52 protein-coding genes (2 of these 52 running past the window's edge) are annotated in these 56,990 nt (G+C 60.0%); 33 read left to right on the top strand and 19 right to left on the bottom strand.

Translation table 11 applies throughout. The annotated features are described in order from the left end of the window. From ABEH28_RS06600 to gpmI, 3 genes are all read right to left on the bottom strand, one after another. Positions 1–212 carry the beginning of a S41 family peptidase gene (locus ABEH28_RS06600; RefSeq protein WP_192171289.1) on the bottom strand. 1,120 nt of this gene lie to the left of the window's left edge, so the window shows 212 of its 1,332 coding nt (coding positions 1–212); the start codon lies at positions 210–212; its stop codon lies off the left edge, out of view. A 30-nt stretch (positions 213–242) separates the two neighbouring features. Further along, entirely contained in the window at positions 243–1,565 is a 1,323-nt protein-coding gene (locus ABEH28_RS06595; protein WP_346629447.1) for a murein hydrolase activator EnvC, read from the bottom strand. A gap of 138 nt (positions 1,566–1,703) precedes the next feature. Beyond that, positions 1,704–3,239 carry a 2,3-bisphosphoglycerate-independent phosphoglycerate mutase gene (gene gpmI / locus ABEH28_RS06590; RefSeq protein WP_346629446.1) on the bottom strand — a complete coding sequence of 512 codons (1,536 nt, stop codon included), beginning with the start codon at positions 3,237–3,239 and terminating at the stop codon, positions 1,704–1,706. A gap of 161 nt (positions 3,240–3,400) precedes the next feature. Between gpmI and ABEH28_RS06585 the strand changes: the two genes are divergently transcribed. The 3 genes from ABEH28_RS06585 to secB all read left to right on the top strand — a co-directional run bounded on the left by ABEH28_RS06585 (position 3,401) and on the right by secB (position 4,641). Continuing rightward, the gene (locus ABEH28_RS06585) at positions 3,401–3,814 is read left to right on the top strand and encodes a rhodanese-like domain-containing protein (RefSeq protein ID WP_346629546.1); all 414 of its coding nucleotides are present in this window, start codon (positions 3,401–3,403) and stop codon (positions 3,812–3,814) included. Between the two features lies 1 nt (position 3,815). Continuing rightward, positions 3,816–4,070: a glutaredoxin 3 gene (grxC, locus tag ABEH28_RS06580; protein WP_192171286.1), complete on the top strand. Its 255-nt coding sequence runs from the start codon at positions 3,816–3,818 to the stop codon at positions 4,068–4,070. A gap of 76 nt (positions 4,071–4,146) precedes the next feature. Next, complete coding sequence (secB, locus tag ABEH28_RS06575) at positions 4,147–4,641, top strand: protein-export chaperone SecB (protein WP_192171285.1); 495 nt, start codon at positions 4,147–4,149, stop codon at positions 4,639–4,641. A gap of 75 nt (positions 4,642–4,716) precedes the next feature. Here the strand turns inward: secB and trmL are convergent, their stop codons facing one another. Beyond that, entirely contained in the window at positions 4,717–5,172 is a 456-nt protein-coding gene (gene trmL, locus ABEH28_RS06570; RefSeq protein WP_192171284.1) for a tRNA (uridine(34)/cytosine(34)/5-carboxymethylaminomethyluridine(34)-2'-O)-methyltransferase TrmL, read from the bottom strand. Between trmL and ABEH28_RS06565 the strand changes: the two genes are divergently transcribed. After that, positions 5,171–5,611, top strand: coding sequence for a hypothetical protein (locus tag ABEH28_RS06565; RefSeq protein ID WP_192171283.1), 441 nt, complete (start codon positions 5,171–5,173; stop codon positions 5,609–5,611). The genes trmL and ABEH28_RS06565 overlap by 2 nt on opposite strands. 618 nt (positions 5,612–6,229) lie before the next feature. Here ABEH28_RS06565 and tauD read toward each other — a convergent pair. The 4 genes from tauD to tauA form a co-directional block, all read right to left on the bottom strand. After that, a complete protein-coding gene (gene tauD, locus ABEH28_RS06560; RefSeq protein ID WP_346629445.1) occupies positions 6,230–7,063 on the bottom strand; it encodes a taurine dioxygenase in 834 nt (277 codons plus the stop codon). A gap of 58 nt (positions 7,064–7,121) precedes the next feature. Then, entirely contained in the window at positions 7,122–7,922 is an 801-nt protein-coding gene (tauC, locus tag ABEH28_RS06555; protein ID WP_342345353.1) for a taurine ABC transporter permease TauC, read from the bottom strand. 41 nt (positions 7,923–7,963) lie between these two features. Beyond that, positions 7,964–8,755 (bottom strand): taurine ABC transporter ATP-binding subunit, encoded by a 792-nt coding sequence (gene tauB / locus ABEH28_RS06550; protein ID WP_346629444.1) that lies wholly within the window; start codon positions 8,753–8,755, stop codon positions 7,964–7,966. Between the two features lie 80 nt (positions 8,756–8,835). After that, on the bottom strand, positions 8,836–9,813 hold the full coding sequence (gene tauA, locus ABEH28_RS06545; RefSeq protein ID WP_346629443.1) for a taurine ABC transporter substrate-binding protein: 978 nt from the start codon (positions 9,811–9,813) through the stop codon (positions 8,836–8,838). A gap of 792 nt (positions 9,814–10,605) precedes the next feature. On the opposite strand from tauA, the gene ABEH28_RS06540 reads away from it, so the two are divergent. From ABEH28_RS06540 to ABEH28_RS06510, 7 genes are all read left to right on the top strand, one after another. Beyond that, positions 10,606–11,991, top strand: coding sequence for an OprD family porin (locus ABEH28_RS06540; protein WP_192171278.1), 1,386 nt, complete (start codon positions 10,606–10,608; stop codon positions 11,989–11,991). A 142-nt stretch (positions 11,992–12,133) separates the two neighbouring features. Further along, positions 12,134–12,772: a peroxiredoxin gene (locus ABEH28_RS06535; RefSeq protein ID WP_346629442.1), complete on the top strand. Its 639-nt coding sequence runs from the start codon at positions 12,134–12,136 to the stop codon at positions 12,770–12,772. Positions 12,773–13,197: 425 nt separating this feature from the next. After that, the gene (locus ABEH28_RS06530; RefSeq protein WP_346629440.1) at positions 13,198–14,163 is read left to right on the top strand and encodes a sulfonate ABC transporter substrate-binding protein; all 966 of its coding nucleotides are present in this window, start codon (positions 13,198–13,200) and stop codon (positions 14,161–14,163) included. A gap of 26 nt (positions 14,164–14,189) precedes the next feature. After that, a complete protein-coding gene (gene ssuC / locus ABEH28_RS06525; protein ID WP_192171275.1) occupies positions 14,190–14,978 on the top strand; it encodes an aliphatic sulfonate ABC transporter permease SsuC in 789 nt (262 codons plus the stop codon). Then, positions 14,975–15,784 carry an aliphatic sulfonates ABC transporter ATP-binding protein gene (gene ssuB, locus ABEH28_RS06520; protein ID WP_172610395.1) on the top strand — a complete coding sequence of 270 codons (810 nt, stop codon included), beginning with the start codon at positions 14,975–14,977 and terminating at the stop codon, positions 15,782–15,784. Before ssuC ends, ssuB begins: the two co-directional genes overlap by 4 nt. A gap of 51 nt (positions 15,785–15,835) precedes the next feature. Continuing rightward, complete coding sequence (locus ABEH28_RS06515; protein ID WP_037016233.1) at positions 15,836–16,051, top strand: TOBE domain-containing protein; 216 nt, start codon at positions 15,836–15,838, stop codon at positions 16,049–16,051. A 578-nt stretch (positions 16,052–16,629) separates the two neighbouring features. Beyond that, positions 16,630–17,777, top strand: a protein-coding gene (locus tag ABEH28_RS06510; RefSeq protein ID WP_192175175.1) for an IS3 family transposase whose coding sequence is annotated in 2 segments (ribosomal slippage) — positions 16,630–16,885 and positions 16,885–17,777 — 1,149 coding nt in all. Because the reading frame shifts where the segments join, the coding sequence is not laid out codon by codon here. Between the two features lie 293 nt (positions 17,778–18,070). On the opposite strand, the gene ABEH28_RS06505 is transcribed toward ABEH28_RS06510, so the two are convergent. Both ABEH28_RS06505 and ABEH28_RS06500 read right to left on the bottom strand, forming a co-directional pair. After that, complete coding sequence (locus tag ABEH28_RS06505; RefSeq protein WP_346629439.1) at positions 18,071–18,709, bottom strand: TetR/AcrR family transcriptional regulator; 639 nt, start codon at positions 18,707–18,709, stop codon at positions 18,071–18,073. 108 nt (positions 18,710–18,817) lie between these two features. Next, complete coding sequence (locus ABEH28_RS06500) at positions 18,818–20,194, bottom strand: glutamine synthetase family protein (RefSeq protein WP_065987362.1); 1,377 nt, start codon at positions 20,192–20,194, stop codon at positions 18,818–18,820. A 652-nt stretch (positions 20,195–20,846) separates the two neighbouring features. Between ABEH28_RS06500 and ABEH28_RS06495 the strand changes: the two genes are divergently transcribed. The 7 genes from ABEH28_RS06495 to ABEH28_RS06465 all read left to right on the top strand — a co-directional run bounded on the left by ABEH28_RS06495 (position 20,847) and on the right by ABEH28_RS06465 (position 29,183). Further along, a complete protein-coding gene (locus ABEH28_RS06495) occupies positions 20,847–22,205 on the top strand; it encodes a glutamine synthetase family protein (RefSeq protein ID WP_037016227.1) in 1,359 nt (452 codons plus the stop codon). A 69-nt stretch (positions 22,206–22,274) separates the two neighbouring features. Beyond that, on the top strand, positions 22,275–23,639 hold the full coding sequence (locus ABEH28_RS06490; RefSeq protein ID WP_346627999.1) for an aspartate aminotransferase family protein: 1,365 nt from the start codon (positions 22,275–22,277) through the stop codon (positions 23,637–23,639). A 72-nt stretch (positions 23,640–23,711) separates the two neighbouring features. After that, positions 23,712–24,809, top strand: coding sequence for a polyamine ABC transporter substrate-binding protein (locus tag ABEH28_RS06485; protein ID WP_282365509.1), 1,098 nt, complete (start codon positions 23,712–23,714; stop codon positions 24,807–24,809). 276 nt (positions 24,810–25,085) lie between these two features. Next, a complete protein-coding gene (locus ABEH28_RS06480) occupies positions 25,086–26,180 on the top strand; it encodes a polyamine ABC transporter substrate-binding protein (RefSeq protein ID WP_192171270.1) in 1,095 nt (364 codons plus the stop codon). 56 nt (positions 26,181–26,236) lie between these two features. Beyond that, on the top strand, positions 26,237–27,379 hold the full coding sequence (gene potA / locus ABEH28_RS06475) for a polyamine ABC transporter ATP-binding protein (RefSeq protein WP_282369842.1): 1,143 nt from the start codon (positions 26,237–26,239) through the stop codon (positions 27,377–27,379). Then, complete coding sequence (locus ABEH28_RS06470) at positions 27,376–28,296, top strand: ABC transporter permease subunit (RefSeq protein ID WP_037016213.1); 921 nt, start codon at positions 27,376–27,378, stop codon at positions 28,294–28,296. Before potA ends, ABEH28_RS06470 begins: the two co-directional genes overlap by 4 nt. After that, positions 28,293–29,183 (top strand): ABC transporter permease subunit, encoded by an 891-nt coding sequence (locus ABEH28_RS06465; protein ID WP_192171268.1) that lies wholly within the window; start codon positions 28,293–28,295, stop codon positions 29,181–29,183. The genes ABEH28_RS06470 and ABEH28_RS06465 overlap by 4 nt, the downstream gene beginning before the upstream one ends. A 268-nt stretch (positions 29,184–29,451) precedes the next feature. Here ABEH28_RS06465 and ABEH28_RS06460 read toward each other — a convergent pair whose 3' ends face one another. Next, entirely contained in the window at positions 29,452–31,851 is a 2,400-nt protein-coding gene (locus ABEH28_RS06460) for a penicillin acylase family protein (RefSeq protein ID WP_346629438.1), read from the bottom strand. Between the two features lie 165 nt (positions 31,852–32,016). On the opposite strand from ABEH28_RS06460, the gene ABEH28_RS06455 reads away from it, so the two are divergent. Beyond that, positions 32,017–32,958, top strand: a complete 942-nt coding sequence (locus tag ABEH28_RS06455) for an alpha/beta hydrolase (RefSeq protein ID WP_346629437.1) — start codon at positions 32,017–32,019, stop codon at positions 32,956–32,958. A 44-nt stretch (positions 32,959–33,002) separates the two neighbouring features. On the opposite strand, the gene ABEH28_RS06450 is transcribed toward ABEH28_RS06455, so the two are convergent. Continuing rightward, positions 33,003–33,743 (bottom strand): DUF2059 domain-containing protein, encoded by a 741-nt coding sequence (locus ABEH28_RS06450; RefSeq protein ID WP_346629436.1) that lies wholly within the window; start codon positions 33,741–33,743, stop codon positions 33,003–33,005. Positions 33,744–33,938: 195 nt separating this feature from the next. Here ABEH28_RS06450 and ABEH28_RS06445 point away from each other — a divergent pair, with 195 nt between their 5' ends. Next, a complete protein-coding gene (locus ABEH28_RS06445; RefSeq protein WP_346629545.1) occupies positions 33,939–34,577 on the top strand; it encodes a 2OG-Fe(II) oxygenase in 639 nt (212 codons plus the stop codon). A 647-nt stretch (positions 34,578–35,224) separates the two neighbouring features. Beyond that, entirely contained in the window at positions 35,225–35,662 is a 438-nt protein-coding gene (locus ABEH28_RS06440; protein ID WP_346629435.1) for a DUF4399 domain-containing protein, read from the top strand. Between the two features lie 105 nt (positions 35,663–35,767). On the opposite strand, the gene serA is transcribed toward ABEH28_RS06440, so the two are convergent. Further along, complete coding sequence (gene serA, locus ABEH28_RS06435) at positions 35,768–36,997, bottom strand: phosphoglycerate dehydrogenase (protein ID WP_192171263.1); 1,230 nt, start codon at positions 36,995–36,997, stop codon at positions 35,768–35,770. Between the two features lie 170 nt (positions 36,998–37,167). Between serA and ABEH28_RS06430 the strand changes: the two genes are divergently transcribed. From ABEH28_RS06430 to ABEH28_RS06415, 4 genes are all read left to right on the top strand, one after another. Further along, entirely contained in the window at positions 37,168–38,562 is a 1,395-nt protein-coding gene (locus ABEH28_RS06430; RefSeq protein WP_346629544.1) for an FAD-binding oxidoreductase, read from the top strand. A 36-nt stretch (positions 38,563–38,598) separates the two neighbouring features. Then, positions 38,599–39,267 carry a fumarylacetoacetate hydrolase family protein gene (locus tag ABEH28_RS06425; RefSeq protein WP_346629434.1) on the top strand — a complete coding sequence of 223 codons (669 nt, stop codon included), beginning with the start codon at positions 38,599–38,601 and terminating at the stop codon, positions 39,265–39,267. Further along, on the top strand, positions 39,264–40,163 hold the full coding sequence (locus ABEH28_RS06420) for an SdiA-regulated domain-containing protein (protein ID WP_346629433.1): 900 nt from the start codon (positions 39,264–39,266) through the stop codon (positions 40,161–40,163). Before ABEH28_RS06425 ends, ABEH28_RS06420 begins: the two co-directional genes overlap by 4 nt. Before the next feature lie 139 nt (positions 40,164–40,302). Next, positions 40,303–41,214 (top strand): SdiA-regulated domain-containing protein, encoded by a 912-nt coding sequence (locus ABEH28_RS06415; RefSeq protein ID WP_192171261.1) that lies wholly within the window; start codon positions 40,303–40,305, stop codon positions 41,212–41,214. 206 nt (positions 41,215–41,420) lie between these two features. Here the strand turns inward: ABEH28_RS06415 and rpiA are convergent, their stop codons facing one another. Next, positions 41,421–42,092 carry a ribose-5-phosphate isomerase RpiA gene (gene rpiA, locus ABEH28_RS06410; protein WP_346629432.1) on the bottom strand — a complete coding sequence of 224 codons (672 nt, stop codon included), beginning with the start codon at positions 42,090–42,092 and terminating at the stop codon, positions 41,421–41,423. Positions 42,093–42,246: 154 nt separating this feature from the next. Between rpiA and ilvA the strand changes: the two genes are divergently transcribed. Continuing rightward, positions 42,247–43,761: a threonine ammonia-lyase, biosynthetic gene (gene ilvA, locus ABEH28_RS06405; RefSeq protein WP_346629431.1), complete on the top strand. Its 1,515-nt coding sequence runs from the start codon at positions 42,247–42,249 to the stop codon at positions 43,759–43,761. A gap of 64 nt (positions 43,762–43,825) precedes the next feature. Continuing rightward, entirely contained in the window at positions 43,826–44,254 is a 429-nt protein-coding gene (locus ABEH28_RS06400) for a DUF2269 domain-containing protein (RefSeq protein WP_346629430.1), read from the top strand. An 81-nt stretch (positions 44,255–44,335) separates the two neighbouring features. On the opposite strand, the gene ABEH28_RS06395 is transcribed toward ABEH28_RS06400, so the two are convergent. Further along, complete coding sequence (locus ABEH28_RS06395; RefSeq protein ID WP_346629429.1) at positions 44,336–44,992, bottom strand: HAD family hydrolase; 657 nt, start codon at positions 44,990–44,992, stop codon at positions 44,336–44,338. Positions 44,993–45,158: 166 nt separating this feature from the next. Between ABEH28_RS06395 and ABEH28_RS06390 the strand changes: the two genes are divergently transcribed. Beyond that, positions 45,159–45,638: an RNA pyrophosphohydrolase gene (locus tag ABEH28_RS06390; protein ID WP_062379340.1), complete on the top strand. Its 480-nt coding sequence runs from the start codon at positions 45,159–45,161 to the stop codon at positions 45,636–45,638. A 21-nt stretch (positions 45,639–45,659) separates the two neighbouring features. Then, a complete protein-coding gene (ptsP, locus tag ABEH28_RS06385) occupies positions 45,660–47,939 on the top strand; it encodes a phosphoenolpyruvate--protein phosphotransferase (protein ID WP_122533979.1) in 2,280 nt (759 codons plus the stop codon). Positions 47,940–47,994: 55 nt separating this feature from the next. Here the strand turns inward: ptsP and ABEH28_RS06380 are convergent, their stop codons facing one another. Continuing rightward, positions 47,995–48,741, bottom strand: coding sequence for an NRDE family protein (locus ABEH28_RS06380; RefSeq protein WP_346629428.1), 747 nt, complete (start codon positions 48,739–48,741; stop codon positions 47,995–47,997). 265 nt (positions 48,742–49,006) lie between these two features. Here ABEH28_RS06380 and lgt point away from each other — a divergent pair, with 265 nt between their 5' ends. The 3 genes from lgt (at position 49,007) to ABEH28_RS06365 (ending at position 52,352) form a co-directional block, all read left to right on the top strand. After that, entirely contained in the window at positions 49,007–49,813 is an 807-nt protein-coding gene (gene lgt, locus ABEH28_RS06375) for a prolipoprotein diacylglyceryl transferase (RefSeq protein ID WP_346629427.1), read from the top strand. Between the two features lie 73 nt (positions 49,814–49,886). Next, on the top strand, positions 49,887–50,720 hold the full coding sequence (locus tag ABEH28_RS06370) for a thymidylate synthase (RefSeq protein ID WP_346629426.1): 834 nt from the start codon (positions 49,887–49,889) through the stop codon (positions 50,718–50,720). Between the two features lie 183 nt (positions 50,721–50,903). After that, positions 50,904–52,352, top strand: coding sequence for a catalase (locus ABEH28_RS06365; RefSeq protein WP_346629425.1), 1,449 nt, complete (start codon positions 50,904–50,906; stop codon positions 52,350–52,352). A gap of 244 nt (positions 52,353–52,596) precedes the next feature. Here the strand turns inward: ABEH28_RS06365 and cadR are convergent, their stop codons facing one another. Then, the gene (gene cadR / locus ABEH28_RS06360) at positions 52,597–53,055 is read right to left on the bottom strand and encodes a Cd(II)/Pb(II)-responsive transcriptional regulator (protein WP_122533975.1); all 459 of its coding nucleotides are present in this window, start codon (positions 53,053–53,055) and stop codon (positions 52,597–52,599) included. Positions 53,056–53,139: 84 nt separating this feature from the next. On the opposite strand from cadR, the gene ABEH28_RS06355 reads away from it, so the two are divergent. Next, positions 53,140–55,473 (top strand): heavy metal translocating P-type ATPase, encoded by a 2,334-nt coding sequence (locus ABEH28_RS06355; protein WP_282369797.1) that lies wholly within the window; start codon positions 53,140–53,142, stop codon positions 55,471–55,473. A 198-nt stretch (positions 55,474–55,671) separates the two neighbouring features. Here ABEH28_RS06355 and hutG read toward each other — a convergent pair whose 3' ends face one another. Then, on the bottom strand, positions 55,672–56,475 hold the full coding sequence (hutG, locus tag ABEH28_RS06350; protein ID WP_346629424.1) for an N-formylglutamate deformylase: 804 nt from the start codon (positions 56,473–56,475) through the stop codon (positions 55,672–55,674). Between the two features lie 13 nt (positions 56,476–56,488). Continuing rightward, positions 56,489–56,990: the end of an imidazolonepropionase gene (gene hutI, locus ABEH28_RS06345; RefSeq protein ID WP_346629423.1), read on the bottom strand. It continues 704 nt past the right edge of the window; the window shows 502 of its 1,206 coding nt (coding positions 705–1,206); its start codon lies beyond the right edge, outside the window — the gene reads right to left on this strand; its stop codon occupies positions 56,489–56,491.

The raw sequence follows: 56,990 nt of genomic DNA, 5'->3' as shown, positions 1-56,990 counted from the left end.
GGTTCGACGTACGCGGCTTTGATCCGGTCCATGACCTCGGCGAAGGTGCGCAGCTCGTCGAGCGGCAGCGGCGCCTTGATGTTCGCGGCATTGGCGGGCGCAGTGGCGGCTGGCGCAGCGGCAGGTGCGGCACCGGCAGCCTGGGCCAGAGGAGCACCGATAACGACGGCGATAGTCAGGGCCAGCGAGGTGAGGCGGGACGAAAACAGCATGTCTTACGAACTCCTGAGTGAGGTGTCGACTTATCCTTGAGTGCGACACCATTGGGCCGGATCACTAGGGCGACCCTGCTGACGAATAGCGAAATACAACGCCGGAGTGTCCTGACCGCCACCACTGTTACCGACAGTGGAGATCGCTTCTCCGGCTTTTACGACGTCACCGGCCTCTTTCAACAGGCTCTGGTTGTGACCGTACAGACTCAAATAACCATTGCCGTGGTCGAGAATGACCAGAAGCCCGGCGCCGCGCAACCAGTCGGCGAAGACCACCCGACCGCCGTGCACCGCGCGGACCTGGCTGCCTGCAGCCGCACTGATCAACACGCCGTCCCACTTGGTGCGCTCGTCATCGCCACGGCTTTCACCGAATCGCGCCAACAATCGACCATCGACGGGCCAAGGAAGTTTTCCCTTTGCTTGCTCAAAAGCGCCGCCGTACGACTGACCGGCACTGGAAACCATCGCGCCGGGCGCTTTGGTCGGGCGACGCGGGGCTTCATCGATGTCGTCCTTGCTGTTGTCTTTTTCACGGCTTTTCGCCAACGCTTCCTGCTCGCGCTGCCGTTTCTCGGCCTCTTGCTGCGCGAGCAACGCCTTCTGGCGCGCCTCTTCGGCTTCACGGGCCTGGCGGGCGAGGGTCTCCTCGATGGTCTTGAGGACTTTGGTCAGGTCGGCTTGATCCTGCTGCCGCGACTGCAGCTTCTGGTCGCGAACCTTGTAGTCCTGATTCAACTTGGCCAGCGCTACCTGCCGTTCCTGGCGCACGGTATCGAGCTGGGCTTTCTGGTCATCCAGCGAGCTCTTCTGCACCAGGAGCTGCGCTTGCTGCAGGTCGATGTCTTTCTCGACGCCGGCCAGCTGGCGCAGGGTTTCATTGAAGCTGCGCAACTGCTCCAGGCGCGCCTGGCTCAGGTAATCGTAATAGGTGAGGGTGCGGGCGAATTTCTCTGGGTTCTGCTGATTGAGCAGCAGTTTGAGGTATTCCTGGCGGCCGCTCTGGTACGCAGCGCGGGCCTGAATGGCGATCAGTCGTTGTTGTTCAACGCGTGCGCTTTGGAGTTTTTTTTTCTCCTGGTCGAGCCGTTGCAGCTCGCTTTCAGTCTTTTTTAGTTCTTTTTGCAGGGCCTCCACCTGCTTTTCCAGCTTGCCCATCTCCGTTTCAGTGGAGCGCAGGTCTTTCTGAACGCCTGACTTTTCTTCCTGCAGCTGGCTCAGCGCTTTCTTCAGTTCGGTGATGTCCTGACGCGTGGCATCCAGCTGTTTCTGCGTTTGTGCGCGATCATCGTCGGCGAAGGCCGGATTGAGCATACAAATCAAAGCGAGGGTGATCAGGGCGCGAAGCATGAGGTTGGGCGATACCAGGAGTGAAGACGGGACTAGTATGCCCGGCGGTGGCTGCAAAAAAAACGCTCGGACGACTTGGCCGTCAGACATTTCATACAAAACCGGCCCGCCAGCGACTGGCGGACCGGTTCGAGAGGCTTACTTGGCGACCAGAATCGACGTGCCGGTCATTTCTTGCGGGATTTCCATGCCGAGCAGCGTCAGCATGGTGGGCGCGACGTCCGCCAATACGCCGCCATCGCGCACCTTCAGGTCACGCTTGCCGACATAAATGAACGGCACCGGCTCGGTGGTGTGAGCGGTGTGAGGCTGGTGGGTCTCCTCGTTGGTCATCTGTTCGACGTTGCCGTGGTCGGCCGTAATCAGCGCTTCTCCGCCGACTTTTTCCAGCGCCTGGGTGATGCGCCCGACGCAGACGTCCAGGCACTCAACGGCCTTGACGGCGGCTTCCATGATCCCGCTGTGGCCCACCATGTCGCCGTTGGCGTAGTTGACGACGATCACGTCATAACGCTGATGCTCGATGGCGTCGACAATTCGGTCGGTGACTTCCGGCGCGCTCATTTCTGGCTGCAGGTCGTAAGTCGCCACTTTGGGTGAAGGGATCAGGATGCGCTCTTCGCCAGGGAAGGGTTCTTCACGGCCACCGGAGAAGAAGAACGTCACGTGGGCGTACTTCTCGGTCTCGGCGATGCGCAGCTGAGTCTTGCCGTTGTTCGACAGGTATTCGCCGAGCACGTTGTGCAGGCCGGCCTTTTCGAACGCCGCGGGTGCGTCGATGTTGGCGGCGTACTTGGTCAGCGTGACGAAGCCGGCCAGCTTGGCCTGACGGCGACGGGCGAAGTCCGCGAAATCGTCTTCGACGAATACGCGGGTCAGTTCGCGGGCGCGGTCGGAACGGAAGTTCATGAACACCACCGCGTCGCCGTCTTCGACTGTCACCGGCGCGCCGATGCTGGTGGCTTTAACGAATTCGTCGTTCTCGCCTCGCTCATAAGCGGCGTCCAGCGCGGCCTTGGCGTTGTCGGCGTGGAACTCCGAAGTGCCGTCGACGATCAGGTTGTAGGCAGCTTCGACACGGTCCCAGCGATTGTCGCGGTCCATGGCGAAGTAACGGCCGATGATCGTGGCGGTGCGACCTTTGCCCAGGCGCGCGTAGGCTGCTTCCATGGTCTCAAGGTATTGATGGGCACTGCGCGGTGGCGTGTCGCGACCATCGAGGAAGGCGTGCAAGTAGATCTTGTCGGCGCCGCGCTTGGCGGCCAGCTCGACCATCGCCACCAGGTGATCTTCATGGCTGTGAACGCCGCCATCGGACAACAGGCCGAGGATGTGCACGGCCTTGCCGGCGCCGACCGCTTGATCGACTGCTTTGCAGATGGCGGGATTTTCGAAGAACTCGCCGTCGCGGATCGCTTTGGTCACGCGGGTGAAGTCCTGATACACCACGCGGCCGGCGCCCAGGTTCATGTGGCCGACTTCGGAGTTGCCCATCTGCCCGTCAGGCAGACCGACATCCATGCCGGACCCGGAGATCAAGCCGTTTGGCATGGTCTGGTACAAGCGATCGAAGACCGGCATCTTCGCTGCGTAGACCGCATTGCCGTGGTGGCTGTCGCTGTGACCGAAGCCGTCCAGGATGATCAGAACCAAAGGTTTAGGCGTGGTAGTCATGAGTCCCACTCTTGGCTAATAGGTGAAGTAGAAAAAAGATCGACAGTTTAGGGACAAGTTCAAATCGGCAACAAGCTAAACGACGTCACTGCCGTACGGGCTTTGGCCGACCTTGGGTGCTGTGTATACTGGCCGACATTTTAACGCCCTGGAACCTGATGATGGTTGCTCACCTGATTGAATTTGCCACGAATCACTATTTGCTGACGGGTGCTTTCGTCATCCTGCTGGGCCTGCTGATCGCAACCGAGCTTAGCAAAGGCGGCCGCAGCCTGAGCACCGGCGAATTGACCGCTCTGGTCAACCGCGACGAAGCCGTTGTCATCGACGTCCGCGCCAAGAAAGACTTCACTGCCGGCCACATCGTCGGCGCGGTGAATTTCCCCCAGGACAAAATCCTGACTCGCACTTCGGAGCTGGAGAAATTCAAGCCTAAAACCCTGATCATCGTCGACGCCGCTGGCCAGCACGCAGGCCATACCGCACGCGAACTGCTGAAAGCGGGCTTCAACGCCGCCAAGCTGTCCGGTGGTATTTCGTCATGGCGCGGTGACAACCTGCCGCTGGTGAAGTGAAATGACCGACGTCGTCGTCTACTCCAGCGATTACTGCCCTTATTGCTCCCGCGCCAAGTCGTTGCTGGCGGGCAAGGGTGTCGGCTTCCAAGAGATCAAGGTCGACGGCAAGCCACAGATTCGCGCTGAAATGACTAAAAAATCCGGGCGTACCTCGGTTCCGCAGATCTGGATCGGCCCGGTCCATGTTGGCGGTTGCGATGACCTGTTCGCGCTGGAGCGCGCCGGCAAGCTGGATAAGCTGCTGAGCGCCTGAATTCGAACCGGGATGTGGAAACGATGGTTTTTTGCACAGCCCGGAAGCCTACAAGACCCCAATGTAAGGATCTGAGATGACTGATCAACCGAATAACGGCGCCACTTCCAACGAAGAAGAAGCACCGCAGTTTTCCCTGCAACGCATCTACGTCCGCGACCTGTCGTTCGAAGCGCCAAAAAGCCCGGCGATCTTCCGTCAAGAATGGACCCCGAGCGTTAGCCTGGACCTGAACACCCGCCAGAAGCAGCTGGAAAATGACTTCTACGAAGTCGTGCTGACCCTGTCCGTCGAAGTGAAGAACGGCGACGAAATCGCCTTCATCGCTGAAGTCCAGCAAGCCGGTATCTTCCTGATCAAGGGCCTGGATGCCAGCTCGATGAGCCACACCCTGGGCGCGTTCTGCCCGAACATCCTCTTCCCGTACGCTCGCGAAACCATCGACAGCCTGGTTGTCCGTGGCTCGTTCCCTGCGCTGATGCTGGCCCCGGTGAACTTCGACGCCCTGTACGCGCAAGAACTGCAACGCATGCAGGAAAGCGGCGAAACGCCAACGCCTACCGTTCAGTAAGCGTTGTCGCTGCAATAAAAAAGCGCCTGTGAGGGCGCTTTTTTGTGGGCGGCATTCGGCGGTGCTGCGGGTGGGTTACTTGAACCCCAACTGCCGCCAGCCTTCATACACCGCCACTGCGACAGTATTCGACAGATTCAAACTGCGGCAACCTTCGCGCATCGGCAGGCGCAGGCGTTGGTCGCTCGACAGCGGATCCAGCACCTCCGGCGGCAGCCCTCGGCTTTCCGGGCCGAATAGGAAAGCATCGCCTTCCTGGAATTGCGCATCGTGGAAAACCCGCGAGCCCTTTGTGGTAAAAGCAAACAGCCGCGGGTGGCCGATGCTTTCAAGGCAGCTCGGCAGGTCGGCGTGACGATGCAGCGTGGCGTATTCGTGGTAATCAAGGCCGGCTCGACGCAGGCGTTTGTCATCCAGCTCGAAGCCCAGCGGCTCGATCAAATGCAGGCTGCAGCCGCTGTTGGCGCAGAGCCTGATGATGTTGCCGGTATTCGGCGGAATTTCTGGTTGAAAAAGGATCACGTGAAACATGCACGGCTCCGAACGAAAGGACGGGATGCATTCTACCCCTGAAGAAGACCCCAGGCCGAAGCTATGGCCCAAGTTTCTGGGCTCGGTGGCGATCGTTGGTGTGATGGTCGGGCTGATGATCGGCCGCGTGACGACCCCGGACCCCATCCAGCTGCAAACCGTCGAAGTGCTGCCGAACGGCGTTGCCGTGTGGTTTAACCGCGAGCCGCAGCTTCATGGTGAACACATCGACGGTGCTGTGGCGCTGCTGTTCAACGCCCAGGGTCAGGCGCAGAAAGGCGAACTGAAGCTCAACGGCAAAGACGTGCGCTGGAGAGTGCAACGAAGTGATAAAGGGCTGTTGCTGAACCTGCTGGCGGCCCGTCCTCTGCACGGCGACTGGCGCGGTGCAACCCAGGACGGGCGCTGGAGACTGGAGGTCAGTCTCCGGGAGGAATAAAAGAGGGGAATCCCCGGCCTGCCTGTACCAAGGTCCCCAAAACTGGTGATGTATAACCTATTGCAGCGTGCGTGCCAGTTTTAGGAAATTTCCGTAGGAATATTCGTAATGTCCTGCAGGAGACGGATTTAGGGCCTTTCAGCCCGCGCCTTTTATAGACGGGTATAGGGATGAGGTTCGAATCGACTTTCGGGGTTGGATAATTGGTGAGCGTTTTTGCACGCTATTCGCGCATTCTCCGAGTACGAGAGACCAAAGTGATGCACGCCAAAGCGGAGCGGCAAGGTTGCTCTTAATCTCGCCGCCTTCAGTACATATGGGTACATGAATGGTCTGTAACCTCGCTGAGCCCTAAAATTGTGGGACCGGCTTTAGCCGGGAAAGCGTCAGGCGTTACGCCGCAAATCTATAGCGCACCTGGCGGCCTCTTCCCGGCTGAAGCCGGTCCCACTAAAAGCATCGCGTGCATGCAGTGGGCTCGCTGAACCCTAAATTATGGGACCGGCTTTAGCCGGGAAGGCGTCAGGCGTTATGCCGCAAATCTATAGCGCACCTGGCGGCCTCTTCCCGGCTAAAGCCGGTCCCACTAAACGCATCAGCGCGCCTGCCGGCGTCTTATCAAAACGGCGCATCACCCAGAATCGTTGCGCGGTGCATCACGCGGCGCTGCGGACGGTAATCGTCGACTGCGTAATGCTGGGTTACGCGGTTGTCCCACATCGCCACGTCGTTTGCCTGCCAGCGCCAGCGCAGGGTGAATTCCGGACGCGTACCGTGGGCGAGCAGCAATTTCAGGATCGCCTCACTCTCGGCAGCTTCCAATTCATTGATCCGGGTGGTGAAGCCGTCGTTCACGAACAATGCTTTACGACCGCTCACCGGGTGCGTGCGAATGACCGGGTGCGACAGCGGCGGGTTCTTGCGGCGGGTCTCCTCCCAACGCGCGAGGTCTTCAGCCGTATTGCCAAAGCGCTCCAGCGGGAATGACCGGGTGAAGTCATGGGTCGCGGTGAGACCATCGAGCAACATCTGCATCGGCCGGGACAGCGCCTCGAACGCAGCGATGCCGCTCGCCCACAACGTATCCCCACCGTAAGCCGGCACCTGCTTGGCGCTGAGCACCGCGCCCAGCGCAGGGGTCGGCAGAAAGGTGACGTCGGTGTGCCAGATGGCGTTGTCGCGCACGTCGGTGACCGCGGTATCGAGGATCAGCACTTCAGGCTGTTCCGGCACGTTGGGGTAGATCGGATGGATGTGCAGGTCACCAAAGTTGGCGGCGAATCGCGCTTGTTGTTGCGGCGTGATCGGCTGATCCCGGAAGAACAGCACCTGATGATCAAGCAGCGCTTGCTCGATGGCGTTGCGTTGTTCATCGGTCAGGTCGCGGCTGAGGTCAACGCCGCTGATCTGTGCGCCCAACGCCGGGCTGAGCGGGTGTATGTCAATGCTCATGGTGTTCTCGTGTGTTCGGCGCCGAAGTGTCGGCGTAGTCAGTAATAAGGTCTTGGATTCAGTGATTCTGGCCGTGCCAGGGCACGAGCTTGCGTTGCAGTGCGCGCAGGCCCATTTCCAGCGCGAAGGCGATCAGCGCGATGACCAGAATTCCCAGCACTACTACATCGGTCACCAGAAACTGCGCGGCGGACTGGACCATGAAGCCGAGGCCACTGGTGGCGGCGATCAACTCGGCCGCCACCAGCGTCGACCAACCCACGCCGAGGCCGATGCGCACGCCGGTCAGGATGTCGGGCAGGGCGCTGGGCAGGATGACATGACGGATGAGCTGCCAGCGGCTGGCGCCCAGAGACTGAGCCGCGCGCAGTTTTGCGCTGTCGACCGTGCGCACACCGGTCGCGGTGGCGATGGCGATCGGCGCGAAGATCGCCAGATAAATCAGCAGGACCTTGGAGAATTCGCCAATGCCGCACCAGATCACGATCAACGGCAGGTAGGCCAGGGGCGGCACTGGGCGGTAGAACTCGATCAGCGGGTCGAAAATCCCGCGCGCGATTCGGTTATGACCAATGGCGATGCCGACGGGAATGGCCGTCAGCACGGCGAAGAACAGCGCCAGTCCGATGCGTTGCAGGCTCGCCCCCAAGTGCTGCCAGAGCGTGGAGTCCATGTAGCCTTTGGTCATCAACAGCCAGGCTTTTTCAAGCACAGCGGCAGGCGGCGGAAGAAACAGCGGTTCGACCCACTCAAGGGCTGTGACCAACCACCAGCCGCCCAGCAGGAAAGCGAGGGTCAGCACGCTGATGGCGCGCGTGCTCACATAGAAAGAAGAGGGCTGGCGCGGTGCTGTTTGCACCGGCGCGCGAGTGAGGGCGGGCTCCGGCGATTGATAAAGACTCATGCCCGTTGCTCCCGAATGCTTTGCCGCTGGGAAAATACCCGCGCGAGCACGTGCTCGCGGGTTTCGATGAAGCGAGGGTCGGACTTGATGGCGCGAGCCGATTCACCTGCGCTGTAGCGCTGACCGAAGTCGAGCTTCAGGTGCTCGACAATGTGACCGGGGTTGGGCGCAAGCAGAATCAGATCGGTCGACAGGAACACCGCTTCTTCAATGTCGTGGGTGATAAGGAAGACCGGTTTGGCGCTGCGTTGCCAGACTTGCAGCAGCAGTTCTTGCATCTGTTCGCGGGTGAAGGCGTCGAGGGCGCCGAAAGGTTCGTCCATCAGCAGCACGCGCGGATCGGCCGCCAATGCGCGGGCAAGGCCCACACGTTGTTTCTGCCCGCCGGACAATTCCCAGATACGGCGCTTCTCGAAGCCGGCGAGATCAACCAGCGCCAGCATGTCCCGCGCTTTGCTCTCGCGTTTTTCACGGGGGACGCCCGCCAGCTCCAGCCCGAATGCGACGTTGGCCAGTACATCCTGCCAGGGCAGCAGAGCGTCATCCTGAAACACGACGCCGCGCTCGGCGCCGGGGCCGTTCACCGGGACGCCATCAAGGGTGATGCGGCCTGCGCTTGGCGCGACGAACCCGGCAATCAGGTTCAACAACGAAGTCTTGCCGCTGCCGGATGGGCCCAGGGCAACCAGCAGTTGCTGCGGACCAAGGGTCAGGGAAATATCCGACAGCACCGGCTCGGCCGCACCGGGATACTGTGCGCTGATGCGCTCCAGCTGTAACAGGGCCATGGCATGGACTCCGCTTCTAATAGATGTGCGTCAACGGCATGGCTGTCGAAGCCGGCTCGGTATCGGGTGGACGCCTTCGCTTACTGGGTGACGAACTTCGCGCTCACGTAAGGGGTGTAATCGGCCAGGACGGCGTCGACCTTGCCTTGTTCCTTGAGGAACGCTGCGGTCTTGGTGATGGCGTCGGTGGTTGGCGCGCCCAGTTCAGTTACCTGATCAGCCGCCAGCGGGTAGACGTTGCCCTGCAACAGGCCCGGGATGTCGCCAGGTTTGGCGCCGGAGAGTTTCACCAGCTTGTCGACGTTGCTGGCATCGGCCAGCCAGGCGGCAGGGTCCTTGCGGTAGGCGGCGTAGGCTTCCAGAGTGGTTTTGGCGAAGGCTTTGACGACCTCAGGATGCTTGTCGGCGAAGTCCTTGCGCACGATCCACGCATCAAAGGTCGGCGCGCCGACTTTCGCCAGCTCGCCCGAGGTGATCAGCACTTTGCCTGTCTCCTTGGCCACGCCGAGCGCCGGGTCCCAGACGTATGTGGCGTCGATGTCACCGCGCTTCCATGCCGCCGCAATGGCCGGTGGGGCGAGATTGAGGATGGTCACTTTCGCCGGGTCGATTTTCCAGTACTTCAGGGCAGCGAGCAGGCTGTAGTGGCCCGTCGATACGAACGGCACGGCGATCTTCTTCCCGATCAAATCCTGTGGGCCGTTGATGCCGGAGCCATTACGCGCAACCAGCGCCTCGGCAGCGCCGATCTGGGTGGCAATAAGGAACGTTTCCACCGGTACTTTGCGCGTTGCCGCCGCGGTGAGAGGGCTGGAGCCGAGGTAGCCGATCTGGACGTCACCCGACGCGATCGCCGTGATCACGTCCGCGCCATTATCGAATTTGCGCCATGAAATCTTCGAGCCCGTCGCCTTTTCATAGGCGCCATCAGCCTGAGCGACTTTCGCCGGATCCACGGTGGTCTGGTAGGCGACGGTGAATTCAGCGGCCTGGGCGAAGAGTGCCGAGCCGGCAAGCGACAAGGCGGCCAGGACGCGTAGGGGTTTGAGCAGTTTCATGGTGACGCTCCGTAGAAAGGCACACCGCCTTCGAATGCCGCAGAGCCTAAATGATCTAAGAAAGTCGAAATAAATAACCTTTTGGAATTTGCTTAGTGTTAATTCCTATACGCGCGGGCTTGATGGGTGAGCATCGTGAGAGGAAAAACACCGAGCTCATGGACGATTCATCGAATCGTCACAATTTGTAAATACGATCGCGACGCCTGTTCAGCGATGTACCTGCAGGGATGGGGCGTTTCTCAAGGACTGATCTGGATGGATGCACGATACGGCGCCGAGTTTTGCCGTGGTTTTCTCCCCGATGAGGTTTTTTCTGGCTTCGTCAGAAAACAGACGGGGAGCAGGGTGACAACTGCAACGTTTGCGACTACCGGAAAAGAAATTCCATGTATTTCAGTCGGTTGGAGAGGCAATTCTCACCCGATTTCGCAGGACGACCGTGACTTACCGGTCAAGTTCCGGTCGTACGTCACCGCTAAACATATCGATCTGACGAACGGCATCGAAATATGTTTTGGGAATTAGGGATTAGGGCCGATACACTCCGCAACGGACGGCTGAAACGGCTTGTGACATATAACTGCTTGGCATAAAAGCAGGTCTAACAAGTCTTTTTAGGTTTAAAGGATTTCCCTTACCTTGCAGCCAGCTGTACCGCGGTCTAGTCAATTAGTCTTGGGGCCATTGACTCGCCGAGTCAGGTCCGGCGCTAATCGCGCATCCTCGGTTTTGAGCCTTAGGCTCTAGCCCGGGAACTACAAAAATTAGATTCATGAGGAGCGATACACAATGAAGAAGTCCACCCTGGCCTTGGCCGTATACGCAGGTGTCTTGGCTACTCAGGCCGGTGCAGCTGGTTTCCTGGATGACAGCAAAGCGACACTCAGTTCCCGTACTTTGTATTTCGAAGGTGATCCGCGCGAGCCGTCGTCGACTGGCGCCAAAGGGCAAGACCAGCGTCAGACCACTCAGGGTTTCCTGTTCAACTTTATCTCGGGTTACACCCCGGGTACTGTTGGGTTCGGCCTCGACGTTCAGGGCATGTACGGCATCAACCTGAGCGGCGGTATCGACAACCGTGCCGCTAACGGCAGTACTGCGAACACCGTTTCCCCTACAACTTCCGACGGTACGCCGGTGGCTGACTGGGCTCGCGCTGGGGCCAACGCCAAGGTCAAAGTCTCGAAGACCGAGTTGAAAGTCGGTAACGCTCTGCAGCCTAACCTGCCGATCCTCGTATCGAACGACGGTCGTCTGCTGCCGCAGACCTTCCAAGGTGGCATCGTCACTTCCAAGGAACTCGACGGTCTGACACTGACCGCCGGTAAGCTGACCCAAGCTGCCGGTCGTGCTTCCAGTAACTACGCTGACATGTCCTTGGCCGGTGGTTACAAAGGTTCGAACAACTTCCAGTTCGCAGGCGGCGACTACAAAGTCACCAAAGACCTGACCGTTCAGTACTACTACGCGAACCTTGAAGACTACTACAAGCAGCACTTCCTGGGCCTGGTCCACATCCTGCCGATCGCAGAGGACCAGTCGTTCAAGACCGACCTGCGTTACTTCCACAGCACCTCCGATGGCAAGAACGCCCATCAGGAAGTCAACACCGGCTATCGCTTCTCCAACGGCTACAGCAAAGACGGCCAGGGCGAAGTTGACAACGACACCTGGACTGCCATGTTCACCTACACCCTGGGTGGCAACGCATTCCTCTTGGGTTACCAGTCGGTGAGCGATGACGGCGGCATGCCGGTCATGAGCAACGGCAACGTTACCCGCAACAACCTCTCCAATGGTCGTAACGAAGGTGAAGGCGGTAACAGCGTTTACCTGTTCACCGACAGCATGATCACCAACTTCACCCGCGCCGGTGAGCAGACCAAGTTCGGTCAGTACTCGTATGACTTCGCACGCCTGGGCGTCCCTGGTCTGAAAGCTGCCATCGCTTACCTGTATGGCGATCAGATACGTCTGCAGAACGCATCGCTGGGTCGTGGTTCGGAGTGGGAACGTGACATGCGCATCGACTACGTGTTCCAGGACGGCTTCATGAAAGGCTTCGGCGTTACAGTTCGTCGCGCGAACCTGCGCTCCGATACCGATCTGTACGCTTCGCAGCAGAATACCGACCAGACTCGTGTGGTCCTCAACTACACCTACGCGTTCAAATAAGCGTGATGTGTTGAAAAGAGCCCCGCTTCGGCGGGGCTTTTTTATGCCTGAAACAATGTCATCCAGCACCAATCGTTCCTTTTGTTTTCAGATGCTGGGATGCACAGTGATTCATACCTCACCATCCAAGGAGCACGACTGAATGGGCCTCAAACTCGGCGACATCGCACCCGACTTCGAACAGAACTCCAGCGAAGGGCCAATCAAGTTTCATGAATGGCTGGATGGCAAATGGGCGGTATTGTTCTCGCATCCTGCCGACTTCACCCCGGTATGCACCACCGAGCTGGGCTTCACCGCAAAACTCAAAGACGAATTCGACAAGCGCAACGTCAAGGCGATTGCCCTGTCAGTGGACTCGGCCGAATCCCACACCCAGTGGATCGGCGACATCAACACCACGCAGAACACCCTTGTGAACTTCCCGATCCTGGCGGACGAAGATCGCAAGGTTTCCGAGCTCTATGACCTGATTCACCCCAATGCCAGCGAAACCCTGACGGTGCGTTCGCTGTTCGTGATCGATCCGAACAAGAAGGTGCGCCTGACCATCACCTACCCGGCCAGCACCGGTCGCAACTTCCACGAGATCCTGCGGGTAATCGATTCGCTGCAGCTGACCGACAACTACAAAGTCGCCACGCCGGCTAACTGGAAGGATGGTGAAGACGTTGTCATCGTGCCGTCGATCAAAGACGAAGCAGAGATCAAGGAACGCTTCCCTAAAGGCTATACCGCCGTTACCCCTTACCTGCGCCTGACGCCACAACCGAATCGCTGATACACCGGTTTCAACCATGACATTCGGGCCGATTTATCGGCCCTTTTTTTGTGCTGTGAACGCTGAACATGTTGGATATTTACGAGGGTTCTGACACAGCGCTATCGCACAGCCAACACAGCCCATGTGGGAGTGAGCTTGCTCACGAATGCTGTATTCCAGCCGCCGCGAATTTCAGTGCATGTATCGGCCGATTCGCGAGCAAGCTCGCTCCCACGGGATCGCGTATTACCGAAGAGCTAAACAATCTGTATATTCCTTTTGGTGCTAACCAAATGAATAAATATGATTTTAGAGAATAACTGTCCCCTGTTATGGTCTCTCCGTCCTGGCGAGATCGCCGGCAATGAATCCCTTTCCGCCTTACTGGTCCGCCATCGGACGAGCAGGTGCCACCTGTTAGCTACACACCAAAGGAGCGTGCCATGGGCACCGTTATTTTGCGTCGAAGCCTGGTCGCTCTGTTTGTTGCGGCGGTTTCCTTCGGCGTCCTTACTCAGGCCCAGGCCGATACCTTGCGCATCGGTTACCAGAAATACGGCACGCTGGTATTGCTCAAGGCAAAAGGGTCGCTCGAGAAAAAACTCGCCGACCAAGGCGTGCAGGTTCAGTGGACCGAGTTTCCCGGTGGTCCGCAGTTGCTTGAAGGCCTGAACGTGGGTTCGATCGACTTCGGCGTGACGGGCGAAACACCGCCTGTCTTTGCCCAGGCCGCTGGCGCTGATCTGCTGTACGTCGCCTCCGAGCCGCCGGCGCCCACCAGCGAAGCGATTCTGGTGCCCAAGGATTCGCCGATTACCTCGGTCAAAGACCTCAAAGGCAAGAAAGTCGTCCTCAACAAAGGCTCCAACGTGCACTACCTGTTGGTGCGCGCGCTGGAAGACGCCGGCCTGAAGTACACCGATATCCAGACCGTTTTCCTGCCGCCTGCCGATGCGCGTGCGGCCTTCGAGCGCGGCAGCGTCGATGCCTGGGTGATCTGGGATCCGTACCAGGCTGCCGCCGAGCAGCAGCTTCAAGCCAAGACACTGCGCGACGGCAAAGGCATCGTCGACAACAACCAGTTCTACCTGGCGACCAAACCCTATGCGCAGCAGCATCCCAAGGTGATTCAGACCCTGGTTGAAGAAGTGCGCGCGGTCGGCGATTGGTCCAAGGCCAACCCGGAAGAGGTGACCAAACAGGTCGCGCCACTGCTCGGCCTGCCGGAAGACATCACCCGCACGTCGGTGAAGCGTCAGGGCTACGGCGCCTCGTTCATCACGCCTGAAACCGTCGCCGCGCAACAAAAAATCGCCGACACCTTCTATCAGCTCAAGCTGATCCCTAAACCGTTGCGTATCGCTGATGTGATCTGGACGCCACCCGCTGCTGTCGCGAAAGCCCAGTAAGCCCGGCATTGGAAGGAGACAACTCCATGAGCGTGGAAAAAATCACCCACAGACTGGCGCCCTGGTTGCTACCGGTCCTGTTGTTGGCGATATGGCAACTGGCGGTCACCGCGGGCTGGCTGTCGACCCGCATTCTGCCGGCGCCGAGCGCTGTGATTGAGGCCGGCGTCACGCTGGTGCGCAGCGGGGAAATCTGGACTCATCTGGCGATCAGTGGCTGGCGTGCCGGGATCGGCTTTGCCATTGGCGGCGGGATCGGCCTGGCTCTGGGCTTCATCACCGGGCTGTCGAAATGGGGCGAACGCCTGCTGGACAGCTCCGTACAGATGATCCGCAACGTGCCCCACCTGGCGCTGATTCCGCTGGTCATCCTGTGGTTCGGCATCGACGAGACCGCGAAGATATTTCTGGTCGCGCTCGGCACGCTGTTCCCGATTTACCTGAACACGTACCACGGCATTCGCAACATCGATCCGGCGTTGGTGGAGATGTCCCGCAGCTACGGTTTGAGCGGCTTCGGACTGTTCCGCCATGTGATTCTGCCGGGCGCGATGCCTTCGATTCTGGTCGGCGTGCGGTTCGCGCTGGGCTTCATGTGGCTGACCCTGATCGTCGCGGAAACCATCTCGGCCAGCTCCGGCATCGGCTATCTGGCGATGAACGCCCGAGAGTTTTTGCAGACCGACGTTGTGGTGCTGGCGATCGTGCTTTACGCCGTACTCGGCAAATTGGCAGACCTCGCGGCGCGTGGTCTGGAACGGGTCTGCCTGCGTTGGCACCCGGCGTATCAAGTGGCTAAAGGTGGCGCGCAATGAGCAATCTCCAACAACCGGCAAACCTGTTGCGCGGGATTCCCTTGCAGGTCCGCAAGCTGAAAAAAACCTTCGGCTCGCGGGAAGTACTGAAAGACATCGATCTGCACATCCCGGCCGGCCAGTTCGTCGCCGTCGTGGGCCGAAGCGGCTGCGGCAAGAGCACATTGCTGCGCCTGCTGGCGGGCCTCGATCAGCCGTCGAGCGGCCAACTGCTGGCCGGTAACGGCTCGTTGGCGGATGCGCGGGAAGACACGCGACTGATGTTCCAGGAAGCGCGCTTGCTGCCCTGGAAAAAGATCATCGACAACGTCGGCCTTGGCCTCAGCGGCGACTGGCGTGGCAAAGCGTTGGAAGCGCTGGAGGCCGTGGGTTTGGCCGAGCGTGCCAACGAATGGCCGGCGGCGTTATCGGGTGGGCAAAAACAACGGGTGGCGCTGGCCCGTGCGCTGATTCACCAGCCGCGCTTGTTGTTGCTCGATGAACCCCTTGGCGCGCTGGATGCCCTGACCCGAATCGAGATGCAGCAACTGATCGAAAACCTGTGGAAGAAGCATGGTTTCACGGTGTTGCTGGTGACCCACGACGTCAGCGAAGCGGTCGCCATTGCCGACCGGGTCTTGCTGATTGAAGAGGGCCGCATCGGTCTTGACCTGCAGGTTGATCTGGCCCGTCCGAGGGCACGCGGCTCTTACCGACTGGCCGCGCTGGAAACCGAAGTGCTCAACCGCGTGTTGTCGCTACCAGGCAATCCGCCCGACCCCGAACCGACTTCACCGCTGCCCACGCAACTGCGTTGGGCCAACTAACTCCAGAGGCAATCCTGCCCCCGGAACTGATCTCACAAAGGAAGCCTTACCATGACTATCAAAGCCATCAACGTGCGTAACCAGTTCAAAGGCACCATCAAGGAAATCGTCACCGGTGACGTGCTGTCCGAGATCGACGTGCAGACCGCGTCGGGCGTCGTCACTTCCGTCATCACCACTCGCTCCGTCAAAGAGCTGGAACTGGTGGTCGGCAGCGAAGTGATCGCGTTCGTGAAGTCCACCGAGGTGTCGATCGCCAAGTTGTGATCGATGCTGGATCCCAAGCGATCTCCCACAACTCCAGCGTCTGACTCGGGCTTCGGGCTGGTCGAGGACTTGTGGGAGTGAGCTTGCTCACGAATGCGGTGGGTCAGTAATAGTTAGGCTGTCTGACAGAATGCTTTCGCGAGCAAGCTCGCTCCCACAAATTCTGTGCTGGTTCCGCAACTCTGGTTGGACCGGGGACTTGTGGGAGTGAGCTTGCTCACGAATGCGGTGGGTCAGCAACAGTTAGGCTGGCTGACAGAATGCTTTCGCGAGCAAGCTCCCACAGGTCCTCCGAACTAGCCGAAATATCGAGTCAGCCCACCATCCTGTGGGAGTCGAGCTTGCTCGCGAAGGTTTAGCTTCAGCCACCGAGAAAGTGGCTGAATGCCCCGGCCTCTTCGCGAGCAAGCTCGCTCCCACAAATTCTGTGCTGGTTCCGCAAACTCTGGTTGGACCGGGGACTTGTGGGAGTGAGCTTGCTCACGAATGCGGTGGGTCAGCAACAGTTATGCTGGCTGAGCTGGCCTAATGACCCCGGACACCTCAATGGGGGAAACTGTACCCATTGAGGAACGATCATGACCAAGAAATACAGAAAATTCGATGCAGCCTTCAAGCTTGATGTCTGCAAGCTCATCGTCGACCAGGGGCAGAGCGTGAACTCGGTCTGTCTTGACATGAATCTGAGTGATACGGCAGTGCGTCGTTGGGTTGAGCAATATAAGGCCGAGCTGTTAGGCGGGCCGGGTATTGGTAATCCATTGACCAGTGAGCAGCAGCGAATTCGTCAGTTGGAGCAGCAGATTCGGCAGCTAAAAATGGACAACGACATCCTAAAAAAAGCCACGGCCTTCTTTGCCCGCGAATTGAAGTGATCCATCAACTGGTTCACCAATTACATCGCAAGGCCTACCCGGTGGCTCATATCTGCCGGGTTTTGCGGATCAGTCGTTCCGGGTTCTATGAAGCTCGCCAACGTTGCCAGAAACCCAAGCCCATCTGCACTGCAGCGGCCATGGTCAAGGCGACATTCGAGTCCAAAGAACACTGCTACGGTAGCCGCCGCGTGCTGGGCGCGCTGCGTGATGAAGGTGTTTCCATCGGTCGTTTCAAGGTTCGTCGCCTCATGAAACAACAGGGTCTGCGCCCGATCTGGAAGCGCAAGTTTATCCACACAACCGACAGTAAACACAACTTGCCGGTTGCTGAAAACCTGCTCAACCGCCAGTTCAACCCCAAGGCAATCAATCAGTCATGGGTCGCGGACATCACCTACATACGCACACGAAGCGGTTGGGTCTATCTGGCTGCGGTTATGGACCTGTTTTCACGCAAAATCGTCGGCTGGGCCATGGCACCCCATATGCGCGCCGAGCTGGTGACCAGCGCGATGCAACTGGCCATTGCTCAAAGGCAGCCTGAACCGGGCCTGATTGCCCACTCGGACAGAGGCAGCCAGTACGCGGGAGCTGCTTATCAATCGCTGCTGACTCGCAATGGGATGCGTTGCAGCATGAGCCGAAAAGGTAATTGCTGGGACAATGCAGTGATGGAGCGCTTCTTCCTGAACCTAAAGATGGAGCGCACCTGGAGAAAGGATTACGCCAACCACGGCGAAGCAATAAAGGACATCACTGATTACATCGTGCGGTTCTATAACGAGGGGCGATTGCACTCGACGTTGGGCAACATGACGCCCAATCAGTACGAGCGGCAAGCGGTCTGACAATCACCGATTGAGGTGTCCGGAAAAAGTTGACCACTTCAGGCTGACAGAATGCTTTCGCGAGCAAGCTCCCACTGGTCCTCCGAACTAGCCGAAATATCGAGTCAGCCCACCATCCTGTGGGAGTCGAGCTTGCTCGCGAAAATTTAGCTTCAGCCACCGAGAAAGTGGCTGAATGCCCCGGCCTCTTCGCGAGCAAGCTCGCTCCCACAGGTTTAGCGTCTGACTCAGGCTTCGGGTTGGTCGAGGACGTGTGGGCGTGATCGGGGTGGCACCCCCACAACTGACCTGCGTTATTGCTCGATTAACCGCTTCGGCAAATACGGCGGCAAGTACAACCCCAGATACGCATCAAACACCCGCAATCCTTCCTCGGCCATGCGCGGGGTAATCGCGTTGTGCAGTTGCACCGAGCGCGCGTACACCCGGTCGGCCAGTTCCAGCGCCAGGGCAAACACCTCAACATCATCGGGCAGCGTCGGCAGTTGGAAATGCCGGGCGAACAGCGCGTGCATGAGGTTGCCCAGTTCAATGTCGTGCTGACGATCCGCCTGAGTGACTTCGGTCAAACCGTGCTGGGCGAGGATCAGCTGTCGCGCGGCAGCGTCGTCGCTGTAAATCGCGAGCATGCGCGACTCCACCACATGGGACAGGTCTCGCCACTGGTTCAATTGATCATGATCGATGGGCTGCTGCAGGCTTTCGCGAAACGCCTCGTGGACATCGGCCGTCAGCGCTTCCAGCAACGCCGGAACGCTGGCGAAGAAGTGATACACGGAGGAGGGCGGAATCTCGGCCCGCTCGGCGACGCTGTAGATGGAAAGGCTCGCCACGCCGTCCGAGGCCAGCAGCCCACGTGCGGCATCGAGGATCGAGTCGATCCGCGCCTGACTGCGTGCACGCGGTTTGCGGGGTGGGGCAAGGCGGGTCATCGGCGCTCTCTCGGTCGGTGGCGCGGGCATTCTACAGTGGCAGCCGGGAGAATGAAAAACGCCACCGATTCTCTCGAAAAGGTGGCGTTTTCGTAACTCGTGCAGCCATCAAACCGTGTGCAGATACCAGTTGTATTCAAGGTCGGAGATGGAGTGCTCGAACTCCTCCAGCTCACTTTCCTTGCACGCAACGAAGATATCGATGTACTTCGGATCGATGTACTTGGCCATGACTTCGCTGTCGTCCAGCTCGCGCAGTGCATCACGCAGGTTGTTCGGCAAGCTTTGCTCGTTCTGCTCGTAGGAGTTGCCTTCCACGGGCGGACCGGGCTCGATCTGGTTGGTCAGGCCATGGTGAATGCCTGCCAGCACCGATGCCATCAGCAGATACGGGTTGGCATCCGCACCGGCAACCCGGTGCTCGATACGTACCGAGTCGGCCGTCCCGGTAGGCACGCGCACGGCCACGGTGCGGTTATCCAGACCCCAGCACGGCGAGTTTGGAACGTAGAACTGAGCACCAAACCTGCGGTACGAATTGACGTTCGGACAAAGGAACGCCATCTGCGCGGGCAGGGTCTCGAGCACACCGCCGATCGCATGACGCAATGCGGCGTTCTGCTCGGGATCCTCGCTGGTGAAGATGTTTTTGCCATCGCGATCAAGGATCGAAATGTGCACGTGCAGACCGTTACCCGCCTGGCCTGGATACGGCTTGGCCATGAAGGTGGTGTCCATCTCATGGTCGTAGGCGATGTTCTTGATCAGGCGTTTGAGCAGTACCGCGTAATCACAGGCTTTCAGGGCGTCGGCAGTGTGGTGCAGGTTCACTTCGAACTGCGCCGGAGCACTTTCCTTGACGATCGCGTCGGCCGGAATGCCTTGCTCTTTTGCACCTTCCAGAATGTCCTGGAGGCAGTCGACGTACTCGTCCAGGTCGTCGATCAGGTAAACCTGTGTCGAGTGCGGACGTTTGCCTGAGATCGGTGAGCGCGGCGGTTGCGGACGGCCGTTCACGTTTTCCTGATCGATCAGGTAGAACTCAAGCTCGAATGCAGCGCAGATGGTCAGGCCCATCTCGTCGAACTTGCTGACAACCTGGCGCAGCACTTCGCGCGGATCGGCGAAGAAGGGCGTGCCTTCCAGCTCGTGCATGGTCATCAGGAGTTGTGCGGTAGGACGCTTCTGCCAAGGCTCATTGCAGAGAGTGTCGGGGATTGGATAGCAGATTCGGTCAGCGTCACCGATGTCCAGACCCAGACCGGTGCTTTCCACCGTCGAGCCGTTGATATCCAGTGCGAATAGGGAAGCTGGGAGGTTGATGCCTTTTTCGTAAACCTTATGAAGGCTGGTGCGTTCGATGCGCTTGCCGCGCACCACTCCATTCATATCTGCAATCAGAAGGTCAACGTATAGAACCTCAGGATGTTCCTTAAGGAACGCGTTCGCTTCGTTGAGCTGAACGGCACGCGGGGGTACCGACATGATGCAACACCTTTGTTGTTGAAAATATCAATCATCGAGCATTACGGGTTTCAGTCAATCCGAAAGGCCAGACGAAGTCAAGGGAGCCCTGATTTGCCCTAAAAGGGCGCCAAACAGCTATTTTCGCCGCACTTTAGGGCAAATGTTGTGCGCCAAAGGTCATGCAAACTGCGGGTTTGAGCAGGGCGTGTTTTATTTTTTACGGGTGTGTTGTGGAAAAAAATGAACAACGCTAAGCTCGATTGCAACCCATAACAGCAATAATACCGGGGGTCTCATGCTTCGCCTTCCGCTGATCGGCCTCACCGCCTGCACTCAGCCATTCGGGCACCTGCTTTTTCACATCACATGCTTTCAGTGTAGCGGCCCATTCAGCGCGCCGGGCACTGCGCATGCCTCTGTGCGGCACCTCGACACCTTACTCTTTATCCGCGCAGCGGTTCCAGCGGGCGCGTCTTTTGCTTCCGCTGACGTATCCGGCCCTGACTTTCCGCGGCATCCGCCGCCGCGCTTTTTGCACAAGCACGACTATCTTTGAGTCTTCCAGGCAATTGGCGATGCCTGTGGAAAACGAGCAGCACCATAACGCCAGCGCTTCAAAGAACGCCTGACCGCCATGACGGCGACCAGGAATTAAAACCCTGAGGTATTTATGAGTACCAACCTCGACCAGCTCACCGATTGGTTGAAAGAACACAGGATTACCGAAGTCGAATGCATGATCGCCGACCTCACCGGTATCACACGGGGCAAGATTTCACCGACCAACAAGTTCATTGCTGAAAAGGGCATGCGCTTGCCGGAAAGCGTACTGCTCCAGACCGTGACGGGCGATTACGTCGAAGACGACATCTACTACGAATTGCTGGACCCCGCAGACATCGACATGTTCTGCCGTCCTGACCAGAGCGCGGTGTTTCTGGTGCCCTGGGCCATCGAGCCAACTGCGCAGGTGATTCACGACACCTACGACAAGCAAGGCAACCCCATCGAGCTGTCCCCGCGCAACGTCCTCAAGAAAGTCCTCAAGCTCTACGCTGATCAAGGCTGGCAGCCGATTGTGGCGCCGGAGATGGAGTTCTACCTGACCAAGCGCAGCGACGACCCCGACTACCCGCTGCAGCCACCGGTGGGTCGCTCGGGTCGTCCGGAAACCGGTCGTCAGTCGTTCTCCATCGAAGCCGCCAACGAATTCGACCCGCTCTTCGAAGACGTCTACGACTGGTGCGAACTGCAGAACCTAGACCTGGACACGCTGATTCACGAAGACGGCACCGCGCAGATGGAAATCAACTTCCGTCACGGCGACGCGCTGTCTCTGGCGGACCAGATTCTGGTGTTCAAGCGCACCATGCGCGAAGCCGCCCTCAAGCACGATGTGGCCGCGACCTTCATGGCCAAGCCCATGACCGGCGAGCCCGGCAGTGCGATGCACCTGCACCAGAGCATCATCGACATCGAGACCGGCAAGAACATCTTCTCCAATGAGGACGGCACGATGAGTCAGCTGTTCCTGCAGCACATCGGCGGTCTGCAAAAGCTGATCCCCGAGCTGTTGCCGCTGTTCGCGCCCAACGTCAACTCGTTTCGCCGCTTCCTGCCGGACACCTCCGCACCGGTGAACGTGGAGTGGGGCGAAGAAAACCGCACCGTTGGCCTGCGCGTTCCGGATGCCGGGCCGCAGAACCGCCGTGTGGAAAACCGTCTGCCCGGCGCCGATGCCAATCCGTATCTGGCCATCGCCGCCAGCCTGTTGTGCGGTTTCATCGGCATGGTCGAGGGCCTCAACCCCAGCGCCCCCGTCGTCGGTCGCGGTTACGAACGCCGCAACCTGCGCCTGCCGTTGACCATCGAAGACGCGCTGGAGCGCATGGAAAACAGCAAGACGGTCGAAAAGTACCTCGGCAAGAAATTCATCACCGGCTACGTCGCGGTCAAGCGCGCCGAGCACGAGAACTTCAAGCGTGTGATCAGTTCGTGGGAGCGGGAATTCCTGCTCTTTGCCGTCTGACGTTCCGGGGCGTCGTGGATTCCAGTGGATCCACGGCGCCCCACACGCGATACCTGACTGGAGTGATTCATGAGTTCCAACAACCCGCAAACCCGCGAATGGCAAGCCCTCAGCAGTGATCATCACCTGGCGCCGTTCAGCGATTTCAAGCAGTTGAAAGAGAAAGGCCCGCGCATCATCACCAACGCCAAGGGCGTTTACCTCTGGGACAGCGAAGGCAACAAGATCCTCGACGGCATGGCCGGGCTCTGGTGTGTCGCCATTGGTTATGGTCGTGAAGAACTGGCGGACGCGGCCAGCAAGCAGATGCGCGAGCTGCCTTACTACAACCTGTTCTTCCAGACCGCTCACCCGCCGGCACTGCAGTTGGCGAAGGCCATTTCCGACATCGCCCCCGAGGGCATGAACCACGTGTTCTTCACCGGTTCCGGCTCAGAAGGCAACGACACGGTGCTGCGCCTGGTTCGCCATTACTGGGCGATCAAAGGCCAGCCGAGCAAGAAAGTCATCATCAGCCGCGTCAACGGCTACCACGGTTCGACCGTCGCTGGCGCGAGCCTGGGCGGCATGACCTACATGCACGAACAGGGCGATTTGCCGATTCCGGGCATCGTGCACATTCCGCAGCCTTACTGGTTCGGTGAAGGCGGTGACATGACGCCCGACGAGTTCGGCGTCTGGGCGGCTGAACAACTGGAGAAGAAGATTCTCGAACTGGGTGTAGACAACGTCGGCGCGTTCATCGCCGAGCCGATTCAGGGCGCCGGCGGCGTTATCGTTCCGCCCGACACCTACTGGCCGAAGATCAAAGAGATCCTCGCCAAATACGACATCCTATTTGTGGCCGACGAAGTGATCTGTGGCTTTGGCCGCACCGGGGAATGGTTCGGCAGCGACTTCTACGACCTCAAGCCGGATTTGATGACCATCGCAAAGGGCCTGACTTCGGGTTACATCCCCATGGGTGGCGTCATCGTGCGCGACGACGTGGTCAAGGTGTTGAACGAGGGCGGCGACTTCAACCACGGTTTCACCTACTCCGGTCACCCGGTGGCGGCGGCAGTGGGCCTGGAGAACATTCGCATTCTGAGTGAAGAAAAGATCGTCGAACGGGTGAAGTCCGAAACGGCACCCTATTTGCAAAAGCGTCTGCGCGAGCTGAGCGATCACCCGTTGGTGGGTGAAGTGCGGGGCGTCGGCATGCTGGGCGCAATCGAACTGGTGAAAGACAAGGCCACTCGCGAGCGTTATGTCGGCAAAGGCGCAGGCATGATTTGCCGCACTTTTTGCTTCAATAACGGCCTGATCATGCGGGCCGTGGGCGACACCATGATTATCTCGCCGCCGCTGGTGATTACCTTCGCCGAGATCGACGAGTTGATCGAAAAGGCGCGCAAGTGCCTGGACCTGACGCTTGAGTCATTGCAAGGCTGAATTTTTTTCCGGAAATTGCCAGACTGTCCGCCGTCTAGACGCCGCTTACATAAAAACACTGGAGCCGTACGCATGAAGAAATTTGGCAAAACCCTCCTGGCCTTGTCCCTCATGGGCGCAGTGGCCGCCGCTGCACACGCCGATGACAAAGTTCTCCACGTCTATAACTGGTCCGATTACATCGCACCGAACACCATCGCCGACTTCGAAAAAGAGTCGGGCATCAAAGTGGTGTACGACGTGTTCGACAGCAACGAGACCCTGGAAGCCAAGCTGCTGGCCGGTAAATCGGGCTACGACGTCGTCGTTCCGTCGAACAACTTCCTGGCCAAGCAGATCAAGGCCGGCGTCTACCAGGAGCTGGACAAGTCCAAGCTGCCAAATTATAAAAACCTCGACCCTGCCTTGTTGAAAGCCGTGTCCATCAGCGACCCGGACAACAAGCACGCGTTCCCGTACATGTGGGGCTCGATCGGCATCGGCTACAACGCTGAAAAAGTCAAAGCCGCTTTGGGCGCTGATGCTCCGGTCAACTCGTGGGACCTGCTGTTCAAGCCGGAAAACGCTGCCAAGCTGAAAGGCTGCGGGATCAGCTTCCTCGACTCGCCGACCGAAATGCTGCCAGTGGCGCTGCATTATCTGGGCCTGCCGACCGACAGCCAGAAGAAGGAAGACATCCAGAAGGCCGAGGATCTGTTCAAGAAGATTCGTCCTTCGATCACCTACTTCCACTCGTCCAAGTACATCTCGGACCTGGCCAACGGCAACATCTGCGTAGCCGTGGGTTACTCGGGTGACGTCTACCAGGCCAAGGCGCGCGCTGAAGAAGCGGGCGGCAAGGTCAAAGTCAGCTACAACATTCCGAAAGAAGGTGCAGGCAGCTTCTACGACATGGTCGCCATCCCTAAAGATGCCGAAAACGTCGAAGGCGCTTACAAGTTCATGAACTTCATCCTGCAACCGAAGGTGATGGCCGAAATCACCAACTCCGTTCACTTCCCGAACGGCAACAAGGCAGCAACCGAGTTCGTCGACAAGGACATCACCTCTGATCCAGGCGTCTATCCGCCGGCAGACGTGCTGGCCAAGTTGTATGCGATCGCCGACTTGCCAGCGGCGACTCAGCGTTTGATGACCCGCAGCTGGACCAACATCAAATCGGGTAAATAAGCCTGACCGGGTGGGGCAAGTGCCCCACCCAAACTGTGGGAGTGAGCTTGCTCGCGAATGCGGTCTGCCTGAGCCGGATGCATGACTGACACACCGCAATCGCGAGCAAGCTCACTCCTACAGGTTTTGCGTCACCCGTCATGACACCCGCGTCACAAAAAGTTTTTTTGCGAGAAGGGTTTATCGAAGGTAAGTTGCGCGCCGGATGGGTCACAGGCAGTCGTTACTGTCATCGGTACGGGCAACAGGCCCACCTACTAAAAAAGGACTGCACACGTGTCTATTTCTTTATTTTCAAAAGGCTTGCTGCTCGGCGCCGGACTCACGCTCGCGGCCGGTGCCTACGCGGATTCCACCGTTCGCATTTATAACTGGTCCGATTACATCGGCACCACAACGCTGGAGGACTTCACGTCCACCACCGGCATCAAGACCAAGTACGACGTCTTCGACTCCAACGAAACCCTGGAAGGCAAGCTGCTGGCCGGCCACACCGGTTATGACGTAGTCGTGCCGTCCAACCACTTCCTGGGCAAGCAGATCAAGGCGGGGGCGTTTCAGAAGCTCGACAAATCACAGCTGCCGAATTACTCCAACCTCGACCCCGAACTGCTCAAGCGCCTGGAAAAGAACGACCCGGGCAACCAGTACGCCGTGCCGTATCTTTGGGGCACCAACGGCATCGGCTACAACGTCGACAAGATCAAGGAAGTGCTGGGCGTCGACACCATCGACTCCTGGGCCACGCTGTTCGAGCCCGAGAACATCAAGAAGCTGCAGAAGTGCGGCGTCGCGTTCCTCGACTCGGCTGACGAGATGCTGCCTGCAGTCCTTAACTACATGGGCAAAAACCCGAATAGCACCGACGAGAAAGACTACAAAGCCGCTGAAGCCAAGCTGCTCAAAGTCCGCCCGTACGTGACCTATTTCAACTCGTCCAAATACATCACTGACCTGGCCAACGGCGACATCTGCATCGCAGCCGGTTTCTCCGGTGACGTCTTCCAGGCCAAGGCCCGTGCCGCAGAAGCCGGTAAGGGCGTCAACATCGCCTACTCGATCCCGAAAGAGGGTGGCAACCTGTGGTTCGACATGCTCGCCATCCCTTCGGATGCGCCGGACGTGAAGGCCGCGCACGCGTTCATCAACTACATCCTCAAGCCTGACGTAATCGCCAAGGTCAGTGACCAGGTGGGTTATGCCAACCCGAACCCGGCTTCGGGCGAGCTGATGGATCAGGAAATTCGCAACGACGAGGCGGTTTACCCTTCGAAGGAGATACAGGAGCGCCTGTACGTCAACTCCGAGCTGCCGCCGAAGATCCAGCGCGTCATGACGCGCAGCTGGACGAAGATCAAAACCGGTAAATAAAGACCTTGGCGCCCGACCCCATTGGCCGGGCGCAAAAACAGTTGGGAGTTTCACCCATGGCAGTTGCCTCCGGCGCCTACAAGAAATCCCTTGAGGGTGGTCAGCAACCGAAACAGGTGCTGGTCAAAATCGATCGGGTCACGAAAAAGTTCGATGAGACGATTGCTGTGGACGACGTGTCTCTGCAGATCAACAAGGGTGAAATCTTTGCCCTGCTCGGCGGCTCCGGCTCGGGTAAATCCACCCTGCTGCGCATGCTTGCCGGCTTCGAGCGCCCGACCGAAGGGCGCATTTACCTCGACGGCGTCGACATCACCGACATGCCGCCGTACGAACGTCCGATCAACATGATGTTCCAGTCCTATGCGCTGTTTCCGCACATGACCGTGGCGGACAACATCGCTTTTGGCCTCAAGCAGGACAAGCTGCCCAAGGCCGAAGTCGAGGCCCGCGTGGCCGAGATGCTCAAGCTGGTGCAGATGACCCAGTACGCCAAGCGCAAACCGCACCAATTGTCCGGCGGTCAGCGGCAGCGTGTGGCGCTGGCACGTTCGCTGGCGAAGAAGCCGAAGCTGCTGCTGCTCGACGAACCCATGGGCGCACTGGATAAAAAGCTGCGTTCGCAGATGCAACTGGAGCTGGTGGAAATCATCGAGCGCGTCGGCGTGACCTGCGTGATGGTGACCCACGACCAGGAAGAGGCCATGACCATGGCCGAGCGCATCGCGATCATGCACTTAGGCTGGATCGCGCAGATCGGCAGCCCGATCGATATCTACGAAACCCCGACTAGCCGCCTGGTGTGCGAGTTCATCGGCAACGTCAACCTGTTCGACGGCGAAGTCATCGAAGACATGGAAGGCCACGCGCTGATCAGCAGCCCTGAGCTGGAACGCAAAATCTATGTCGGCCACGGCGTTACCACGTCGGTGGAAGACAAGCGGATTACCTACGCGCTGCGTCCTGAAAAGCTGCTGGTGACCACCGAACAGCCGACGTTCGAGCACAACTGGTCGCGGGGCAAGGTTCACGACATCGCCTACCTGGGCGGTCACTCGGTGTTCTACGTGAAACTGCCGTCGGGCAAGTTGGTGCAGTCGTTTGTCGCCAACGCCGAACGTCAGGGCACACGACCGACCTGGGACGATGAAGTCTTCGTCTGGTGGGAAGACGACAGCGGCGTGGTATTGCGCTCATGAAAATCCGAAAAATAAAACGGGCTTTCAATCGAATAAAACCCACCGGGCGCCAGGCCGTTATTGGCGTGCCGTTCCTGTGGCTGTTCCTGTTTTTCGCGCTGCCGTTTCTGATCGTCATCAAGATCAGCTTCGCTGAAGCAGACGTGGCGATTCCGCCGTATACCGAGATCTTCACCTACGTCGAGCAGAAGCTCGACATCGTGCTCAACTTCGCCAACTACGCCCTGCTGACCAGTGACGATCTGTACATCTCGGCGTATCTGGGCTCGTTGAAGATGGCGTTCATCAGCACCGTGCTGTGCTTGTTGATCGGCTATCCGATGGCCTATGGCATCTCCATCGCCCGCAAAGAAATGCAGACGGTGCTGTTGCTGCTGATCATGATGCCGACCTGGACTGCGATCCTGATCCGCGTGTACGCGTGGATGGGCATCCTCAGCAACAACGGTCTGCTCAACGCGTTTCTGATGTGGTTGGGCGTGATCAGCGAGCCATTGCAGATCCTCAACACCAACCTCGCGGTGTACATCGGCGTGGTCTATTCGTATCTGCCGTTCATGATCCTGCCGCTGTACGCGAATCTGGTGAAGCACGATCAGAGCCTGCTGGAAGCCGCATCGGACCTGGGTTCGAGCACTTTCAACAGCTTCTGGAAAATCACCGTACCGCTGTCCAAGAACGGCATCATCGCCGGCTGCATGCTGGTGTTCATTCCGGTGGTGGGCGAGTTCGTCATCCCGGAACTGCTGGGCGGCCCCGAGACGCTGATGATCGGTAAAGTGCTCTGGCAGGAATTCTTCAACAACCGTGACTGGCCGGTAGCGTCGTCGCTGGCAGTGGTCATGCTGTTGATCCTCATCGTGCCGATCATTCTGTTCAACCGCAGTCAGGCCAAAGAGCTGGAGGGCAAGGCATGAGAGGCTTCCGATTCTCGAACCTGATGTTGGTACTGGGCCTGATCTTCATCTATGCGCCCATGGTCATTCTGGTGATCTACTCGTTCAACGCCTCCAAGCTGGTAACGGTCTGGGGCGGCTGGTCGGTGAAGTGGTACGTCGGGCTGCTCGACAACACCCAACTGATGAGCGCGGTCATGCGCTCGCTGGAAATCGCGCTGTACACGTCGATTGCGGCGGTGGCGCTGGGCACCATGGCGGCATTCGTGCTGACGCGCATCACCCGGTTCAAGGGCAAGACCTTCTTCGGCGGTCTGGTCACCGCGCCTCTGGTGATGCCTGAAGTGATCACCGGCCTGTCGCTGTTGCTGCTGTTCGTGGCGATGGCGCAGTTGCTCGGCTGGCCCGAGGAGCGTGGGATCGTCACCATCTGGATCGCTCACACGACGTTCTGTGCGGCGTATGTGGCGGTGGTGGTGTCGGCGCGTCTGCGTGAGCTGGACATGTCCATCGAAGAAGCAGCAATGGACCTGGGTGCGCGGCCGTGGAAGGTGTTCTTCCTGATCACCATCCCGATGATCGCGCCATCGCTGGCGGCGGGGGCGATGATGTCCTTCGCGCTGTCGCTGGACGACCTGGTGCTGGCGAGCTTCGTCTCCGGCCCGGGGTCGACGACCCTGCCGATGGAAGTGTTCTCGGCGGTGCGCCTGGGCGTGAAGCCTGAGATCAACGCGATTGCCAGCCTGATTCTGCTGGCGGTGTCGATTGCGACCTTCCTGGTCTGGTTCTTCAGCCGCCGCGCGGAAAACAACCGCAAACGCGCCATCCAGCTAGCTATCGAAGAAGCTGCGGCAGACGGTTGGAAACAGCCGGACCTGCGTCGTGCAAAGGTGGTCGAGTCGGTTTGATAGTAGGACCGGCTTCAGCCGGGAAGAGGCCGGCGTGTGCGCTACAGATTTGCGGCGTAACGCACCACGCCTTCCCGGCTAAAGCCGGTCCCAAAGGTCGGGGCTCTAGCCGGTCTCACCGGATGCACGCGATGCTGTTAGTGGGACCGGCTTCAGCCGGGAAGAGACCGGTATGTACGCTATAGATTTGCGTTGTAACGTCCGACGCCTTCCCGGCTAAAGCCGGTCCCACAAGTTGGGGCTCCAGCTAGACCCACCGTTCATACGGTTATCGCCCCGGCACCAACCTCAACACCTCTTTGCTGTTCCCCGCCACATCTCCTTCGCTGAACCGCTCCGGCGCGTACTCGCCGTTGACGTAGCGCTGCGCCTGATCGGCGTAGTGCTTGTCGAACAGCACGCCGCTCTGGCCCACCGGGTTGATCCCCAGGGCGTGGGCCGGGTCGGCGAAATCGATGAGGCGGCGCGTCGATGGTCCGTAAGTCACCGGCCACGGCGCGGGGCCCATGCTCGCTGACAGGTTGTTCGGCACCTCATGTGTACCGGGCGCCGCGAACGGCCCGACGTTGAACAGCATGTCCAGCGGCGGTTGTTTGCCCAACGGATGTTCATGGGTCAGCGTGTGCGCCTTGCCCCAGGTCCATTCATCCGGGTTCTGCCCGTACAGCGATTTCAAATGTGAGACCGCTGCGTGCCAGGCGACCTTCACCGTGTTGTCGCGGCTCTCGGGCTCTCGAGAATGGCGATTGTTCCACCACGGCGAATCAGGGTCTGCCGCCAGTCGCGGCAGCGCCAGGTCAATGAGTCGTGTCGACAGCAGCGTCGTGAACATCCCGTCGCTGAGCTCGTCATGGAACACCTGATCGGTCAGATTGAACAGGAACTGATTGAACAGCGTCGCCCCCACCGAATCGACGGAGTACTCGCCGTTCCACGCCGCCAACCGCTCCAGCAAATCGTGCTCTTCCGGCTCACTCACCACACGGCGCAGCACCGGAATCAGCGGCGTCAGAATCTGCGCGGCGTAGTCCGTCCGCGTGCCGAGCTGCAGCGCCTTGCTGTTCTCCAGATTCCATTTCACCTTGTCGTCGCTCAACTGGTTATTCAACTGGCGACCGCGCTCGGGAAGATTGTAGTAGCCCGGAATCTCCATCCCCGTCGGCGACACCGGCTGGAAGTTCGCCGAGACGATATAACCCCGCGCCGGGTTTTCTTCCTGCGGGTTAGCAGTGAAGGGGTAGAAGCCATTCTTGTCAGCCTGCTCGGAGCTGCCGTCGAGAATGAAGTTCGGATTCACCCCCGCAGGTCGCTTTGGCAACTGCGCCGCCGCCCACCAGCCGATATCGCCGCGAGCGTTGGCGTAGACGATGTTCAGGCCCGGCGACTGAATCTTCTCGGCGGCGCTGTGCATCTTCTCCAGCGTGTCGGCGCGGTTGGCTTCGTAGAAGCCCTGCAGGATCGGGTTGTCCCACTCGAGAAACGACCACCACATCGCAATTGGCGTGTCGCTCGGCTGTTGCGCCCCATTGGCGCCCAGCGCGTCATTGACGATCGGGCCGTGGGGTGACTGCCGCAAGGTGATCGTGACGGGGGCTTGACCCTTGACGTCGATCTGCTCGGTGCGTGAGGTCATGTCCACCCAGGCGCCGTGGTACCAGACTTGGTTGGGATTATCGGGGTTGGTCTTTTCACCGATCAGGTCCAGATCGTCGTTCTGGAACATGGTCAGGCTCCAGCCGAAATCCAGATTATGGCCGAGCAGCGCGAAGGGATTGAGCGCCTGAAAATGCCCGTACAGCTCGAAACCCGGCGCGGTCAGCTGGGCTTCGTACCAGACCGCCGGCACCGAGAAACGAATGTGCGGATCACCCGCCAGCAACGGTTTGCCACTCTCGGTGCGGCTGCCGGACACCGCCCAGGCATTGCTGCCCTCGAACTGCGGCAGGCCGGCTTTCTCAAGCGCCTGCTGGCTGAGCAGCGCCAGGTCATTGAGGCCTTTCCAGTCGTTGCTCGTCAATGCAGGGGACTGGCCAAGGCCCCCTTGCGGCCGCCAGCCCATGTCGAAGACTTTCAGATACTCCGGGCCCAGTTGATCCCGCACATAGGTCATCAGCGGCTCAGTGCGAAACGCCGCCGCGAAGCTGTACGCCAGATATCCGCCGACACTGAGGGTGTCTTGCGCCGTGAACGGCCGCTCGCGAATGCCCAGCACGTCGAACTCGATCGGTTTGGGATGCGTCGCCTGATATTGATTAATGCCGTCCAGATACGCTTGAAGCGCCTTCCACGCCGGCGTGTTCTTGTCCTGGCGCGCGACATAGGAATCGGCGTGCTCGCGGATGCGCAGGCTGCGGAACAGCTTGTCGGTGTTGACCAGCTTGGGGCCGAGGACTTCAGCCAGCTCGCCGCGCGCCAGCCTGCGCAGGATTTCCATCTGGAACAGGCGGTCCTGGGCGTGGACATAGCCCAGCGCGCGGTACAAATCGTCTTGGTTGTCGGCACGAATATGCGGCACGCCGCGCTCGTCGTAACGCACGGTGACCGGGGCCTGCAGCCCTGCGAGTTTGATCTCGCCATCGCGGACCGGCTGCTTGCCGTGGATGTACCAGGCGCCCGCGCCCCCGATGAGCACCAACACTGCGACGACGACATAAAGGCTGCGTTTCATCCGGGGGCTCAAATGAGAATCGTGAAGGTTTTGCAGGCTACAGATTTGTCTCGCGACTGGGTAGACAGCCCGCTCACGGATTTAGGCCGCGTAACTTGCCACGCCGCAGCGGACAGATGACACTTCCGTGCGGCCGCTTCCCACCCACCCTCATCTGGAATTCCGATGTCTGACACGTTCGATCCCGATCACCTGCGTGCTGAGCTGTTGCCGCTAAGCGTGTCGCAAGCGCCATCTGAAGAGGCGCAGGCTTATCAGCGTTTCTACGGCCTGAACGCGCTTGGCCCGAATGGCTTGATCAGCAGCCGAATCGGACGCGTTGAAGTGGGCGGTTACGACATCGTCACGCAGCTGTGGATGCCCGAACAGCCGGTCGGCACGCTGGTGCTGATGCATGGGTTTTACGATCACATCGGCTTGTATCGTCACGTCATCGACTGGGCATTGGGGCTTGGGCTGGCGGTGATTGCCTGCGACCTGCCGGGCCATGGATTGTCCAGTGGGGCGCGGGCAAGCATTACCGACTTCGCGGAGTATCAGGCGGTGCTGGATCGGCTTTTTGTCGAAGCCGAAAGCCTCAACCTGCCGCAGCCGTGGCACCTGTGTGGGCAAAGCACCGGCGGCGCGATTGTCATCGACCACTTGCTGCATCACGGCGACGCCAGCCCGGTGCAAGGTCAGACCATCTTGCTGGCGCCGCTGGTGCGGCCGCGTGGCTGGGCCTTGTCGAAACTCAGCTATTACCTGCTGCGCGGCTTCGTCAAAGCCATCGACCGGCGCTTCAGCGAAAACTCCAACGCCCCGACCTTTCTGCCGTTCCTGCTGGCGGACCCGTTGCAGCCGCGGCGCTTGCCGACCGTCTGGGTGGGCGCGCTGGCCAAATGGATCGAGCGCATCGAACGCGCGCCCCGCAGCAGCCGCAGCCCGCTCATCGTGCAGGGCGAGTCGGACATGACCGTGGACTGGAGACATAATCTGCCAGTGCTCAAGGACAAGTTCGCCGAGCCGGAGATTTTCATGCTGCACGAAGCGCGGCATCACCTGGTGAACGAGTCACCCGAGCTGCGGGCGCGGTTTTTTGAGTTTCTGACGCAGCGGATGGGGTAGGGCTCGGAGGGCGGGTTTCCCGACTGGAGTCGATCCCACTGATGTTATTTGACAGTCTGCCCGACCGCCAATCCCGCGCGAACGGCGGCCAGTGCGGCCTTGTAATAGGCCTTGCCCTCATTGGACTCCGCGAAGGTCGCGAACTCGTCCAGCTCCCCGTCCGACAGGTCGCGGTACACGTAAAGCAGCGTGTTGTTCACGTCCTTGCCGATCTGCCCCATGAGCCGCTGACGCTGACTGTCGAGCATCACCTGGGTCGTTCCGCCGCCCATCAAGCCTGGAATCATCGAACTCAGGCTGTCGGCGGCGACGCCCGCAATCGCCATGCTGACCTCGGCGCCGGCTTCCTTGGCGGGGAGCGCGTTGGCCAGGTGGCCGATGATCAGCAGGCGGTTGTCGTCGGCCTGGATGTGCGGCAGGCCTTGGGCGTTTTTGGCCAGTTGGTCCGGGCGCGTCGCAGTGAGCTCGGCGTTGACGATCTTACGGCCCAGGGGCGACTGGAAAAACTGCAGTGCAGGGTTCGGGTCTTGCAGCGTCTGGCGCAGCATTTGCTCCCCGCGCTGATCCATCGCCTGGGGCGCGAAACGCTGATTGCTGTTGCTCACCAGGGCGTCGAACACGGCCGGTGGAAGGCTGTTGCGGTAACGCTGCTGAGCGGCTTTCAAGGCATCGACAAAATGAGCGCGTTGTTCCGGCCAGCCGGCGAGCTTGTACAGCTGATCGTGGCCGTCTGCCCAGGCGGGCAAAGTGCAGAACATCAACAGCAGGAAAAACAGACGGCGCATTAGAGACTCCTGTCGGCAGGCCGCCATTCTCGGTGGGGCAGCGGGGATTTGTCGAGTTAACACTTGCCAGACCCCGCTAAAAACCGTGGGTTCGATCAGCAGTCGGGCAAAACCGCCGGGCGTATTCAACCCCGCAAAAATATTCCTCATTCGCCGGACTGCAGGCCCTGTCGGATTAATCGGCGTATGGATACTATGCGCGCCATGCGCATATCCCCTGATCACCCGCTGCTGTTGCGAATCGTCGACGACCTGGCCGAGCGTGGCTGGTCGCAGCAGAACATCTTCCTGCCCGACACTCTGACCCGAGAGCTGGCGCTTGAATGCCGCACGCGTGCCGTTCAGGGCGAGCTCGCACCTGCTGCGGTGGGGCGCGGGCCGGCGCAGGAGGTTCGAGAGGGGATTCGCGGCGATCACATTCAGTGGCTGGAAGCGGGGCAGGCCGAACCGTGCGATCGCTATCTGGATCTGATGGAGAGCCTGCGTCAGGCGCTGAACCGAGGCCTGTTTCTGGGCCTTGAGGACTACGAAAGCCACTTCGCGCTCTATCCGCCAGGGGCCTTCTACCTCAAGCACGTGGACCGTTTTCGCGATGACGACAAACGCATGGTCTCGGCGGTCGTCTACCTCAATGACGGCTGGTTGCCAGAACACGGCGGCCAGCTGCGGATGTACCTCAAAGACGGTGTCAAGTATGACGTGCAACCCACCGGCGGCTGCCTGGTGGTGTTCCTTTCGGGCGACATGCCCCACGAAGTCATGCCCTCGACCCGCGAGCGCCTGTCGCTGACCGGCTGGTTCAGGCGGCGCGGGAACGAGCCGTTCGAGCTGTAGCAAGCTCACCTCCACAAGTCCTGCAGCAGCCGGAGATTACAAGCCGACCCCGATCCCGTGGGAGCAAGCTTGCTCGCGAAGGCTTACTTTCCGTCTACAGAGAAAGTAGCTGAATGTGCTGGCCTATTCGTGAGCAAGCTCACTCCCACAAGTCCTGCGGTAGCCGGAGATTGCAAGCCGACCCGCGATCCCGTGGGAGCGAGCTTGCTCGCGAAGGCATAGGTTCATTCCCCAGAGAAAGCGGCTGAATGAGCTGGCCTCTTCGTGAGCAAGCTCACTCATACAAGTCCTGCGGCAGCCGGAGATTACAAGCCGACCCCCGATCCCGTGGGAGCGAGCTTGCTCGCGAAGAGGCCCAGACATCCGCTACATATTGAGCGCCTGAAATGCCGCCTTCGTGAGCAAGCTCACTTCCCCATGGACGGTGTTTGCTGCGCAACAGCGGCGTGACGGCTCCTACAGGATTTGTGGTTTCTGCCCGACACCGCTCGGTCCAACATGAAATCTTCTACATCCAGCCACTCGGCGAAATACTTCGCGGCCAACCGCAGCTAAGGTAAAGGTCGTTCCTGAGCGGTTGTCTGTCGGGGTGAAGAGGCTTCGACTCCCCAACCCGCCAGCCGCACATCGATAAAAACGGAGAGATCATGAAGACGTTATTCGCTATAACTGCCCTTACCGGACTGCTGCTGGGGGCGAGTTTCCTGGCCCAGGCCGCCGACATCCCTCGCACGGCATCCCCTGCAGGCGCCGAGGTTTACATTATCTCGCCGAAGGACGGCGCGACGGTCAATGGCGCCTTCAAGGTGCAGTTCGGCCTTAAGGGCATGGGCGTCGCCCCGGCCGGCGTTGACGTCCCGGACACCGGCCATCACCACCTGCTGATCGACGTCAAGGATCAGCCCGACATGACCGCGCCGCTGCCGACCACCGACAACATCCGCCACTTCGGCAAGGGCCAGACCGAAACCGAGCTGAACCTGACGCCGGGCCAGCACACTCTGCAACTGCTCGTCGGCGACAAGAACCACGTGCCGCTGAACCCGCTGGTCGAGTCGCAGAAGATCACCATTACGGTGAAATGACTCACCGCAGATGGGTCGTCTCACGTACAGCCCGCGTGTTGCGTGATTTGCGCAAAAAAAAGGAGACCCTAAGGTCTCCTTTTTTATCATCTCGAAACCACCGCTTTAGAACAGAACGCGGCTACGAATGGTGCCTTTGATGTGCTGCAGTTTCTCTTGCGCCAGATCGGAGTACTCGGCGTCGACGTCGATCACCACATAACCGACTTTCTCGTTGGTCTGCAGGAACTGACCGGAGATGTTGATGCCGTTTTCAGCGAAGACCTTGTTGATCTCCATGAGCACGCCCGGGATGTTCTCGTGGATGTGCAGCAGACGGTGCTTGCCAGGGTGAGCCGGCAGGGCCACTTCCGGGAAGTTGACGGAAGAAACCGACGTACCGTTGTCGCTGTACTTGACCAGCTTCTCTGCCACTTCCAGACCGATGTTGGCCTGTGCCTCAGCAGTCGAGCCTCCGATGTGCGGGGTCAGGATCACGTTGTCCAGGCCGCGCAGCGGGCTTTCGAACACGTCGTCGTTGGAACGTGGCTCGACCGGGAACACGTCGATGGCCGCGCCGATCAGGTGCTGATCCTTGATCGCGTCAGCCAGGGCGTCGAGTTCGACCACCGTGCCGCGCGCCGCGTTGATCAGGATGGCGCCCTTCTTCATCGTGCGAATTTCTTTCTCGCCGATCATCCACTGGGTTTCGTTGGTTTCCGGAACGTGCAGGGTGACGATGTCGGCCATGCCCAGCAGCTCGTTCAGGCTGGACACCTGAGTGGCGTTGCCCAGCGGCAGCTTGGTCAGAGTGTCGTAGAAGTACACCTGCATGCCCAGGCCTTCAGCCAGGACCGACAACTGAGTACCGATCGAGCCGTAGCCGATGATGCCGAGCTTCTTGCCACGAATTTCGAACGAGTTGGCCGCGCTCTTGATCCAGCCACCGCGATGGCAGGAAGCGTTCTTCTCCGGGATACCGCGCAGCAGCAGGATGGCCTCGGCCAGCACCAGCTCCGCCACCGAACGGGTGTTGGAGTAGGGGGCGTTGAACACAGCGATGCCGCGTTCGCGGGCTGCGTTCAGGTCAACCTGATTGGTACCGATGCAGAAGCAGCCGACCGCGACCAGTTTCTTGGCGCTGTCGAACAGTTCTTCAGTCAGTTGGGTGCGGGAACGAATACCGATGAAATGAGCGTCGGCAATCTTTTCCTTCAGTTCGGCTTCCGGCAGAGACTTGGTGTGGTACTCAATGCTGGTGTAACCGGCGGCCTTGAGGACGTCGACCGCGGACTGGTGGACGCCTTCGAGAAGAAGGAACTTGATCTTGCTCTTGTCGAGGGAAGTCTTGCTCATCTGCGTAAACCTGTGTCCCGGAGAGAAATGGCAGTAAGTGAAGCGCGCGCAAATCGGCCGAAAGCTCGATTGGCGGGGGGCGTATGCTAGCATATGCACCCCGCGAAACACCCCATTCCTGGACGTGAGCCGTTCTCAGGATGACCATGAATTGTTCGAGAGTTCTGTTGATGACCCATCCTGCGCTGATAGATGAGCTGAAGACCCTGGTTGAGCCCGGCAAGGTCCTGACCGACGCCGATTCCCTCGAAGCCTACGGCAAGGACTGGACCAAACATTTCGCCCCGGCGCCCACCGCCATCGTCTTTCCCAAGACCACCGAACAGGTGCAGGCCATCGTCCGCTGGGCCAACGAGCGCAAGGTGGCGCTGGTCCCGTCGGGCGGCCGCACCGGGTTGTCCGCCGCCGCCGTTGCCGCCAGTGGTGAGGTGGTCGTCAACTTCGATTACATGAATCAGGTGCTCGAACTCAACCTGACGGATCGCACTGCCATCTGCCAGCCGGGCGTTGTCACCAAGCAACTGCAGAATCTCGCGGAAGAAAACGGCCTGTATTACCCGGTGGACTTCGCGTCGTCGGGTTCCAGCAATATCGGCGGCAACATCGGCACCAACGCCGGCGGGATCAAAGTGATTCGCTACGGCATGACCCGCAACTGGGTCGCGGGCCTCAAGGTGGTCACTGGCAAGGGCGACCTGCTCGAACTGAACAAAGACCTGATCAAAAACGCCACCGGCTACGACATGCGTCAGCTGTTCATTGGCGCCGAAGGCACGCTAGGGTTCGTGGTCGAGGCGACCATGCGACTGGACCGCGCGCCGAAAAACCTCACGGCGATGGTTCTCGGTACCACCGATTTCAACGCCATCATGCCGGTTCTGCACGCGTTCCAGAGCAAGCTCGACCTCACCGCATTCGAATTCTTCTCGGACAAGGCGCTGGCCAAGGTCATGGCGCGCGGCGACGTGCCGTCCCCGTTCGACACCGAATGCCCGTTTTACGCGCTGCTGGAATTCGAAGCGACCACCGAAGAAGTGGCCAACCACGCGCTGGAAACCTTCGAGCACTGTGTCGAGCAGGGCTGGGTGCTGGATGGCGTGATGAGCCAGAGCGAACAGCAACTTCAGAACCTGTGGAAGCTGCGCGAATACATTTCTGAAACCATTTCCCACTTCACGCCGTACAAGAACGACATCTCGGTTACCGTTTCGAAGGTCCCGGCGTTCCTTGCTGAAGTGGACGCGATCGTTGGACAGCATTACCCGGATTTCGAAATCGTCTGGTTTGGTCACATCGGCGACGGCAACCTGCACCTGAACATCCTCAAGCCGGAAAACCTGAGCAAGGACGAGTTCTTCGCCAAGTGCGCAACGGTGAACAAGTGGGTGTTCGAGATCGTCCAGAAGTACAACGGCTCGATCTCCGCAGAGCACGGCGTCGGCATGACCAAGCGTGACTACCTGCACTACAGCCGCTCGCCGGTGGAAATCGAATACATGAAGGCCGTCAAGGCGGTGTTCGACCCGAACGGCATCATGAACCCTGGCAAAATTTTCGCGGTGTAAGCGGTTTCCCATTACAACAAGTTCTCAGGAGCGCTCATGAGCTATCAGCACAAGTACGTCGACGGCACCAAGGTTCACTTTCCGCTCGGTAAAGTCGTCTGCATCGGCCGCAATTACGCCGAGCACGCCAAGGAGCTGGACAACCCGGTCCCCACTGAACCGCTGCTGTTCATCAAACCGGGCAGCTGCGTGGTCGGAATCGAGGGTGGTTTCAGCATTCCTCAGGACCGGGGGTCGGTGCACTACGAAGCCGAGATCGTCGTGCTGATCGGCAAGCCGCTGAGCAAGAACCCGAGTCGTGAAGAAGTCCTCGATGCGATCTCCGGCTTCGCCCCGGGCCTGGACCTGACACTGCGCGACGTGCAGTCGAAGCTGAAAGAGAAAGGCCTGCCTTGGGAAATCGCCAAGTCCTTCGATGGCGCGGCCGTCATCGCGCCGTTCGTATCCGCTGACGCTTACCCCGATCTGACCGACATCGCCATCCGCCTGACCATCAACGGCGAAGTCCGCCAGGACGGCAACAGCAGCCAGATGCTCAACCCGATCGTGCCGATGATCCAGCACATGGCCTCGCAGTTCTCTCTGCAGGCCGGTGACCTGATCATGACCGGCACGCCGGCGGGCGTAGGGCCGTTCACTGTTGGCGACGAGATTGTGCTGGAGCTGACCGGCCAGAGCCGCTTCGAAAGCGACGTACGCGGATGACACAGCGTAAAAGCCGTCTGCGTTTCCGTTGGTGGTGGTTGCTCGTTGCAGCGCTGGTGATTTTGGCCGGTCTGTCCCTGGCCTGGCACTGGGACGATCGCGGTTTGTTGTGGCTGCGCGAGCGCAACGTCACGCCGGCCGAGCGTGCAGCGGGCATCTGGCTGCCGGATTACAAGGTCGACATCGACGCCAAGCCGTTGGCCGGCATGGAAAAGGACGAGGCCTCAGACCTGTCTTACGACCCTTCGACCAAAACCCTGTATTCGGTGATGGGCAAAAACCCTTTCCTTTCCGAGATCACCCTGACCGGGGACGTCATTCGCAAGATCCCGCTTCAGGGGTGGGGCAACCCCGAGGGGGTTGCCGTTCTGGGCGACGGGCAGATTGCCATCGTTGATGAGCGTCAGCACCTGATGACCATCGTCCACGTCACGCCCGAAACCAAAACCCTGAACATCGCCGACTTCCCCAAGTACGATCTCGGTCCGTCGAAGGACCAGAACAAAGCCTTCGAAGGCATCGCCTGGGACCCGCGGGATCAGCAGTTCCTGTTTGGCGAAGAGCGTCCGCCGGCGCTGTACAGCTGGAAGGCCGATGGCAGCAGCGAGGTGAAGGGCGAGAAGCGCAAGCTGATCAATGACAACCTGATCGTGCGCAATCTGTCGTCTCTGTACGCGGACCAGAAGACCGGTCATTTGCTGGTGCTGTCCGCCGAGTCGCACATGCTGCTGGAGCTGGACGGCAAGGGAAATCAGGTCAGCTTCATGACCCTGCTGCACGGCTTCAATGGCCTGAGCGACACCATCCCGCGCGCCGAAGGGGTGGCGATGGATGAAAACGGCACCATTTACATGGTCAGCGAGCCCAACCTGTTTTACACCTTCAAGCGGCAGTGACGCCGGGCCGGTATCGGCCTGATCGTCTGCCCGCTGTCGCTTGAGCTCTGAAAAGCCGAAACGAGATGTCACATGGCTTTCAGTTTGGCTTCAGAATACGGTGCTATTAAAACCGCCCCACTGAAGTCGAGCCCCCTGCATGCGTCGTGTTTCCCCGTTCCAGAGCGTTGTGCTCACGTTACTTGTCCTGTTGCTACTGACCGCGTCGTTCTTCGTGGCGCGCGAGTACCGGGTCATCGAGCGGCTCTGGTTCAACTGGTACGTGTTCTGGCAATCCAGCGACGCCCAGGCGCTGGGGCTCGACGCGTACGACGTCGAGATTGAGGCGCGGGTCATCGACGGCCTGAAGGCTAACGTCTCGGCCCTCAGCTTCGATCCGCAGCGCAAAACCCTCTTCACCGTGACCAACAAAAACCCCGAGTTGGTCGAGTTGAGCCTGGAAGGGCGGATTCTCAGACGAATTCCCCTGACCGGGTTCGGTGACGCCGAAGCGGTCGAGTACATCAGCCCCGGGATTTACGTCATCAGTGACGAGCACAGTCAGCGGCTGATCAAGGTTCACGTGGATGACGACACGACGTTCCTCGACGCGGCCGATGCCGAGCAGCTGACCCTGGGCATCGACGCCGGCGGCAACAACGGTTTTGAAGGCTTGGCCTACGATAATCAGGGCCGTCGGCTGTTCGTCGCCAAAGAGCGGCGGCCGGTGCAGATTATTGAGGTGCGCGGCTTTCCTGACGCCGGAACCCATTCCCCAAACATCCTGGAAGTGACGTCCAGCAAGCAGCGGGATGCGGGCCTGTTCGTGCGCGACCTGTCCAGCCTGCAATTCGATGAGCGAAGCGGGCACTTGCTGGCGCTGTCGGACGAGTCGCGGCAGATTCTTGAGCTGGACACCGAGGGCAAGCCGGTCGCCAACGTGTCGCTGACCAAAGGCAGCATGGGCCTGAGCAAAAGCGTGCCCCAGGCCGAAGGCATCGCCATGGGGGACGACGGCACCTTGTACGTCGTGAGCGAGCCGAACCTGTTTTATGTATTCAAGAAGCGCTAATCCGGCCGGATCTGGCGAGGATCGAGCGAGCGACGAATAACTTGTGGGAGCGAGCTTGCTCGCGAAGGGGTGGTACATCCGCTGAATTTTCAGCGGCTGCACTGCAGTCTTCGTGAGCAAGCTCACTCCCACAGTGACGAGCACGGCAGGGTTATCTCGGTGGTCGGGAAGTCCTCTTCAACCGGATCAGCCTTGCCCCGCAACCATTAGCGCTTGAGGGTTTTCACGCCTTCCTGGGTACCCAGCAGCAGCAAATCCGCCGGGCGCGCGGCGAACAGGCCGTTGGTGACAACGCCGACGATGTTATTGATCTGCGCTTCCACTTCCGCCGGGTTGGTGATGTTCATGTTGTGCACATCGAGGATGATGTTGCCGTTGTCCGTCAGCACGCCGTCGCGGTAAACCGGGTCGCCGCCCAGCTTTACCAGTTCGCGGGCTACATGGCTGCGGGCCATCGGGATCACTTCGACCGGCAGGGGGAACGCGCCCAGCACCGGCACCAGCTTGCTGGCATCCGCGATACAGATGAAAGTTTTGGCCACGGCGGCCACGATCTTCTCGCGGGTCAGGGCTGCGCCGCCGCCCTTGATCAGGTTCAGGTGCTCGTCGCTTTCATCAGCGCCGTCGACGTAAAACTCCAGATCGCTGACCGTGTTCAGCTCATACACAGGAATGCCGTGGCCCTTGAGGCGCGCGGCCGTTGCGTCGGAGCTTGCGACTGCGCCGTCGAACGCGCCTTTGTGCAGGGCCAGTGCGTCGATGAAGCAGTTGGCGGTAGAGCCGGTGCCCACGCCCACGACGCTTTTGTCGGCGAGCTTCGGAAGGATGAAATCGACGGCGGCCTGGGCAACGGCCTGTTTGAGTTGATCCTGGGTCATGCGAGGTGGGCTCCGGTTACAGGGAATAGCGATAGGTCCGAGGGCCGGCAGTATAACGACATGCCGTCGTCAAAGCCTGAGTCTTGATGTGGTCGTGCGCCGGGGCGAGGGGTAGACTTCCGGGTCTTGCCCCTTCGCCAGCGATTCTTCCCCGATGCTCGAGCACTACGTCAAAAAAATCCTCAATTCCCGTGTCTACGACGTTGCCGTGGAAACCCCTCTGCACGCCGCCCGCCAGCTGTCTGCGCGCCTGGGCAATAACGTGCTGCTCAAGCGCGAAGACCTGCAGCCGGTGTACTCCTTCAAGATTCGCGGCGCGTACAACAAGCTGGCGCTGTTGAGTCCGGAAGAACTGGCGCGGGGCGTGGTGACGGCGTCGGCGGGCAATCACGCCCAAGGCCTGGCGCTGGCAGCAAAGACCCTAGGCGTGTCGGCCACTATCGTGATGCCGAAGACCACCCCGGAGATCAAGGTCGAAGGCGTGCGCTCTCGGGGCGGAAAAGTCGTACTCCACGGTGACTCGTTTCCCGAAGCGTTGGCGTATTCGCTGAAGCTGGTTGAGGAACATGGCTACGTCTATGTCCACCCGTATGACGATCCCGACACCATTGCCGGGCAAGGCACGGTGGCGATGGAAATCCTGCGTCAGCATCAGGGCCCGCTGGACGCGATCTTCGTCCCGGTGGGTGGCGGCGGGTTGATTGCCGGTATCGCGGCGTACGTGAAATACCTGCGCCCGGAGATCAAGGTGATTGGCGTCGAGCCCGATGACTCCAATTGCCTGCAACAGGCCATGGCCTACGGTGAGCGCGTGGTGCTTCAGCAAGTCGGGCTGTTTGCCGATGGCGTCGCGGTGGCGCAGATCGGGCAGTACACCTTCGAGATCTGCAAGGATTACGTCGACGAAGTGATCACGGTCAGCACCGATGAAATCTGCGCGGCGATCAAGGACATCTACGACGACACCCGCTCGATCACCGAGCCCGCCGGCGCCCTGGGCGTGGCCGGGATCAAGAAGTACACCGAACAGTACGAAGTCACCGGGCAGACCTTCGTCGCCATCGACTCCGGCGCCAACGTCAACTTCGACCGCCTGCGCCATGTGGCCGAGCGCGCTGAGCTGGGCGAAGGCCGCGAAGCAATCATTGCCGTGACCATTCCGGAGCAGCCGGGCAGCTTCAAGGCGTTCTGCGAGGCGATTGGCAAGCGGCAGATCACCGAATTCAACTACCGCTACCACACCGACCGAGAGGCGCACATCTTCGTCGGCGTGCAGACCCACCCCGACACCGACCCGCGCAAAGCCCTGATCGCGAGCCTGACGGAGCAGGGTTTCCCGGTGCTCGACCTGACCGACAACGAACTGGCCAAACTGCACCTGCGGCACATGGTCGGCGGGCATTCGGAACGGGTCAACGACGAGGTGGTGCTGCGCTTTGAATTCCCCGAGCGGCCGGGTGCGCTATTCAACTTTCTGAACAAGCTGGGCGGGAAATGGAATATTTCGATGTTCCACTACCGCAATCACGGCGCGGCGGATGGCCGAGTGGTGGCGGGGTTGGTGGTGCCGGAGGATGAAAGGCATCTGGTGCCGCAGGCGCTGGCGGAGATTGGGTATCCGTATTGGGACGAGACCAGGAATCCTGCGTACAAGCTGTTTCTGGGATAACAGCAGCGGCATGCGACTGGCTGCTACGCTTTAAAAACTGCCACACACAGGAAATCGAACCAACATGGAACACTTCGCTGCACTGAAAATCCTGCACGTCGTCAGCACGGTGCTGCTGTTTATCTGCGCTCTGGGGCTGATCGTGTGGATCGTGCGCGGCCGTCGGGCTGGCGATGCGAAGGTGCAGAACCGCGCCATGCAACGACCATGGGCATTTGCCTGGCTGCTGATGGGCGTGTGTTTACTGACCCTGCCAATCAGCGGCTGGTGGCTTGTCCACTACGCCGGCTGGCCGCTGGGACAGACCTGGCTGCTGGCGGCGAGTGTGCTATATCTCTTCGGCGCCTTGAGCTGGGCCTGGCTGGCGGTGCGAGTCAATCGCCTGCGCCGGCCAGTCATCGTGGGTAATTCCCGCTTCACCCTGGCGCTGGCCATCTTCAGCGTCGTCTGCTTCGTGGCGATTGCCGGTCTCATGGGCGCCAAACCGGTCTAAACCTCAGTCATCCAAACTTACGCTACCGCAGGTGTTCCTGCCGATAAAAAACGGTGGGAGCGAGCTTGCTCGCGAAGGCTTTCAATCGCGCAGTGAAATCACCGGCCAGCCGCGACGGGTGGCCTCGGCGCGCAGCTTTTCATCAGGATCGACTGCGACCGGATTAGCCACCTGCTCCAGCAATGGCAAATCGTTCATCGAATCGCTGTAGAACCAGCTGTCATCGAGATTGAAGCCATTCTCTTCGATCCAGCGATTCAGGCGGGTCACTTTGCCCTCGCGGAAGCACGGCACGTCAGTGGTGCGCCCGGTGTAGCGGCCGTCGACGATCTCGCATTCGGTCGCCAGCAAGGTGTCGATGCCCAGTCGGGCCACGATCGGCGCGGTGACAAAACGGTTGGTCGCCGTGATCACCACCAGTTTGTCGCCAGCGTCCCGGTGCTTGGCGATGAGGGCCATGGCTTTTGGCAGGATCAGCGGCTCAATGCAGTCGCGCATGAATTCCCGGTGCCATTCGTCGAGCTGCGTCATGTCGGTGCGGCCCAGAATCTCCAGACTGAAATTCAGGTAGTCGGTCAGGTTCAGGGTGCCGGCCAGATAGTCCTGATAGAACGCATCGTTGCGTGCCTTGTAGGCAGCGCCGTCCAGGATGCCGCGCTCGCACAGGTAATCGCCCCAGGCGTGATCGCTGTCGCCGCCGAGAAGGGTGTTGTCGAGGTCGAACAGGGCCAGGCGCATGGGCTTTACTCGCTGAATTATCAGAAAAAAGAGCACAAGAATACGAGGTTTGCCCGAGAGATCGCATCTATTAATGCAGTTGTCACGATAAGCTGTCCCAGCCTCGTTGCTGCCTTCACGATCTTTGTGGAACAATGCGGCGACATGCGTTTGCGAGGTTGTAGCCGTGATCGACCCCGATGGTTTTCGCCCTAATGTCGGGATAATTCTGACAAATGATGCTGGCCAGGTCTTATGGGCTCGGCGCATCAATCAAGACGCCTGGCAGTTTCCGCAGGGGGGGATCAACCCTCAGGAGACCCCGGAAGACGCGCTTTACCGTGAATTGAATGAAGAAGTCGGGCTGGAACGGCATGATGTTGAAATTCTTGCCTGCACCCGGGGTTGGTTGCGCTATCGTCTGCCGCAACGATTGGTCCGTACCCACAGCCAGCCGCTGTGCATCGGCCAGAAGCAAAAATGGTTTCTCCTGCGCCTGATCTCCAACGAGCAGCGGGTGCGGATGGATTTGACCGGCAAACCGGAGTTCGATGGCTGGCGTTGGGTCAGTTATTGGTACCCGTTGGGCCAGGTGGTGACATTCAAGCGCGAGGTATATCGCCGCGCACTCAAAGAGCTTGCCCCGCGCCTGTTGGCGCGCGACTGACACGGAGTTCGACCCCGAGCCATGCTCAATACGCTGCGCAAGATCGTCCAGGAAGTTAACTCCGCCAAGGATCTCAAGGCGGCGTTGGGCATTATTGTGTTACGCGTCAAAGAGGCCATGAGCAGCCAGGTCTGCTCAGTCTATTTGCTCGATCCTGAAGCGAACCGCTTCGTGCTGATGGCCACCGAAGGCCTGAACAAGCGCTCCATCGGCAAAGTCAGCATGGCCCCGAACGAGGGCCTCGTGGGTCTGGTCGGTACGCGTGAAGAACCGCTGAACCTCGAAAATGCTGCCGATCACCCTCGCTATCGCTACTTTGCTGAAACCGGCGAAGAGCGTTATGCGTCGTTCCTCGGCGCGCCGATCATCCACCACCGCCGGGTTGTGGGCGTTCTGGTCATCCAGCAAAAGGAGCGCCGTCAGTTCGACGAGGGCGAAGAAGCCTTCCTCGTGACGATGAGCGCGCAACTCGCAGGCGTCATCGCCCACGCGGAAGCCACCGGCTCCATCCGCGGGCTGGGCCGTCAGGGCAAAGGCATTCAGGAAGCCCGATTCGTCGGTGTGCCGGGTTCGCCGGGCGCTGCGGTCGGTACTGCGCTGGTCATGTTGCCGCCGGCTGACCTCGAAGTCGTGCCGGACAAAACCGTCTCTGATATCACCGCTGAACTCAAACTGTTCCAGACTGCGCTTGAAGGCGTGCGCAACGATATGCGCACCCTTTCGGCGAAGTTGGCGACGCAATTGCGCCCAGAAGAGCGCGCGTTGTTCGATGTGTACCTGATGATGCTCGACGATGCGTCGCTGGGCAGTGAAGTCACCAACGTCATCAAGACCGGCCAGTGGGCCCAGGGCGCCTTGCGCTCGGTGGTCAACGAGCACGTCAAACGCTTCGAGCTGATGGATGACGCCTACCTGCGCGAGCGCGCATCGGACGTCAAAGACCTCGGTCGCCGCCTGCTCGCCTACCTTCAGGAAGCGCGTCAACAAACCCTGGTCTACCCCGACAACACCATTCTGGTCAGCGAAGAGCTGTCGCCCGCCATGCTCGGCGAGGTGCCGGAAGGCAAGTTGGTGGGTCTGATTTCGGTACTCGGCTCGGGTAACTCCCACGTCGCGATTCTGGCCCGGGCCATGGGCATTCCCACGGTCATGGGCGTGGTGGACCTGCCGTACTCGAAAGTCGACGGCATCCAGCTGATCGTCGACGGCTATCACGGCGAGGTCTTCACCAACCCGTCCGAGATCCTGATCAAGCAGTACTCCGTCGTCGTCGAAGAGGAGCGTCAGCTTTCTCAAGGCCTCGACGCGCTGCGTGAATTGCCCTGCGTGACCCTCGACGGCCACCGCATGCCGCTGTGGGTCAACACCGGTCTGCTGGCGGACGTGGCCCGCGCGCAACAGCGAGGCGCGGAAGGCGTCGGTCTGTACCGCACCGAAGTGCCGTTCATGATTCAGCAGCGGTTCCCGAGCGAGAAGGAACAGCTCGCCATCTACCGTGAGCAACTGGCGGCGTTCCACCCGTTGCCGGTGACGATGCGAACGCTGGACATCGGCGGTGACAAGTCGCTGTCGTATTTCCCGATCAAGGAAGACAACCCGTTCCTCGGCTGGCGTGGCATTCGCGTCACGCTGGATCATCCTGAAATCTTCCTGGTGCAGACCCGCGCCATGCTCAAGGCCAGTGAAGGCTTGAACAACCTGCGGATTCTGCTGCCGATGATTTCCGGCACCCATGAAACCGAAGAGGCTCTGCACCTGATCCACCGGGCGTGGGGCGAAGTCCGCGATGAAGGCACCGACGTCCCGATGCCGCCGGTGGGCGTGATGATTGAAGTCCCGGCGGCGGTCTATCAGACCCGAGAGCTGGCGCGTCAGGTGGATTTCCTGTCTGTCGGTTCCAACGACCTGACCCAGTATCTGCTGGCGGTCGACCGTAACAACCCGCGGGTGGCGGATTTGTACGACTATCTGCACCCGGCTGTGCTCCAGGCCTTGCAGAGCGTGGTGCGCGATGCCCATGCCGAAGGCAAGCCGGTGAGCATCTGCGGCGAAATGGCGGGTGATCCTGCGGCGGCGGTGCTGCTGATGGCGATGGGCTTCGACAGCCTGTCGATGAACGCCACCAACCTGCCGAAAGTGAAGTGGATGCTGCGTCAGATCAACCTGAGCATGGCCAAGGACCTGTTGGCCCAGTTGATGAAGAACGACAACCCGCAAGTGATCAGCAGCTCGTTGCAGCTGGCGCTGAGGAATCTGGGCCTGTCGCGGATGATCAATCCGGGGTCTGTGAAGGGGCATTGACGGCTGGCGCTGCGCTGCTTTTAGTGGGACCGGCTTTAGCCGGGAAGAGGTGGAGTCAAATCTCCAGATCCACCTCACCCAATCTCCCGCCATACGGCCCGAAGCTGCGCTCGATCAGGCGCCGGCTGCCGTCTGCATTGACCAGTAACACCGTGCTCGCCCGCGTGCCGTAATTGGGGCTGGCAATGAACACGCTCGACAATAACTTTTCCGTCGCAAGCCCGACGCCGGTGCTCGGCAGTTCAGCCTCTGGCGCAGGCGCGTGATCGGTGAGAAAGCCAAAAAGCGCTTCAGGGTCTGGATTCTCCAAATGTTCAGACAGCGCCGCTTTGGCTTTCACCAGTTTCGGCCACGGCGTATCGATCCCTGCGTTGGACACCCCGTAAACGCCCGCTTCCAGACGGCGGGGTATCGGATCGTTCGCGTTGAGAAAATGCAACTGCTGACGATCACCCACCAGCAGGTTGAACCCACCGTACTCAGACGACCGCGTCGCGGTCTCACTCAAGTACTCATCCATGGAGACATCGCTGGTCAAAAAACGAGCAACCAGTTCGCCCCGCGAACGGTGGCCAGGCGGTTTGCCCGGTTCGCGGATATTGGTCAGAGCGGCAAAACGTCCGTCAGCATTGATCCCCAGCCATGTCCCGCCCGCTTCAAGATCGCGCCCGGCGTAGACCTGCGGCGCGTCTTCCCACTGCGCCAGCGGCAGAGTAGGGCGGGCGTAGAACTCGTCACGATTGGCCGCCAGAATCAGCGGCTGAGCGTGAGATGGCCGCCAGGCGAAGACGATAAGGCACATGGATGACTCCTTTTTGCGCCACTTTACCCACCCCGCACGCCGACATCCATCGCACGCTGCTAGAGCGGATCGGCGCGGTCCGGTAACATGCCGCACTGTTTTTGAGAGATGTCCGCGCCATGCGTGGCGACATCGTCGGCGTGCGAGATTTCATCGCGGTCGCTCTTGCACCAGATTTCATCATTATTGGGTGGCACTACCTGCTACCGCCGCCGCATAGTTCTGCTTCGTCGCTCAATGAGCGCTTCTATTTCAAGGAGTCGCAATGCTGCCTTACCCGCAGATTGACCCGGTAGCCGTGGCCATCGGTCCGCTGCAAATTCACTGGTACGGCCTGATGTACCTGGTCGGTATTGGCAGTGCCTGGTACCTGGCATCTCGTCGTTTGAATCGCTTTGACCCGACGTGGACCAAAGAAAAGCTCTCGGACATGATTTTCTGGGTCGCCATGGGCGTCATCGTCGGTGGCCGTCTCGGCTACGTGCTGTTCTACGACCTGCCCAACTACATCGCCAACCCGCTGCTGATTTTTGAGGTGTGGAAGGGCGGCATGGCGTTCCACGGTGGCTTCATCGGCGTGATGATCGCGACGTACTGGTTCGGCAAGCGCAACGGCAAGTCATTCTTCCAGCTCATGGACTTCATCGCCCCTATGGTGCCGATTGGTCTGGGTGCCGGGCGCATTGGCAACTTCATCAACGCCGAACTGTGGGGCAAACCGACTGATCTGCCCTGGGCCATGGTGTTCCCCACCGACCCTGCGCAACTGCCGCGCCACCCGTCACAGCTCTACCAGTTCGCGCTGGAAGGCGTGGCCCTGTTCGTCATTCTTTATTTCTACTCCCGCAAGCCGCGTCCGACCATGGCCGTTTCCGGCATGTTCGCGCTGTTCTACGGCATCTTCCGCTTCGTGGTGGAGTTCGTCCGCGTGCCGGACGCCCAGCTGGGTTATCTGGCCTGGGGCTGGGTCACCATGGGGCAGATCCTCAGCCTGCCAATGATCATCGGCGGCCTGGTGCTGATCTGGCTTGCCTACCATCGCGCGCCCGCTGCCAACAGCGCTGCGGCTTGACGCGCCGGGTACATTTGCTGAACGCCGGGCCCGAAGGGTTCGGCGGATTCACCGAAACAGAGGGCCTCTGGTCATGAAGCAATACCTTGAACTGCTGCAGGACGTCATCAACAACGGAACCCGCAAGGGCGACCGCACCGGGACCGGCACCACTGCCGTGTTCGGTCGGCAGATTCGCCACAACCTGGCCGATGGCTTCCCGCTGCTGACCACCAAAAAGCTGCACTTTAAGAGCATCGCCAACGAGCTGATCTGGATGCTCAGCGGCAACACCAACACCAAATGGCTCAACGAGAACGGCGTGACCATCTGGGACGAGTGGGCCACTGAAGACGGCGACCTAGGCCCGGTATACGGCGCGCAGTGGACTGGCTGGCCGACCAAGGATGGCGGCAAGATCAACCAGATCGACTACATGGTCGACTGCCTGAAGAACAACCCGAACAGCCGCCGCATCCTGTTCCATGGCTGGAATACCGAATACCTGCCGGACGAGAAGCTGTCGCCGCAGGAGAACGTCAAGGCCGGGCGCCAGGCGCTTGCGGTGTGCCATTTGCTGTACCAGGCCTTCGTGGCCGACGGCAAGCTGTCGATGCAGCTCTACATTCGCAGCTCCGATGTCTTCCTCGGACTGCCCTACAACATCGCCGCGCTGGCGCTGCTGACCCACATGCTGGCTCAGCAATGCGACCTGGTCCCCCACGAGATCATCGTCAGCCTGGGCGACACCCACGCTTACTCCAACCACGAAGAGCAGATCGCGACGCAGCTGACCCGCACGCCTCGACAGCTGCCGCGGCTGAACATCAAGCGCCGCCCGGAGAGCATCTACGACTATCGCTTCGAAGACTTCGAGATCGTGGGTTATGACGCGGATCCGAGCATCAAGGCGCCGGTAGCGGTGTAATCCTGCTGCGCTCATGAGCGGAGGCTATTGATCAATCGGCAATCGATTGAAATCCCCTATCCGCCCAGTGCGCAGTGACAATGAGCTTAAACGCGTCGATTTCCCTATCGTTCTCCCCATCGGACAGACACAGGGCGGCCTTAACAGAGGTCGCCCGCCAGTATCCTTGGTGGAGAAACACGCATGAGCAACAAACTGACGACCGCTTTCGGCGCCCCTGTAGTCGATAACCAGAATATCCAGACCGCCGGCCCCCATGGCCCCGCGCTGCTGCAGGATGTCTGGTTCCTCGAGAAGCTCGCCCATTTCGATCGTGAAGTCATCCCCGAGCGTCGCATGCACGCCAAGGGTTCCGGCGCGTTTGGCACCTTCACCGTCACCCACGACATCACTCGCTACACCCGCGCGAAAATCTTCTCCGAGATCGGCAAGTCCACTGAAATGTTCGCCCGTTTCTCCACCGTTGCCGGTGAGCGTGGTGCAGCCGATGCCGAGCGCGACATTCGCGGTTTCGCGTTCAAGTTCTACACCGAGGAAGGCAACTGGGACATGGTCGGCAACAACACGCCGGTGTTCTTCCTGCGCGATCCGATGAAGTTTCCTGACCTGAACCACGCTGTCAAACGCGACCCACGCACCGGCATGCGCAGTGCCGAGAACAACTGGGATTTCTGGACTCAACTGCCGGAAGCGCTGCACCAGGTGACTGTCGTGATGAGCGAGCGCGGCATTCCCCGCAGCTACCGCGAGATGCACGGTTTCGGCAGCCACACCTACAGTTTCCTCAACGCACAGCACGAGCGGTTCTGGGTCAAATTCCACTTCGTCTCGCAACAAGGCATCGCCAATCTGACCGACGCCGAAGCGCAGGAACTGGTCGGCCGTGACCGTGATTCCCATCACCGCGATCTGTACGAAAACATCGAGCAGGGCAACTTCCCGCGCTGGAAGCTGTTCGTGCAGATCATGCCGGAGAAGGAGGCAGGCTCGTACCCTATCAACCCGTTCGACCTGACCAAGGTCTGGCCGAAGGGCGATTACCCGCTGATCGAAGTGGGCGTGGTCGAGCTGAACCGTAACCCGGAGAACAACTTCGCTGACGTCGAGCAGGCGGCATTCGCGCCTTCCAACGTGGTGCCGGGCATCAGCTTCTCGCCGGACAAAATGCTGCAGGGTCGGCTGTTCTCCTACGGCGATGCCCAGCGCTACCGCTTGAGCGTCAACCACCATCAGATCCCGGTGAACTCGCCACGGGCGGCGCTGCACGTGAACAGCTACCACCGCGACGGCCTGATGCGCGTCGACGGCAACCGGGGCGGCATGACCTCTTACGAGCCGAACACCAAGGGTGCGTTTCAGGAGCAGCCGGATTTCAGAGAGCCGCCGTTGTCGATCGAAGGCGCGGCCGCTCACTGGAACCATCGCGTGGATGGCGACTACTACTCGCAGCCAGGCAACCTGTTCCGTCTGATGAACGTACGGGAGAAACAGTCGTTGTTCGACAACACCGCCCGCTCGCTGCGCGGCGTGTCGGCACCGATCATTCAGCTGCACATCGAGCATTGCTCGATGGCTGATCCCGAGTACGGGATTGGTGTCGCGGCTGCGGTTGAGCGTATTCACAACGCTTGATCCCTGTGGGACCGGCTTTAGCCGGGAAGGCGTCGGATGCCTCACCGCAAAAGTGATGGTGCGCAGACTGGCCTCTTCCCGGCTAAAGCCGGTCCCACTAAAGCATTCGCGTGCATTCAATGGGACTGGCTGAAACGCCGACTTGTAGGACCGGCTTCAGCCGGGAAGGCGTCGGATGCCTCACCGCAAAAGTGATGATGCGCAGACTGGCCTCTTCCCGGCTGAAGCCGGTCCTACTAACCTCTCAATGCCCGTGGCTGCGGCCTACGTGGGAGTGTTCGACGTCCGCTGCCACGACACTCCCGCTGATTTCCAGTCGATCAAGAATCCCGCAGTGATCCGGCGCCCCTTCGCTGCAGCGTTGGCGCAGGTCGACCAGTTGCTCCTGCAGCGCTTGCAGGCTCGCGACGCGGGCGTTCACGTGCTGGATGTGTTCGTCGATCAGCGCGTTGACGTTCTCGCACTGGTCCCGCGGACTGTCGCGCAACGCCAGCAGGCTGCGGATCTCGTCCAGCGTCATGTCCAGGCTGCGGCAGTTGCGGATGAAGGTCAGGCGCTCGACGTGCTCCTGGGTGTACAGCCGATAGTTGCCGTCGCTGCGCGCGGGTTCGCTGAGCAGGCCCTCGCGCTCGTAATAGCGGATGGTTTCCACCGGGCAATCCGTGAGTTTTGCCAGTTCGCCGATTTTAAATGAAGGGTTCATGTGCAAGATCTCGATAAGGACGCTTGACCCTATAGTGGCTACAGGGTGTTCACTTGGCAACACGCACATTTAGAGACTCAATCCATGAGTGACTCTGTACCCACATCTTCATCGCACAAACCTGCCCACGACTCGCACAACCATGCCGAGCACGATCACGCAGGGCATGACCATTCCGCCCATGATCACGCTGGGCACGATCACGCCGGTCATGAGCACGGGCAAACCAAACTCACGCCCGTGCACGACCATGCCGCCCACGCCTGCTGCTCACACGACAGCGCACCCGCCGTCGTGACCATCGATGGCGCGTCAAATGCCGATGGAAAACTGAGCAGCTTCCGCATCGAAGCCATGGACTGCCCCACCGAGCAGACGCTGATCCAGAACAAGCTCGGCAAGATGAAGGGCATTCAGAAGCTTGAATTCAACCTGATCAATCGCGTGCTGGGCGTGTGGCATGAGCTGCCGTCCACCGATCCCATTCGCGACGCCATTGGCTCGCTGGGCATGCAGGCGGACCTGATCGAAGAGGGCGCCGACAAGGAAACAGCCTCGCTGCCACCTGCCAACAAACCGTGGTGGCCGCTGGCGCTGTCGGGTGTCGCGGCGTTGTCTGCTGAAGTCATCCACTTCACCAATGCCGCGCCCACCTGGGTGGTCGCCATCGTTGCGCTGATCGCCATTTTCAGCGGCGGCCTGACCACGTACAAAAAGGGCTGGATCGCCCTGAAAAACTTCAACCTGAACATCAATGCGCTGATGAGCATCGCCGTCACCGGTGCGGTGCTGATCGGGCAATGGCCAGAAGCGGCGATGGTGATGTTTCTGTTCACCGTCGCCGAGCTGATCGAAGCCAAGTCTCTGGACCGTGCCCGCAATGCCATTGGCGGCCTGATGCAGCTGACGCCGGAAACCGCGACCGTGCAGCAGAACGGCGAGTGGCTAGAGCTTGAGGTCAAAGATATTGCGCTGGGCAGCGTCGTGCGGGTCAAGCCGGGTGAGCGCATCGGGCTGGACGGTGAAGTGGTTGCCGGCCAGTCGAGCATTGATCAGGCCCCGATCACGGGCGAAAGCCTGCCGGTCGAGAAGACCGTAGGCGACAAGGTCTTTGCCGGCACGATCAATCAGGCCGGTTCGCTTGAATACAAAGTGACCGCCGCTGCCAACAACTCGACGCTGGCGCGGATCATCCATGCCGTCGAGGCGGCCCAGGGTGCGCGCGCGCCGACTCAGCGTTTCGTTGACAGCTTTTCAAAGATCTACACGCCCGCCGTGTTCGCGCTTGCGCTGGGGATTGCGATCATCCCGCCGCTGTTCATGGGCGCGGTGTGGTTTGACTGGATCTACCGCGCGCTCGTGCTGCTGGTGGTCGCGTGCCCGTGTGCGCTGGTAATTTCGACGCCGGTGACGATCGTCAGCGGTCTGGCGGCGGCGGCGCGCAAAGGCATTTTGGTCAAGGGCGGCGTGTACCTGGAAATGGGCCACAAGCTCGATTACCTGGCCCTCGACAAGACCGGCACCATCACCCACGGCAAACCGGTGCAGACCGATTACGTATTGCTCAACGAGTCACTGGGTGAGCAGGCGCTGGCGATCTCGGCAAGCCTGGCCGGTCGCTCGGATCACCCCGTGTCTCAAGCCATCGCCAAGGCGGCGCAGGACGGCACCCGCTTGCCGGTTGAGGCGTTCGAAGCCCTTGCCGGGCTTGGCGTGAAGGGCGAAGTGCAAGGGCGTTTGTACCATCTGGGCAACCACCGCTTGGTGCATGACGCCGGGTATTGCTCGCCGGAACTGGAAGCGCAACTTGAAGCGCTGGAAAGCCAGGGCAAAACCGTGGTGCTACTGTTCGACGCTTCCGGCCCGCTGGCGTTGTTCGCGGTCGCCGACACGGTGAAGGACAGCAGCCGTGAGGCCATCGAGCAACTGCATGCGCTGGGCGTGAAGACGATGATGCTGACGGGTGACAACCCGCACACGGCCAAGGCCATCGCCGCTCAGGTGGGCATCGATCAGGCCCAGGGCAATCTGATGCCGACCGACAAGCTGCAAGCCATCGAAGCCCTGTACGCGCAGAATCACCGAGTGGGCATGGTCGGCGACGGCATCAACGATGCGCCGGCGCTGGCCCGGGCGGAGATCGGTTTTGCCATGGCGGCAGCGGGCACGGACACCGCCATCGAAACCGCCGACGTGGCGCTGATGGACGACGACCTGCGCAAGATCCCGACGTTTATTCGTCTGTCGCGGGACACGGCGGCGGTGCTCAAACAGAACATCGCGCTGGCGCTGGTGATCAAGCTGATCTTTCTGGCGGTGACCTTCGCCGGGATGGCGACCATGTGGATGGCAGTGTTTGCCGACATGGGCGTCAGTCTGCTGGTGGTGGCCAACGGGTTGCGATTGTTGAAGAAGTAACGCTCACCATCAGGAGACTGATGGTGCCCACGCAGGCCTCTTCCCGGCTGAAGCCGGTCCCACAAACGCCGCGTGCGTATCCAGTGGGACTGGCTTTAGCCGGGAAGGCGTCAGGTGCAATGCCGCAAAACTGGTGGCGCTCAAACTGGCCTCTTCCCGGCTGAAGCCGGTCCCACCATGAGAATCATCAAGCCGGGTCTACTTCCCGTACTTTTCACGCCCCCACGCAATCATTTCTTCCAGCAGCCCTTTCAAGACCACCTGCGTCGGCTCAGCCAGGTCAGGGCGGTAGTGGAAGGGCACGAACTCGTCCATGTACGTGCTTTGCGCCAGTTCCAGTTGCACGGCGTGGATGTGGTTGGCCTGGTCGCCATAGTGGCGGGTGATGTGGCCGCCCTTGAAGCGCCCGTTGAGCACATGGCTGTAGTTCTTCGCGGCAGCGCACGCAGTATCCAGACGCTGGGCCAGCGCTTCATCACAGCTGGCGCCATTGAAGGTGCCGAGGTTGAAGTCCGGCAGCCGACCGTCAAACAGATGTGGAATGTGCCCACGAATGGAATGCGCGTCGAACAGCAGCGCATAACCGAACTCGGCGCGCAGACGTTCAAGCTCGCCGCGTAGCGTCTCGTGATAGGGCGTCCAGATCTTCTCCAGATAAGTCGCGCGTTCTTCCTTGCTCGGCGCCTGACCCTCTTTGAACAGCGGATCGCCCTCGAACAGCGTCGACGGGAACAGCCCGGTGGTCGCGCCGGCGTACAGCGGCGTGTCGTCGGACGGACGATTGAGGTCGATGACGAAGCGCGAATATTCCGCCGAAAGCACGCTGGCGCCGAGGTCTGACGCGAAGTCATACAGGCGCGGAATGTGCCAGTCGGTGTCCGGCAGGCTCACGGCCTCATCCACCAGACCGTCCCGCACGGCGGGCGTCAGGTGCAGTCCCGGGTGCGGCATGCTGATCAACAGCGGTACGCGACCGCGAGTGAAACTCAGAACCTTGTCCACAGTATTCCCCTGATTAGAGAGTGCGTTCCACGCCATGACGCACGACGCGTTTGTCCAGATCGCCGCCCAGCCAGTAGGCGAGGTCGGCGGGCCGTTCGATGTGCCAAGCGACGAAATCCGCCGTTTTGCCAACTTCCAGTGAGCCATGGGTCTCAGCCATGCCCAGCGCCTGTGCTGCGTGGACAGTTGCGCCGGCCAAGGCTTCTTCCGGCGTCATGCGGAACAGCGTGCAGGCCATGTTCAGCATCAGCCGCAGCGACAGACCCGGCGACGTGCCCGGATTGAGATCGGTGGAAATGGCGATCTTCACCCCGTGTTTGCGCAGGGCATCCATCGGCGGCAATTGAGTTTCGCGCAGGAAGTAGAACGCCCCCGGCAGCAGTACCGCGACCGTGCCTGAGGCCGCCATCGCAATGGCGTCTTCTTCGGTCATGAACTCCAGATGGTCAGCCGACAGCGCTTGATAACGCGCCGCCAGACTCGAGCCATGCAGCGAAGACAACTGCTCGGCGTGC

It is taken from the genome of Pseudomonas sp. Ps21-P2 (assembly GCF_039672565.1).
In the GTDB taxonomy this organism is placed as follows: domain Bacteria; phylum Pseudomonadota; class Gammaproteobacteria; order Pseudomonadales; family Pseudomonadaceae; genus Aquipseudomonas.
This window is presented reverse-complemented; position numbering and strand designations above follow the sequence as displayed.

Bases quoted from the DNA above. Each gene is read 5' to 3' on its own strand.
- ABEH28_RS06505 (WP_346629439.1), bottom strand. From the start codon at position 18,709: ATGACCCGCCTTGCCCCACCCCGCAAACCGCGTGCACGCAGTCAGGCG.
- ABEH28_RS06455 (WP_346629437.1), top strand. From the start codon at position 32,017: ATGTCTGACACGTTCGATCCCGATCACCTGCGTGCTGAGCTGTTGCCG.
- ABEH28_RS06450 (WP_346629436.1), bottom strand. From the start codon at position 33,743: ATGCGCCGTCTGTTTTTCCTGCTGTTGATGTTCTGCACTTTGCCCGCC.
- ABEH28_RS06535 (WP_346629442.1), top strand. From the start codon at position 12,134: ATGGGCCTCAAACTCGGCGACATCGCACCCGACTTCGAACAGAACTCC.
- lgt (WP_346629427.1), top strand. From the start codon at position 49,007: ATGCTGCCTTACCCGCAGATTGACCCGGTAGCCGTGGCCATCGGTCCG.
- rpiA (WP_346629432.1), bottom strand. From the start codon at position 42,092: ATGACCCAGGATCAACTCAAACAGGCCGTTGCCCAGGCCGCCGTCGAT.
- tauB (WP_346629444.1), bottom strand. From the start codon at position 8,755: ATGGCCCTGTTACAGCTGGAGCGCATCAGCGCACAGTATCCCGGTGCG.
- ABEH28_RS06425 (WP_346629434.1), top strand. From the start codon at position 38,599: ATGAGCTATCAGCACAAGTACGTCGACGGCACCAAGGTTCACTTTCCG.
- ABEH28_RS06595 (WP_346629447.1), bottom strand. From the start codon at position 1,565: ATGCTTCGCGCCCTGATCACCCTCGCTTTGATTTGTATGCTCAATCCG.
- ilvA (WP_346629431.1), top strand. From the start codon at position 42,247: ATGCTCGAGCACTACGTCAAAAAAATCCTCAATTCCCGTGTCTACGAC.
- ABEH28_RS06355 (WP_282369797.1), top strand. From the start codon at position 53,140: ATGAGTGACTCTGTACCCACATCTTCATCGCACAAACCTGCCCACGAC.
- ABEH28_RS06530 (WP_346629440.1), top strand. From the start codon at position 13,198: ATGGGCACCGTTATTTTGCGTCGAAGCCTGGTCGCTCTGTTTGTTGCG.
- ABEH28_RS06430 (WP_346629544.1), top strand. From the start codon at position 37,168: ATGACCCATCCTGCGCTGATAGATGAGCTGAAGACCCTGGTTGAGCCC.
- ABEH28_RS06400 (WP_346629430.1), top strand. From the start codon at position 43,826: ATGGAACACTTCGCTGCACTGAAAATCCTGCACGTCGTCAGCACGGTG.
- tauD (WP_346629445.1), bottom strand. From the start codon at position 7,063: ATGAGCATTGACATACACCCGCTCAGCCCGGCGTTGGGCGCACAGATC.
- ABEH28_RS06495 (WP_037016227.1), top strand. From the start codon at position 20,847: ATGAGTACCAACCTCGACCAGCTCACCGATTGGTTGAAAGAACACAGG.
- ABEH28_RS06365 (WP_346629425.1), top strand. From the start codon at position 50,904: ATGAGCAACAAACTGACGACCGCTTTCGGCGCCCCTGTAGTCGATAAC.
- trmL (WP_192171284.1), bottom strand. From the start codon at position 5,172: ATGTTTCACGTGATCCTTTTTCAACCAGAAATTCCGCCGAATACCGGC.
- secB (WP_192171285.1), top strand. From the start codon at position 4,147: ATGACTGATCAACCGAATAACGGCGCCACTTCCAACGAAGAAGAAGCA.
- ABEH28_RS06490 (WP_346627999.1), top strand. From the start codon at position 22,275: ATGAGTTCCAACAACCCGCAAACCCGCGAATGGCAAGCCCTCAGCAGT.
- potA (WP_282369842.1), top strand. From the start codon at position 26,237: ATGGCAGTTGCCTCCGGCGCCTACAAGAAATCCCTTGAGGGTGGTCAG.
- ABEH28_RS06440 (WP_346629435.1), top strand. From the start codon at position 35,225: ATGAAGACGTTATTCGCTATAACTGCCCTTACCGGACTGCTGCTGGGG.
- grxC (WP_192171286.1), top strand. From the start codon at position 3,816: ATGACCGACGTCGTCGTCTACTCCAGCGATTACTGCCCTTATTGCTCC.
- gpmI (WP_346629446.1), bottom strand. From the start codon at position 3,239: ATGACTACCACGCCTAAACCTTTGGTTCTGATCATCCTGGACGGCTTC.
- ABEH28_RS06420 (WP_346629433.1), top strand. From the start codon at position 39,264: ATGACACAGCGTAAAAGCCGTCTGCGTTTCCGTTGGTGGTGGTTGCTC.
- ABEH28_RS06565 (WP_192171283.1), top strand. From the start codon at position 5,171: ATGCACGGCTCCGAACGAAAGGACGGGATGCATTCTACCCCTGAAGAA.
- ABEH28_RS06445 (WP_346629545.1), top strand. From the start codon at position 33,939: ATGCGCGCCATGCGCATATCCCCTGATCACCCGCTGCTGTTGCGAATC.
- serA (WP_192171263.1), bottom strand. From the start codon at position 36,997: ATGAGCAAGACTTCCCTCGACAAGAGCAAGATCAAGTTCCTTCTTCTC.
- ABEH28_RS06540 (WP_192171278.1), top strand. From the start codon at position 10,606: ATGAAGAAGTCCACCCTGGCCTTGGCCGTATACGCAGGTGTCTTGGCT.
- ABEH28_RS06515 (WP_037016233.1), top strand. From the start codon at position 15,836: ATGACTATCAAAGCCATCAACGTGCGTAACCAGTTCAAAGGCACCATC.
- cadR (WP_122533975.1), bottom strand. From the start codon at position 53,055: ATGAACCCTTCATTTAAAATCGGCGAACTGGCAAAACTCACGGATTGC.
- ABEH28_RS06465 (WP_192171268.1), top strand. From the start codon at position 28,293: ATGAGAGGCTTCCGATTCTCGAACCTGATGTTGGTACTGGGCCTGATC.
- ABEH28_RS06500 (WP_065987362.1), bottom strand. From the start codon at position 20,194: ATGTCGGTACCCCCGCGTGCCGTTCAGCTCAACGAAGCGAACGCGTTC.
- ssuC (WP_192171275.1), top strand. From the start codon at position 14,190: ATGAGCGTGGAAAAAATCACCCACAGACTGGCGCCCTGGTTGCTACCG.
- ABEH28_RS06380 (WP_346629428.1), bottom strand. From the start codon at position 48,741: ATGTGCCTTATCGTCTTCGCCTGGCGGCCATCTCACGCTCAGCCGCTG.
- ABEH28_RS06585 (WP_346629546.1), top strand. From the start codon at position 3,401: ATGGTTGCTCACCTGATTGAATTTGCCACGAATCACTATTTGCTGACG.
- ssuB (WP_172610395.1), top strand. From the start codon at position 14,975: ATGAGCAATCTCCAACAACCGGCAAACCTGTTGCGCGGGATTCCCTTG.
- ABEH28_RS06395 (WP_346629429.1), bottom strand. From the start codon at position 44,992: ATGCGCCTGGCCCTGTTCGACCTCGACAACACCCTTCTCGGCGGCGAC.
- tauA (WP_346629443.1), bottom strand. From the start codon at position 9,813: ATGAAACTGCTCAAACCCCTACGCGTCCTGGCCGCCTTGTCGCTTGCC.
- ABEH28_RS06415 (WP_192171261.1), top strand. From the start codon at position 40,303: ATGCGTCGTGTTTCCCCGTTCCAGAGCGTTGTGCTCACGTTACTTGTC.
- ABEH28_RS06485 (WP_282365509.1), top strand. From the start codon at position 23,712: ATGAAGAAATTTGGCAAAACCCTCCTGGCCTTGTCCCTCATGGGCGCA.
- ABEH28_RS06370 (WP_346629426.1), top strand. From the start codon at position 49,887: ATGAAGCAATACCTTGAACTGCTGCAGGACGTCATCAACAACGGAACC.
- ABEH28_RS06470 (WP_037016213.1), top strand. From the start codon at position 27,376: ATGAAAATCCGAAAAATAAAACGGGCTTTCAATCGAATAAAACCCACC.
- ABEH28_RS06460 (WP_346629438.1), bottom strand. From the start codon at position 31,851: ATGAAACGCAGCCTTTATGTCGTCGTCGCAGTGTTGGTGCTCATCGGG.
- ptsP (WP_122533979.1), top strand. From the start codon at position 45,660: ATGCTCAATACGCTGCGCAAGATCGTCCAGGAAGTTAACTCCGCCAAG.